At 61.7% G+C, this 56,592-nt stretch carries 52 protein-coding genes (2 of these 52 only partly in view); 19 read left to right on the top strand and 33 right to left on the bottom strand.

The window, feature by feature from the left end:
• The 6 genes from V0R37_RS07535 to aceE all read right to left on the bottom strand — a co-directional run.
• Positions 1–220: the 5' end (the start) of a CvpA family protein gene (locus V0R37_RS07535; RefSeq protein ID WP_420373938.1), read on the bottom strand. It extends 269 nt beyond the left edge of the window; the window shows 220 of its 489 coding nt (coding positions 1–220); it begins with the start codon at positions 218–220; its stop codon lies beyond the left edge, outside the window.
• Complete coding sequence (locus V0R37_RS07530) at positions 217–1,026, bottom strand: SPOR domain-containing protein (protein ID WP_420374042.1); 810 nt, start codon at positions 1,024–1,026, stop codon at positions 217–219. Before V0R37_RS07530 ends, V0R37_RS07535 begins: the two co-directional genes overlap by 4 nt.
• A gap of 51 nt (positions 1,027–1,077) precedes the next feature.
• Positions 1,078–2,484, bottom strand: coding sequence for a bifunctional tetrahydrofolate synthase/dihydrofolate synthase (folC, locus tag V0R37_RS07525; protein ID WP_420373937.1), 1,407 nt, complete (start codon positions 2,482–2,484; stop codon positions 1,078–1,080).
• Positions 2,485–2,578: 94 nt separating this feature from the next.
• Positions 2,579–4,363 (bottom strand): dihydrolipoyl dehydrogenase, encoded by a 1,785-nt coding sequence (lpdA, locus tag V0R37_RS07520; RefSeq protein WP_420373936.1) that lies wholly within the window; start codon positions 4,361–4,363, stop codon positions 2,579–2,581.
• A gap of 9 nt (positions 4,364–4,372) precedes the next feature.
• Positions 4,373–6,079: a dihydrolipoyllysine-residue acetyltransferase gene (gene aceF, locus V0R37_RS07515; protein ID WP_420373935.1), complete on the bottom strand. Its 1,707-nt coding sequence runs from the start codon at positions 6,077–6,079 to the stop codon at positions 4,373–4,375.
• Between the two features lie 15 nt (positions 6,080–6,094).
• Entirely contained in the window at positions 6,095–8,806 is a 2,712-nt protein-coding gene (aceE, locus tag V0R37_RS07510; RefSeq protein ID WP_420373934.1) for a pyruvate dehydrogenase (acetyl-transferring), homodimeric type, read from the bottom strand.
• 259 nt (positions 8,807–9,065) lie between these two features.
• Here aceE and V0R37_RS07505 point away from each other — a divergent pair, with 259 nt between their 5' ends.
• The 5 genes from V0R37_RS07505 to V0R37_RS07485 are packed head-to-tail and all read left to right on the top strand — an operon-like array spanning position 9,066 to position 15,037.
• Complete coding sequence (locus tag V0R37_RS07505; RefSeq protein ID WP_420373933.1) at positions 9,066–10,823, top strand: PAS domain-containing sensor histidine kinase; 1,758 nt, start codon at positions 9,066–9,068, stop codon at positions 10,821–10,823.
• Positions 10,820–11,443, top strand: a complete 624-nt coding sequence (locus tag V0R37_RS07500) for a response regulator transcription factor (protein WP_420373932.1) — start codon at positions 10,820–10,822, stop codon at positions 11,441–11,443. Before V0R37_RS07505 ends, V0R37_RS07500 begins: the two co-directional genes overlap by 4 nt.
• Positions 11,440–12,309: a bifunctional methylenetetrahydrofolate dehydrogenase/methenyltetrahydrofolate cyclohydrolase FolD gene (gene folD / locus V0R37_RS07495; protein WP_420373931.1), complete on the top strand. Its 870-nt coding sequence runs from the start codon at positions 11,440–11,442 to the stop codon at positions 12,307–12,309. The genes V0R37_RS07500 and folD overlap by 4 nt, the downstream gene beginning before the upstream one ends.
• 8 nt (positions 12,310–12,317) lie before the next feature.
• A complete protein-coding gene (locus V0R37_RS07490; protein ID WP_420373930.1) occupies positions 12,318–14,396 on the top strand; it encodes a M3 family metallopeptidase in 2,079 nt (692 codons plus the stop codon).
• Positions 14,397–14,440: 44 nt separating this feature from the next.
• The gene (locus V0R37_RS07485; protein WP_420373929.1) at positions 14,441–15,037 is read left to right on the top strand and encodes an SCO family protein; all 597 of its coding nucleotides are present in this window, start codon (positions 14,441–14,443) and stop codon (positions 15,035–15,037) included.
• Positions 15,038–15,797: 760 nt separating this feature from the next.
• Here the strand turns inward: V0R37_RS07485 and V0R37_RS07480 are convergent.
• The 6 genes from V0R37_RS07480 to V0R37_RS07455 form a co-directional block, all read right to left on the bottom strand.
• Positions 15,798–17,237 (bottom strand): dihydrolipoyl dehydrogenase, encoded by a 1,440-nt coding sequence (locus V0R37_RS07480; RefSeq protein ID WP_420373928.1) that lies wholly within the window; start codon positions 17,235–17,237, stop codon positions 15,798–15,800.
• A 114-nt stretch (positions 17,238–17,351) separates the two neighbouring features.
• Positions 17,352–17,930: a nitroreductase family protein gene (locus V0R37_RS07475; RefSeq protein ID WP_420373927.1), complete on the bottom strand. Its 579-nt coding sequence runs from the start codon at positions 17,928–17,930 to the stop codon at positions 17,352–17,354.
• Positions 17,931–17,932: 2 nt separating this feature from the next.
• Positions 17,933–18,652, bottom strand: a complete 720-nt coding sequence (locus tag V0R37_RS07470; protein WP_420373926.1) for a pyridoxine 5'-phosphate synthase — start codon at positions 18,650–18,652, stop codon at positions 17,933–17,935.
• Positions 18,653–18,706: 54 nt separating this feature from the next.
• Positions 18,707–20,242 (bottom strand): efflux transporter outer membrane subunit, encoded by a 1,536-nt coding sequence (locus V0R37_RS07465; protein WP_420373925.1) that lies wholly within the window; start codon positions 20,240–20,242, stop codon positions 18,707–18,709.
• On the bottom strand, positions 20,235–23,444 hold the full coding sequence (locus V0R37_RS07460) for a multidrug efflux RND transporter permease subunit (RefSeq protein ID WP_420373924.1): 3,210 nt from the start codon (positions 23,442–23,444) through the stop codon (positions 20,235–20,237). Before V0R37_RS07460 ends, V0R37_RS07465 begins: the two co-directional genes overlap by 8 nt.
• A gap of 67 nt (positions 23,445–23,511) precedes the next feature.
• The gene (locus V0R37_RS07455) at positions 23,512–24,786 is read right to left on the bottom strand and encodes an efflux RND transporter periplasmic adaptor subunit (RefSeq protein ID WP_420373923.1); all 1,275 of its coding nucleotides are present in this window, start codon (positions 24,784–24,786) and stop codon (positions 23,512–23,514) included.
• Positions 24,787–25,029: 243 nt separating this feature from the next.
• Between V0R37_RS07455 and V0R37_RS07450 the strand changes: the two genes are divergently transcribed.
• Positions 25,030–25,350, top strand: a complete 321-nt coding sequence (locus V0R37_RS07450; protein ID WP_420373922.1) for a BON domain-containing protein — start codon at positions 25,030–25,032, stop codon at positions 25,348–25,350.
• 75 nt (positions 25,351–25,425) lie between these two features.
• Here the strand turns inward: V0R37_RS07450 and V0R37_RS07445 are convergent, their stop codons facing one another.
• The 11 genes from V0R37_RS07445 to V0R37_RS07395 all read right to left on the bottom strand — a co-directional run bounded on the left by V0R37_RS07445 (position 25,426) and on the right by V0R37_RS07395 (position 34,623).
• Entirely contained in the window at positions 25,426–26,004 is a 579-nt protein-coding gene (locus tag V0R37_RS07445) for a hypothetical protein (protein WP_420373921.1), read from the bottom strand.
• A gap of 17 nt (positions 26,005–26,021) precedes the next feature.
• Positions 26,022–26,351, bottom strand: coding sequence for an ElaB/YgaM/YqjD family protein (locus tag V0R37_RS07440; protein WP_420373920.1), 330 nt, complete (start codon positions 26,349–26,351; stop codon positions 26,022–26,024).
• 145 nt (positions 26,352–26,496) lie between these two features.
• Positions 26,497–27,501: a lysylphosphatidylglycerol synthase domain-containing protein gene (locus tag V0R37_RS07435; protein WP_420373919.1), complete on the bottom strand. Its 1,005-nt coding sequence runs from the start codon at positions 27,499–27,501 to the stop codon at positions 26,497–26,499.
• The gene (gene clsB / locus V0R37_RS07430) at positions 27,498–28,712 is read right to left on the bottom strand and encodes a cardiolipin synthase ClsB (RefSeq protein WP_420373918.1); all 1,215 of its coding nucleotides are present in this window, start codon (positions 28,710–28,712) and stop codon (positions 27,498–27,500) included. The genes V0R37_RS07435 and clsB overlap by 4 nt, the downstream gene beginning before the upstream one ends.
• The gene (locus tag V0R37_RS07425) at positions 28,709–29,467 is read right to left on the bottom strand and encodes an endonuclease/exonuclease/phosphatase family protein (RefSeq protein ID WP_420373917.1); all 759 of its coding nucleotides are present in this window, start codon (positions 29,465–29,467) and stop codon (positions 28,709–28,711) included. The genes clsB and V0R37_RS07425 overlap by 4 nt, the downstream gene beginning before the upstream one ends.
• A gap of 69 nt (positions 29,468–29,536) precedes the next feature.
• Complete coding sequence (locus tag V0R37_RS07420) at positions 29,537–30,331, bottom strand: ABC transporter ATP-binding protein (RefSeq protein WP_420373916.1); 795 nt, start codon at positions 30,329–30,331, stop codon at positions 29,537–29,539.
• Position 30,332: 1 nt separating this feature from the next.
• A complete protein-coding gene (locus V0R37_RS07415) occupies positions 30,333–31,226 on the bottom strand; it encodes an ABC transporter permease (protein ID WP_420373915.1) in 894 nt (297 codons plus the stop codon).
• A gap of 101 nt (positions 31,227–31,327) precedes the next feature.
• Positions 31,328–32,296 carry an ABC transporter substrate-binding protein gene (locus V0R37_RS07410; protein ID WP_420373914.1) on the bottom strand — a complete coding sequence of 323 codons (969 nt, stop codon included), beginning with the start codon at positions 32,294–32,296 and terminating at the stop codon, positions 31,328–31,330.
• Positions 32,297–32,398: 102 nt separating this feature from the next.
• Positions 32,399–33,169 (bottom strand): spermine/spermidine synthase domain-containing protein, encoded by a 771-nt coding sequence (locus V0R37_RS07405; RefSeq protein ID WP_420373913.1) that lies wholly within the window; start codon positions 33,167–33,169, stop codon positions 32,399–32,401.
• Positions 33,162–34,343 (bottom strand): acetyl-CoA C-acyltransferase family protein, encoded by a 1,182-nt coding sequence (locus V0R37_RS07400; protein WP_420373912.1) that lies wholly within the window; start codon positions 34,341–34,343, stop codon positions 33,162–33,164. The genes V0R37_RS07405 and V0R37_RS07400 overlap by 8 nt, the downstream gene beginning before the upstream one ends.
• Before the next feature lie 133 nt (positions 34,344–34,476).
• Positions 34,477–34,623, bottom strand: a complete 147-nt coding sequence (locus V0R37_RS07395) for a hypothetical protein (protein ID WP_420373911.1) — start codon at positions 34,621–34,623, stop codon at positions 34,477–34,479.
• A gap of 117 nt (positions 34,624–34,740) precedes the next feature.
• Here V0R37_RS07395 and xth point away from each other — a divergent pair, with 117 nt between their 5' ends.
• The 6 genes from xth to V0R37_RS07365 all read left to right on the top strand — a co-directional run bounded on the left by xth (position 34,741) and on the right by V0R37_RS07365 (position 39,920).
• The gene (gene xth / locus V0R37_RS07390) at positions 34,741–35,526 is read left to right on the top strand and encodes an exodeoxyribonuclease III (protein ID WP_420373910.1); all 786 of its coding nucleotides are present in this window, start codon (positions 34,741–34,743) and stop codon (positions 35,524–35,526) included.
• Between the two features lie 156 nt (positions 35,527–35,682).
• Positions 35,683–36,342, top strand: coding sequence for a class I SAM-dependent methyltransferase (locus V0R37_RS07385; RefSeq protein ID WP_420373909.1), 660 nt, complete (start codon positions 35,683–35,685; stop codon positions 36,340–36,342).
• Positions 36,311–36,664: a hypothetical protein gene (locus V0R37_RS07380; protein WP_420373908.1), complete on the top strand. Its 354-nt coding sequence runs from the start codon at positions 36,311–36,313 to the stop codon at positions 36,662–36,664. Before V0R37_RS07385 ends, V0R37_RS07380 begins: the two co-directional genes overlap by 32 nt.
• Positions 36,665–36,763: 99 nt before the next feature.
• Positions 36,764–37,399 (top strand): guanylate kinase, encoded by a 636-nt coding sequence (gene gmk, locus V0R37_RS07375; protein ID WP_420373907.1) that lies wholly within the window; start codon positions 36,764–36,766, stop codon positions 37,397–37,399.
• 30 nt (positions 37,400–37,429) lie between these two features.
• Positions 37,430–37,633 carry a DNA-directed RNA polymerase subunit omega gene (gene rpoZ / locus V0R37_RS07370; protein ID WP_132640522.1) on the top strand — a complete coding sequence of 68 codons (204 nt, stop codon included), beginning with the start codon at positions 37,430–37,432 and terminating at the stop codon, positions 37,631–37,633.
• Between the two features lie 16 nt (positions 37,634–37,649).
• Positions 37,650–39,920: a RelA/SpoT family protein gene (locus V0R37_RS07365; RefSeq protein WP_420373906.1), complete on the top strand. Its 2,271-nt coding sequence runs from the start codon at positions 37,650–37,652 to the stop codon at positions 39,918–39,920.
• On the opposite strand, the gene V0R37_RS07360 is transcribed toward V0R37_RS07365, so the two are convergent.
• From V0R37_RS07360 to V0R37_RS07345, 4 genes are all read right to left on the bottom strand, one after another.
• Positions 39,910–40,257 carry a hypothetical protein gene (locus V0R37_RS07360; RefSeq protein ID WP_420373905.1) on the bottom strand — a complete coding sequence of 116 codons (348 nt, stop codon included), beginning with the start codon at positions 40,255–40,257 and terminating at the stop codon, positions 39,910–39,912. The two genes, V0R37_RS07365 and V0R37_RS07360, sit on opposite strands and share 11 nt — an antisense overlap.
• Positions 40,254–40,928 carry an AzlC family ABC transporter permease gene (locus V0R37_RS07355; RefSeq protein WP_420373904.1) on the bottom strand — a complete coding sequence of 225 codons (675 nt, stop codon included), beginning with the start codon at positions 40,926–40,928 and terminating at the stop codon, positions 40,254–40,256. The genes V0R37_RS07360 and V0R37_RS07355 overlap by 4 nt, the downstream gene beginning before the upstream one ends.
• Before the next feature lie 69 nt (positions 40,929–40,997).
• Positions 40,998–41,831, bottom strand: a complete 834-nt coding sequence (locus V0R37_RS07350) for a peptidoglycan DD-metalloendopeptidase family protein (protein ID WP_420373903.1) — start codon at positions 41,829–41,831, stop codon at positions 40,998–41,000.
• A 97-nt stretch (positions 41,832–41,928) separates the two neighbouring features.
• A complete protein-coding gene (locus V0R37_RS07345) occupies positions 41,929–45,561 on the bottom strand; it encodes a hydantoinase B/oxoprolinase family protein (protein WP_420373902.1) in 3,633 nt (1,210 codons plus the stop codon).
• A gap of 267 nt (positions 45,562–45,828) precedes the next feature.
• On the opposite strand from V0R37_RS07345, the gene V0R37_RS07340 reads away from it, so the two are divergent.
• The 3 genes from V0R37_RS07340 to V0R37_RS07330 are packed head-to-tail and all read left to right on the top strand — an operon-like array spanning position 45,829 to position 48,609.
• Positions 45,829–46,806, top strand: coding sequence for a TRAP transporter substrate-binding protein (locus V0R37_RS07340; protein ID WP_420373901.1), 978 nt, complete (start codon positions 45,829–45,831; stop codon positions 46,804–46,806).
• A 2-nt stretch (positions 46,807–46,808) separates the two neighbouring features.
• A complete protein-coding gene (locus tag V0R37_RS07335; protein ID WP_420373900.1) occupies positions 46,809–47,315 on the top strand; it encodes a TRAP transporter small permease in 507 nt (168 codons plus the stop codon).
• Complete coding sequence (locus V0R37_RS07330) at positions 47,308–48,609, top strand: TRAP transporter large permease (protein WP_420373899.1); 1,302 nt, start codon at positions 47,308–47,310, stop codon at positions 48,607–48,609. The genes V0R37_RS07335 and V0R37_RS07330 overlap by 8 nt, the downstream gene beginning before the upstream one ends.
• Here V0R37_RS07330 and V0R37_RS07325 read toward each other — a convergent pair whose 3' ends face one another.
• Positions 48,610–49,287: an ABC transporter ATP-binding protein gene (locus V0R37_RS07325; protein ID WP_420373898.1), complete on the bottom strand. Its 678-nt coding sequence runs from the start codon at positions 49,285–49,287 to the stop codon at positions 48,610–48,612.
• Between V0R37_RS07325 and V0R37_RS07320 the strand changes: the two genes are divergently transcribed.
• On the top strand, positions 49,286–49,930 hold the full coding sequence (locus tag V0R37_RS07320) for an arylesterase (protein WP_420373897.1): 645 nt from the start codon (positions 49,286–49,288) through the stop codon (positions 49,928–49,930). The two genes, V0R37_RS07325 and V0R37_RS07320, sit on opposite strands and share 2 nt — an antisense overlap.
• Positions 49,931–49,996: 66 nt before the next feature.
• On the opposite strand, the gene V0R37_RS07315 is transcribed toward V0R37_RS07320, so the two are convergent.
• Complete coding sequence (locus V0R37_RS07315; protein WP_420373896.1) at positions 49,997–51,964, bottom strand: SurA N-terminal domain-containing protein; 1,968 nt, start codon at positions 51,962–51,964, stop codon at positions 49,997–49,999.
• A gap of 213 nt (positions 51,965–52,177) precedes the next feature.
• On the opposite strand from V0R37_RS07315, the gene ugpQ reads away from it, so the two are divergent.
• Together ugpQ and V0R37_RS07305 are read left to right on the top strand one after the other, a co-directional pair.
• Positions 52,178–52,936 (top strand): glycerophosphodiester phosphodiesterase, encoded by a 759-nt coding sequence (ugpQ, locus tag V0R37_RS07310; protein WP_420373895.1) that lies wholly within the window; start codon positions 52,178–52,180, stop codon positions 52,934–52,936.
• Between the two features lie 82 nt (positions 52,937–53,018).
• Positions 53,019–53,873 carry a 23S rRNA (adenine(2030)-N(6))-methyltransferase RlmJ gene (locus tag V0R37_RS07305; protein WP_420373894.1) on the top strand — a complete coding sequence of 285 codons (855 nt, stop codon included), beginning with the start codon at positions 53,019–53,021 and terminating at the stop codon, positions 53,871–53,873.
• Positions 53,874–53,923: 50 nt separating this feature from the next.
• On the opposite strand, the gene V0R37_RS07300 is transcribed toward V0R37_RS07305, so the two are convergent.
• The gene (locus tag V0R37_RS07300) at positions 53,924–54,658 is read right to left on the bottom strand and encodes a pseudouridine synthase (RefSeq protein WP_420373893.1); all 735 of its coding nucleotides are present in this window, start codon (positions 54,656–54,658) and stop codon (positions 53,924–53,926) included.
• Positions 54,659–54,694: 36 nt separating this feature from the next.
• On the opposite strand from V0R37_RS07300, the gene V0R37_RS07295 reads away from it, so the two are divergent.
• Complete coding sequence (locus V0R37_RS07295) at positions 54,695–55,291, top strand: chorismate--pyruvate lyase family protein (protein ID WP_420373892.1); 597 nt, start codon at positions 54,695–54,697, stop codon at positions 55,289–55,291.
• 1 nt (position 55,292) lies between these two features.
• On the opposite strand, the gene V0R37_RS07290 is transcribed toward V0R37_RS07295, so the two are convergent.
• The 3 genes from V0R37_RS07290 to V0R37_RS07280 form a co-directional block, all read right to left on the bottom strand.
• On the bottom strand, positions 55,293–55,835 hold the full coding sequence (locus tag V0R37_RS07290) for a YaeQ family protein (RefSeq protein WP_420373891.1): 543 nt from the start codon (positions 55,833–55,835) through the stop codon (positions 55,293–55,295).
• Positions 55,836–55,887: 52 nt separating this feature from the next.
• Positions 55,888–56,226 carry a P-II family nitrogen regulator gene (locus V0R37_RS07285; RefSeq protein ID WP_180069597.1) on the bottom strand — a complete coding sequence of 113 codons (339 nt, stop codon included), beginning with the start codon at positions 56,224–56,226 and terminating at the stop codon, positions 55,888–55,890.
• Between the two features lie 67 nt (positions 56,227–56,293).
• On the bottom strand, positions 56,294–56,592 hold the 3' end of the coding sequence (locus tag V0R37_RS07280; protein WP_420373890.1) for a mechanosensitive ion channel family protein. It continues 1,009 nt past the right edge of the window; 299 of the gene's 1,308 nt are visible here — the last part of the coding sequence; its start codon lies beyond the right edge, outside the window — the gene reads right to left on this strand; the stop codon is at positions 56,294–56,296.

Genomic DNA, 56,592 nt, shown 5'->3' with positions numbered 1-56,592 from the left:
CAATAATGAACACTGCCGCATAAGCGGCCGCTGTGCGCAGCAAGGGATTTTCGATCCAGCCGGCGATCCAGCCCGAGACCAGCGGCCCCCACCAGATCGCCGACAGAAAGGCGACGATATAAGCGATAAGGGAAAGGACTTCTTTTATGAGCCCGCGCAAGAGCCCCAGAAATGCCGACACGCCCAGGACGGCCAGCACAAGGTAGTCGAAGCTGGTCACTTAGTGGAGATGAAGCCGTTATCGTAGCCCAGCGCCCGCAAGCGGGCTTGCGCGGCCTGAGCCGCATCGCGGGTTGGAAAAGGACCGACCCGCAGCCGATAAGTGGTTTTCCCGCCCGATACGGCGTTTTCGACATAAGCGTTCGTGACCCCGGCCGACACAAGGCGGTCGCGCCGGACTTCGGCGTCTTTGTCGTTAGTGTAAGCGGCGATCTGCAGGATGAAGCTGCCTTTGTCCGCCGTGTTGGCCGGCGCGGGGCTGGACGGGCTGCGGCCCTCGAGCAGTGCGATGGCCACCGAGCCGTCGTCGGTGCGATCGGCGGGCGCCTTGGGCTTGGGTTTGGGCTCGGGTTTCTCCGCCGGAGCGGGTTGTTCCGGGGCGGGTGGCGGCTGGGGTGTAGCGGCCTGCGCAGGCGCGGGAGCGGGTTCGCTGGCGGCGGGCGCCGTTGCGGAAGGTGCGACGGCGCCTGCCGCCGGATCAACCGGCTGTGGAGTTTCAAGATTGCTGGCGCCGGATGCCGGCGCTTCCGGCGCCGTGGGCGCCAGCGCCACGCCACCGCTGGTTTCGGGGGGGACAATGGCCGGGACGACGACGGGGGTGGCAACCTGGCCGTCTTCGGGTACCGGGGAATCGAATAGCATGGGTACGATAATGACGGCGGCCAGCACCAGCGCCAGGGCGCCTATCAGCCTGCGCCGCGCACGACCGCGCAATTCGTTGGCTTGCGCCTCGCTGGACATGGACGAGCGCGACGCGGAGCGACGCCCCGTTCCCGAAGCAGACTCTTTACGAGAGAACAATCCCATGGGGCAAAAACCTATCTTGAGAAACAAGCCGGCCATGAGGCTTGCTGAATTCTATGTGGCCTTGCGTCCCAGCTCGTCAAGTACCGGGCCTACGGTCGCAAAAGATCCGAACACGAGAATTCTATCATTCTCGGCGGCCTGTTTCCGAGCCTCGGTAAATGCTTGTACCGGATTTTCAAAATTCGAAACCTTGACCGTATGGGCTGGAACGGGCGGAACGGCTACCGAACGGACGCCCGGCCTGCCTTCTTCCGGCGGCTTCACCCGGTGAACCTCGGTGCTGGTTTCTTCCAGGGAAGGCTGGCCCGTGGTGGCGGCGAGCGCCTGGCGCACCATGGCGGCCAGGTCCTGGCCCGATGTGCCGCGCGGACCTTCAAGGCTGGCGCAATACCAGTGATCCACCCGATTGGCCAGCTTGGCGACCACAGCGGGGATGTCCTTGTCATTGAGCATGCCGATGACCGCATGCGTGTGCGGGAAATAACCCATGGCATCCAGATTCTGTCCCAAGGCGGCGGCGGCATGCGGATTATGCGCAACATCCAGGATGATGGTGGGCGTGCCCGGAAGGATTTGCAGACGACCGGGCAGCGATACCTGCGATAGGCCGATACGCACCGCCTGCTGAGGGACGACCAGCCTGGGGCGCAAGGCTTCCAGCGCCGCCAGGGCCGCCGAGGCGTTCAGCAATTGGTTGGCGCCGCGCAGGGCCGGGTAGGCCAGGCCGCTGCGGCGTTGGGAGCGTCCACCGTAAGCCCATTGCTGGCGGTCGCCCGAATAATTGAAGTCCTTGCCGAACAGCCACAGATCGGCGCCGATCCGGCCGGCGTAATCCATTATGGTTTGCGGCGGCATGGGATCGGCGCAAATGGCGGGCCGGCCGGGACGGAAGATATGGGCTTTCTCGAGGCCGATTTTTTCGCGGGTGTCGCCCAGGTAGGCCGTATGGTCGATATCGACGCTGGTAATGATGGCGCAATCGGCATCCACCAGATTGACCGCGTCCAATCGTCCGCCCAGCCCCACTTCCAGTACCGCCACATCCAGCTTCCGCCCTTCGAACAGCATCAGCGCCGCCAGCGTAGTGTATTCGAAGTAGCTGAGCGTGGTTTCGCCGCGCACCCTTTCGATCTTGTGGAATTGATCGATGATGTCCTGATCACTAGCCTGTTCGCCATCGACCCGGATGCGCTCATTGAAATCAATCAGGTGGGGCGAGGTGTAAGTGCCGACCTTGTAGCCGGACGCCAGCAGAATGGCCTCGAGCATGGCGCAGGTGGACCCCTTGCCGTTGGTCCCGCCCACCGTGATTTTCACGAAAGGCAGTTCCAGCTTCAGTTTGTCCGCGACGACGCGTATGCGGTCAAGGCCAAGATCGATGGGGGTGCGGTGCAGGGACTCCAGATAATCCAACCACTCTTGCAAGGTGGCGTTATCGCTGGGTTGTAGACGGGACATGATGAACGCTTATAGCTCAAAGAAAGACAACGGCAGGTGCCGATAGTAGCACCTGCCGGTAAAACGATAAGGCTTGCCCCTATGCGGGCCAGCGTTATTTGCGCCGCGCGGGGGGCAGATCGGTGCAGACGCCCTCGGCCACCTCGGCCGCCATGCCCACGGACTCGCCCAGTGTGGGATGGGGATGGATGGTCTTGCCGATATCGACCGCATCGGCGCCCATTTCTATGGCCAGGGCCACTTCGCTTATCAGGTCGCCGGCATGGGTTCCCACGATGCCTCCGCCCAGGATGCGATGCGTTTCGGCATCGAACAGCAGCTTGGTGAAGCCCTCGTCGCGGCCATTGGCAATGGCGCGCCCCGAAGCCGCCCAGGGGAACAGGCCCTTCTGGATGGCAATGCCTTCCTTCTTGGCCTCGTCCTCGGTCAAGCCCACCCAGGCCACCTCGGGATCGGTGTACGCCACGGAAGGAATGACGCGGGCATCGAAGAAGCTCTTTTCGCCCGCGATCACCTCGGCCGCCACATGGCCCTCGTGGACGGCCTTGTGCGCCAGCATGGGTTGCCCGACGATGTCGCCGATTGCGTAGATGTGCGGGACGTTGCTGCGCATCTGCTTGTCGACCTCGATGAAGCCGCGATCGGTCACCGCGATGCCGGCCTTCTCGGCGGCGATCTTCTTGCCGTTGGGACTGCGGCCCACGGCCTGCAAGACCAAGTCATAGCGTTGCGGCTCTTTGGGAGCCTTGCCGCCTTCGAAACTGACCCAGATGCCGTCTTCGCGCGCTTCGGCTCCCACCGTCTTGGTATCGAGCATGACATTGTCGAAACGGCCCGCGTTCATTTTCTCCCAGACCTTGACCATGTCGCGATCGGCGCCTTGCATCAAGCCGCTTTGCATTTCCACGACATCCAGGCGGGTGCCGAGCGCGGAATACACCGTGCCCATTTCCAGCCCGATGATCCCGCCGCCCACGATGAGCATCTTTTTCGGTATGCTCTTGAGCAGCAAGGCGCCGGTCGAATCGACGATGCGGTCGTCTTCGGGAAAAAACGGCAATTTGACCGACTGGCTGCCGGCGGCGATGATGGCCGAAGCAAACTTGACCGTGCGGGTGGCGCCGCCGGCCTCCTGCACCGTCAGATGATGCGGGTCGGCGAACTGGCCCAGGCCGGTCAGCACACTGACCTTGCGGGCCTTGGCCATGCCGGCCAGGCCACCGGTCAGCTTGGCCACCACGCCGTCCTTGTAGGCGCGCAAGCCGTCCAGGTCGATTTCGGGCTTGCCGAACTTGATGCCATGGCTGGCCAGGGATTGCGCTTCTTCCAGAACCGCGGCGGTATGCAGCAAGGCTTTCGAAGGAATGCAGCCCACATTCAGGCAGACTCCGCCCAGGGTGGCATAGCGTTCGACCAGTACCACGGACAGGCCCAGGTCGGCCGCCCGGAACGCGGCGGAGTATCCGCCGGGTCCGGCGCCCAGAACAAGGACATCGCACTGGACATCGGCGGAGCCCGAGAAACTGGCCGCCACGGGCGCGGAAGCACCCTTTTCACCAGCCGGCTTTGTTGCGGCGGGCGACCCCGCAGCCGGCGCCGTGGACTCGGCTGCCGGCGCCGCCTTGGCGTCGTCGGCGGGCGCGGCCTCTTCGATCTGGATCAGAGCCGAACCTTCGGTGACCTTGTCGCCGACCTTGACCAGCACCGCCTTGACCACACCGGCCTTGGCGGCCGGAATTTCCATGGAGGCCTTGTCGGATTCGACGGTGATCAGGCTTTGCTCCGCCTTGATCGAGTCACCCACGGCAACCAGGACCTCGATGACCTCGACCTCGGCGAAGTCGCCGATATCGGGCACAGTCAATTCAGTTGTGCTCATATGCGGCTCCTATAGCGCAATGCGGCGGAAATCGGCCAGCAGGCTGCCCAGATAGGCATTGAATCGCGCCGCCGACGCGCCGTCGATGACCCGATGATCGTAGGACAGGGACAAGGGCAGCATAAGCCTGGGTTCGAACTCCTTCCCGTTCCAGACCGGGGCATGCGCCGAGCGCGACACCCCCAATATGGCAACCTCGGGCGCGTTGATGATAGGCGTGAACGATGTTCCGCCTATGCCGCCCAGCGACGAGATGGAAAAACACCCGCCTTGCATCTGGCTGGGCGACAGCTTGCCGTCGCGGGCCAGGGCCGCCAGTTCGGAGGTTTCCTTGGCGAGCTCAAATATGCCCTTCTTGTCGGCATCCCGTATGACGGGAACCACTAGGCCGTTGGGTGTGTCAGCCGCAAAACCGATGTGGTAATAGTGCTTGAGAACCAGGTTGTCGCCATCGATGGAGGCGTTGAACTCTGGGAATTTCTTGAGCCCGGCCACAACGGCCTTGATCAGGAAAGCCAGCATGGTTACTTTCACGCCGGACTTTTGATTCTCTTTGTTCAGCGTCTGGCGCAGTTCTTCCAGTTCGGTGATGTCGGCCGCGTCGTTGTTGGTGACATGCGGAATCATCACCCAATTGCGGTGCAGATTGGCGCCCGAAATTTTCTTGATGCGGGAAAGCGGCTTGGCTTCGATTTCTCCGAACTTGGCGAAATCCACCTTGGGCCAGCCCAACACGCTGAAGCCGCCATCGCCCGATGCCGTCGACGCGGCGCCGCCGCCGACCGACAAGGCCTGCTTCACGAACTTGCGAACGTCGTCCTGGGTGATGCGGTTCTTGGCGCCCGATCCGCGCACCGATGCCAGGCTGACGCCCAGCTCGCGCGCGAACTTGCGCACCGAGGGCGAGGCATGGGGCAGATTGCGCAGAGGCACGTCGGCGTCGGCAAACGCTTCGGTGGGCGAATGGCGCTCGGGCGGCACCGAGGCCAGTCCCGGCGCGCCGGCCGGCGCGGACGCGGCGGGAGCCTGGCTGGCCTCTTTCTGTGCGGAGGCCGCCGGCTCTTGCGCCGAAGCCGCCGGGGCGGCAGCGGCCGCGGGCTTGGCCGCGCCGCTGGCCTTCAATTCAAGAATGGGGGATCCCTTGTTGACCTTGTCGCCCAGCTTGACATTGATGGCGGTGACAACGCCCGAATGCGAGGACGGCACTTCCATGGAGGCCTTGTCGGACTCCACGGTGATAAGGCTTTGCTCGGCCGTGATCGTGTCGCCCACGGAAACCATGATCTCAATGACTTCGACATCGGTGGAATCGCCGATGTCGGGCACGGCGACTGTGACCGCCTCGCCCTGCCCCTGGGGCGCAGGCGCCGCAGCGGCCTTTTCGCCTCCCTTGTTTTGTCCCGGCGCGGCCGGCGCCTGTTCAGGCGCCGGCTCGGCCTTCTTGGCCGGTTCGGCGGGCTTCTCGCCAGCCGCGCCGGCGGTTTCGAGCTGCAGAATGACCGTGCCTTCCTTGATTTTGTCGCCGACCTTGATTTTCACCGACTTGACCACGCCGGCTTCAGGCGACGGGATCTCCATCGAGGCTTTATCGGACTCGACAGTGATGAGGCTTTGCTCCGCGCTGACGGTATCGCCTTCGGCAACCAGCAGCTCGATAACTTCGACTTCACTAAAGTCGCCAATATCCGGGACCTTGATTTCGATGGTATTGCTCATGTGCTTGTCCCCTGATTAAGCGTGATGCGGGTTGGCTTTATTGGTATTGATGCCATACTTCTTGATGGCTTCGGACACCTTGGCAAGCGGCAATTGACCTTCTTCCGCCAGACCGCGCAATGCCGCCAGCACCACGAAGCGCCGGTCGATCTCGAAGTGCTCGCGCAGCTTGGAGCGGAAATCGGAGCGGCCGAAACCGTCGGTGCCCAACACCTTGAAATTGCGGCCCTTGGGTACGAAGGGGCGGATCTGGTCGCCATAGGCCTTGACGTAATCGGTCGATACGACGATGGGGCCGGAGGTGCCTTCCAATTGCTTCGTGACGTAAGGCACGGGCGCCTTTTTGTCTTCGGGGTTCAGCAGGCTGTGGCGCTCGCAATCCAGTCCGTCGCGGCGCAGCTCGGTGAAACTAGTCACGCTCCAGAGATCGGAGCCGACGCCCCAATCGTTTTCCAGCATTTCCTGGGCGGCCAGGACCTCGCGCAAAATCGTGCCCGAACCCATGAGCTGCACGCGCGGCTTCTTGGCGTCGCCCACCGACTTGAACTTGTACATCCCGCGAATGATTCCTTCTTCGTCGCCCTTCTTCAGGCCGGGCTGCGCGTAGTTTTCATTCATGACCGTGATGTAGTAATACACGCTCTCCTGGTTTTCGACCATGCGTCGCAGACCGTCCTGGATGATGACGGCCAGCTCGTGCCCGAAGGTGGGATCGTAGGAAACGCAATTCGGGATCAGGGCGGACATGATGTGACTATGGCCGTCTTCATGCTGCAGGCCTTCGCCGTTCAGGGTCGTGCGCCCCGCCGTGCCGCCCAGCAGGAAGCCGCGCGCCTGCATGTCACCCGCCGCCCAGGCCAGATCGCCGATGCGCTGGAACCCGAACATCGAGTAATAGATGTAGAACGGAATCATGATGCGGTTGTTCGTCGAATACGACGTTGCCGCGGCCATCCATGAGCTGAAGGCGCCCGCTTCGTTGATGCCTTCCTGAAGCAGCTGGCCGTTCTCGGTCTCGCGGTAGTACATGACCTGGTCTTTGTCGACCGGCGTGTACTTCTGCCCTTCCGGCGCATAAATGCCGATCTGGCGGAACAGGCCCTCCATGCCGAAAGTGCGCGACTCGTCGGCCAGGATGGGCACGACGCGCGGGCTGAGCTCCTTGTCGCGCAGAATCTGATTCAGGATGCGCACGAAAGCCTGCGTCGTGGAGATTTCACGGCCTTCGGCGGTGGGCTCCAGCACGGCCTTGAAAGCCTCCAGGGCCGGAGCATGCAAATGCTCGTCAGCCTTTTGGCGGCGATGCGGCAGATAGCCGCCCAGCGCCTTGCGGCGTTCGTGCAGGTACTTCATTTCGGGCGAGTCATCGGACGGCTTGAAATACGGCAGCTGTTCGAGCTTGTCGTCGGGGACGGGAATATTGAAGCGGTCGCGGAATTCGCGTACCGAGTCGATGTCCAGCTTCTTCTGCTGGTGGGATGGATTCTTGGCCTGGCCGACATGGCCCATACCGTAGCCCTTGATGGTCTTGGCCAGGATGACGGTGGGCTGGCCCTTGTGATCGGATGCCGACTTGAACGCCGCGTACACCTTGTAGGGATCGTGGCCGCCGCGATTCAGGCGCCAGACATCGTCGTCGCTCATGCGGCTGACCATCTCAAGCAGCTTGGGATGCTTGCCGAAGAAATTCTCGCGCACGAACTTGCCGTCGTGCGCCTTGTAGGCCTGGTATTCGCCGTCGACGGATTCTTCCATGACACGGCGCAAAATGCCTTCCTTGTCGCGCGCCAGAAGAGGATCCCAATAGCCGCCCCAGATAAGCTTGATGACATTCCAGCCGCTGCCGCGAAAATCGCCTTCGAGTTCCTGGATGATCTTGCCGTTGCCGCGCACCGGGCCATCAAGGCGCTGAAGGTTGCAGTTGATGACAAAGATCAGGTTGTCGAGCTTCTCGCGCGAGGCCAGACTGATGGCGCCCAGGGATTCGGGTTCGTCCATTTCGCCGTCGCCGCAAAACACCCAGACCTTGCGGTTGCTGGTGTCGGCAATGCCGCGCGCATGCAGGTATTTAAGGAAGCGGGCCTGATAGATCGCCATCAATGGGCCCAGCCCCATGGACACGGTGGGGAACTGCCAGAAATCCGGCATGAGCTTGGGGTGAGGATACGAAGGAAGTCCATGGCCATCGACTTCCTGGCGGAAATTGTTCAGCTGGTCTTCCGTCAGGCGGCCTTCCAGGTAAGCGCGGCCATAGATGCCGGGCGAGGAGTGTCCCTGGAAATACACCAGGTCGCCGCCGTGGCCTTCGCTTTCGGCGTGCCAGAAGTGGTTCTGGCCGCAGCCTATCATGGTGGCCAGCGAAGCGAACGACGCAATATGGCCGCCCAGATTGCCGCCGTCGGGCGGATTATGGCTGTTGGCCTTGACGACCATGGCCATTGCGTTCCAGCGCACATAGGAGCGGATGCGCTCCTCGAGCACGATGTTGCCCGGATGCGCGGGTTCCAGCCCCGGCGGTATGGTGTTGACGTAGGCGGTATTCGGCGAAAACGGAATGTGAGCTCCTGAACGCCGCGCAAGGTCGATCAGGCGCTCAAGCAGGAAGTGGGCGCGATCAGGGCCTTCGCGATCAAGCACGGCTTCGAGCGCCTCCAGCCATTCCTGGGTCTCAAGTGCTTCATCGTCCATGGCGTTTGCCGTTGTGCTGACTTGTTCAAGAGAGGACATTTACTGTCTCCTGTTTATGAAAGTGGAATCCGGATACCGGCAAGCTACCCTATAGTCACGTTATACCCGATACCGGATCGATGCGGACGTAGCTTTGTTATAAGGGTTGCGCCAGGCGAGCTTCCCAATTCTAGGAAAGACCCGCGCTATATTCAAGCAATATTTCATTTTATGATATGAGTTTTCATAATGCGAAAAATATACCAGGCTGTTACGGTCTAAAATGCGCAATGCATAGATATGCGCTAATTACAGAGACATGGCGAGCCACTCCAAAAAATCCCTGATTCCGACCACGTTTTACGATCAAGCCAATAACACCCGCCGCGGTTTCTATTGGCTAACGCCCGTTATCGTCCTGGTCCTGTATCTGTGCGTCATGGGCGTTTTCATATGGCTGCAGCAATTGCATAACGATAGCGTCATGTTCGTGACCATCGACCAGGAGACGCGGCAACAGCGCCTGATCATGGTCGTGGTCGCTCTATCGTGCGTGATCGTGCTCAGCCTGCTGGCGCTATGGCGCTATACGCGCTTCCGCACCCGGGCCGAGGCGGCGCTGATCGCCGAAACGGGCTTTCGCCGGGCCATGGAAAATTCCATGTCCACCGGCATGCGCGTATTCGACATGCATGGGCGCATCGCCTACGTAAACCCGGCTTTCTGCCGCATGATAGGCTGGAACGAGGCCGACCTTATCGGCCGCACCACTCCCTTTCCCTACTGGCTGCCGGGCCGCCATGCCCAACATCAGGAAACGCTGGACATCCTTCTGTCGGGCCGCACGCCCAGCAGCGGACTGGAAGTCGAGGCCCAGCGACGCGACGGCTCCCGCTTTACCGCGCGCATGTATGTGTCCCCGCTGCGCGACCCCAATGGGGAACAGATAGGCTGGATGACGTCCATGACGGACATCACCGAGCCCAAGCGCATACGCGAAGCGTTGACCGCCGCCCATGAGCGCTTCATGACGGTGCTCGAAGGCCTGGACGATGCCATCTCGGTGGTGGCGGACACGTCCGACGGACTGGAGCTTCTGTTCGCCAATCGCACCTACCGCCGCTTCTTCGGGGCCCAGTCCAATGGACACGGCGAGCTGCTGGGCGGCCGGCTGGGCCGCTTCACCGATGAAACGGTCGAAATATTTTCGGACTCGGCGCAGCGCTGGTTCGAGGTTCACCATCGCATCCTGGCCTGGACGGACGGCCGGCGCGTTCGCCTGCAGGTCGCCCGCGATATCACCGAACGGCGCACGCACGAAGAGGCCTCGCGGGTGCAGCAGGAAAAAATCCAGCTCACCAGCCGCCTGACCACCATGGGCGAAATGGCTTCGTCGCTGGCGCATGAGCTGAACCAGCCGCTTACCGCCATCAGCAACTACAGCATGGGTGCGGTGGCCATGCTCAAATTGGGCAATGCCAATCCGGAACGCCTGCTGGAGGCCCTGGAAAAAGCGGCCGGTCAGGCCGAGCGCGCGGGCAAGATCATCAGCCGCATACGCGAATTCGTCAAACGCAGCGAACCCCGCCGCCAGCGTGTCCCCATCAAGCGCATTATCGACAATGCCGTGGGCTTTGCCGATATCGATGCCCGCAAGCGCCAGATCGACATCGAACTGCACTTGCCCGAGCCTTTGCCCGACGTGCTGGCCGATCCCATCCTTATCGAGCAGGTATTATTGAACCTGCTCAAAAATGGCATAGAAGCCATGGAGAAAAGCGAGTACCGGGTTCTGCACCTGATCATCACCGATCAGGCCCCCCTGATCGAGATCGCGGTCATTGACCGCGGCCATGGCCTGAAAGATCCCGAGCGCCTGTTCGAACCGTTTTATAGTACAAAATCGGAAGGCCTGGGCATGGGGCTCAATATCTGCCGTACTATTATTGAATCGCACCATGGCCGCCTCTGGGCCGATCCCAACCCCGATGGGGGCACCATTTTCCGTTTCACTCTGCCCTGTGCGGGGCCACAAGCCTCGAGCACGACCGAAGACACCCAGGAGTTGCCTGCATGACTACACCTCAAGCACCGAATACCATTTTTATCGTCGATGACGACGAAGCCGTACGTGATTCCCTGCGCTGGCTGCTGGAAGCCAACGGGTACAAGGTGCGCGGCTTCAGCGGTGCGGAAGAGTTTCTGAATGCATACGAGCCCGATCAGGTCGGCGTGCTTATCGCCGACGTGCGCATGCCCGGCATGAGCGGCCTGGAATTGCAAGAAGAACTTATCGCACGCCAGGCGCCCTTGCCCATTGTGTTCATCACCGGCCACGGCGACGTGCCCATGGCCGTCTCGACCATGAAAAAAGGCGCCGTCGATTTTCTGGAAAAACCTTTCAATGAAACGGATTTGCGCACCATCGTCGCCCGCATGCTGGAACAGGCTGGCGAACGCGTAAGCCAGGCGCAAGCCCAAAGAAACCATCAGGCCGTCCTTAGCCGCCTGACCTCGCGCGAACAACAGGTGCTGGAACGCATTGTGGCCGGCCGCCTGAACAAGCAGATCGCGGGCGACCTGAACATCAGCATCAAGACGGTCGAGGCCCATCGCGCCAACATCATGGAAAAGCTTGAAGTCACCACAGTGGCCGATCTGATGAAGATCGCACTGACCAAAGAAGGTGCCGCATGACGGCACGCATCATCGACGGCAAGGCGCTTTCCGATCAGGTAAAGGCGCAAGTCAGCCAGCGCGTGGACGAACTCAAGGCGCGCGGAATCACCCCTGGCCTGGCCGTGGTGCTTGTCGGCGAAGACCCCGCTTCGCAAGTCTATGTGCGCAACAAGGCGGCTGCCTGCGAAAAGGCCGGCCTGCATTCGCGCGTCATACGCCTGGCCGCCGACATCGGCGAAGAACAGTTGCTGGACCTCGTGCGCGACCTGAATCACGACGCCTCGGTGCATGGCATATTGGTGCAGCTGCCGCTGCCCAAACACATGAATTCCAGCAAGGTCATCGAAACCATTGCCGCCGGCAAGGATGTCGATGGCTTCCACATCAGCAATGCCGGCCTGCTCATGACCGGGCAACCGCTGTTCCGGCCCTGCACGCCCTACGGCATCATGAAGATGCTGGAATCCGAGAACGTCTCGCTGTGGGGAGCGGAAGCCGTCGTGGTCGGCGCCAGCAACATCGTGGGCAAGCCCATGGCCATGCTCATGCTGGCCGCGGGCGCCACCGTCACCCTGTGCAATTCGAAGACCCGCGATCTGGGCGCCCAGACCCGGCGCGCGGACGTGCTGGTGGTGGCCACCGGCAAGCCCGGCATGGTGACCGGCGACATGATCAAGCCCGGCGCGGTCGTCATTGACGTCGGCATCAATCGCAACGAACAAGGCAAGCTGGTTGGCGATGTCGATTTCGAATCGGCGCGCAAGGTGGCAAGCGCCATCACCCCGGTACCCGGCGGCGTCGGCCCCATGACCATCGCCATGCTGCTGGTCAATACCCTGGAAGCCGCTGAGCGCAGCGCCGTGCAAGTCCCCGTAACTCAATAAGCGTAGCAATGTCCCAGAAGAACCCCCTGCTGTCCCCGATTTCGTCCCTTATCGATTACTCCGAGGTCAGGCCCGAACACATCGAGCCGGCGATCACCGCCTTGATCGACGAAACCCGGGCTGCAGTGGAGCGCAGCGCCGATCCATCCCTTCCCGACACCTGGGAAGCCATCATAGAACCGCTGGAAGACGCGTCCGAAAAACTGTGGCGCGCCTGGTCGGTGGCGGGGCACCTGAATGCCGTGGTCAACACGCCCGAGCTGCGCACTGCCTACAACCAGTGCCTGCCGCTGGTCACCGAGTTTTCCACCTGGGTCGGCCTGCACGAAGGCCTGTACGCGCAATACAAGCGCCTGGGCGCATCCGCCGGCTTCGCGCAACTGTCGCCCGTGCGCCGGCGCGTTATCGAGCTGGCATTGCGCGACTTTCGCCTGAGCGGCGTCGAACTTCAAGGTGAACAGCGTACGCGCTATGCCCGCATTTCCGACCAGCAGGCGCAAGCCTCGCAGAAGTTCTCCGAAAACGTGCTGGACTCCGTCGATCGCTGGTCCTTGCATGTGACCGATGAATCGCGCCTTGCCGGCTTGCCGGCCGATGTGGTGGGCGCGGCAAGATCGGCCGCGCAAGCCGACGAAATGGCCGGCTGGAAGCTGGTACTGAAAATGCCCTGCTATCTTCCTGTGATGCAGTATGCGCAAGATCGCTCTTTGCGCCAGGAAATGTATAAAGCCTATTCGACCGTTGCCTCCGAGCAAGGCGATCCGGCATTGGACAACTCGGCCCTTATCGAACAACTGCTGGCCTTGCGCGCCGAGGAAGCCGCCCTGCTGGGCTATACCAGCTTTGCCGACCTGCGGCTGGAAACGCGCATGGCCGATACCGCCGGGCAGGTGCTGGAATTCCTGAAGGACCTGGCCTTGAAGGCCAAGCCCTATGCGACCCGCGATCTGGCCCAACTGCAGGACTTCGCCCGCGAAAAGCTCGGCCTGAACGAGCTGGAGCCCTGGGACATCGCCTTCGCATCCGAGCGCCTGCGCGAAGAGCGCTACGCGTACTCCGAAGAGGAGATCAAGCAATACTTCACCGAGCCTCAAGTGCTGAAAGGCTTGTTCCAGGTCGTTGAAAAACTCTTCAATGTCACGCTGCGCCCAAGCGTTGCGCCAACCTGGCATCCCGATGCGCAGGCGCTGGAGGCCGTGTCGGCCGGGCAAGTGGTCGGAACCCTGTATATCGACCTGTATTCGCGTCAAGGCAAGCAAAGCGGCGCCTGGGTGGACAGCGAGCGCAATCGCCGCAAGACCGCCGGCGCGCTGCAGACTCCCGTCGTCTACCTGACCTGCAATTTTTCCAGGCCGCATAACGGCAAACCGGCGCTGCTCACTCACGACGATGTCATTACCCTGTTTCACGAAAGCGGCCACGCCCTGCACGCCCTGCTTTCGCAGGTCGATGAACCGGGCGCCTCGGCATTCGCCAGCGTCGAATGGGACGCCATCGAACTTCCGTCCCAATTCATGGAGAATTTCTGCTGGGAATGGTCCGTGGTCCAAGCCCTGTCATCCCATGCGGAAACAGGCAGTCCGCTGCCGCGCGCGCTCTACGACAAACTGCTGGCCGCCCGCAATTTCCAAAGCGGCATGCAGATGCTGCGGCAGGTGGAGTTCTCGCTATTCGACATGAGCATCCATCATCAGGCGCAGGGCTTGTCCATCCAGGCGGTGCTGGACACCTTGAACCAGGTGCGCAAGGAAGTCGCCGTGCTGTTTCCGCCTGCCTGGCATCGTTTCCCTCATAATTTCTCCCATCTGTTCGCAGGGGGCTACGGGGCCGGCTACTACAGCTACAAATGGGCCGAAGTCCTGTCCGCAGATGCCTATTCGGCCTTCGAGGAAAGCGCCGGCGCCACGCCGCCCGGCCAGCCCCGCGAGACGCTGAACGCCGCCACCGGCCAGCGTTTCCTGAAGGAGATCCTGGCCGTGGGGGGATCGCGTCCCGCCGCCGAATCGTTCCAGGCCTTCCGCGGCCGCCCGCCTTCCATCGACGCGCTGCTGCGCCATAGCGGCCTGGCCGAAGAATCGAACCTATAATGTCCTGTAGCGCTTCTGCCCGCCATTCAACGATTTAGTCCGTCATGCGTAACCTGTACCGATTTCTGCTGGGCCTGGCCTGCACCTTAGTCCTGTCGTTCGCCGCTGCGGCGCAGACCGAAACGGCCTTGCACAATGTGCGCGGCTTTCTGCCCGATCTGCGTTTCACGCTGGAAGGCGCTGGCGGAAAAGCCGTGACGCAGGACGACTTCAAGGGCAGGACGGTATTGATGTTCTTCGGCTATGCAAGCTGCCCCGATGTCTGCCCCACGACCATGGCGCAGCTGTCGCAGGTGATGGAGGAACTGGGCGACGACGCGGCCAAGGTGCGTATCCTGTTCGTCAGTGTGGATCCGCATCGCGATACGCCGGAAATCCTGCAAGCCTACGTGCGCGCTTTCGATAGCAATGCCATAGGCCTGACCGGTACGGAAAAGCAGGTGGCCGATGTGGCGCGGCGCTACCGGGTGGCTTACCAGATCGAGAAGCCCAAGGGTGACGATCCGGAGAACTACGAGGTGGCTCACAGCCGGGGGGTTTATATCTTCGACGCGCAGGGACGCGCGCGTTATCTGGCGGCGGATACGGAATCGGTGGAAGTCCTGACCGCGGGCGTGAAGACGCTGCTGGGCAAGGGTTAACGAATTTGCTTACTGGCGCGAGCGGGCGCCAGGTGCTTATGGGGGCGTGCGGCGTGCACGCCCTTTCTGTTTGAACGGCTGCTTGCTTGAGCCGCTGTTTGCCTTAGCGGCTGTTTGTTTTAGCGGCTGTTTGCTTATTTTTGACGTGCGACGGGTCTTGGGTAGCGGTCCAGCTCCACGTGACCGGTTCGGCGCCGCCGCGCCGAACACCGCATCGTCTTGCTCGTCCGCCCATACGGGCTCCCTTCGCCTACGACTCGCTCGGCCCCGTAAGTCGCCCGGCCCGCCACCCAAGGCCCATCGCACTGCATAAATTCAATGCGAATCGCCGCAGTCAACCGTATGGCCGCAGCCTTATATTGCCCGAGGCCCCAAGCGGCCCGGCAGGCGGGCCGCGCCAGGGCGAGCGCGCTACCTGTCCCGGCCAGAACCGGCCAACCGCAAAAAGGCCAAGCACGCCAAACGTCCCGACAGGCCGGGCGTTATTCTGAAATGCAGCGGACGGGGTGGCGGTGGAGGACGGCGGGCCCTTCGGGGCCGAGCGAGCGGTAGGCGAAGGGAGCCCGAATGGGCGGACGAGCCACGCTAAGCGGTGTTCGGCGCGCTGGGCGCCGAACCGGTCACGCGGGCCCAACGGCCTTCACCCCCACCCCGTCCGCGTGTACGCGAAAGACACCTACAAGAACGATATGTCCGAGAAAGCCAGCGGTAGCAAACAGTTGACGCAACCCTGATGGACAGCAAACCAGAAGCCGGCGCGTCAATTGGCGTTGACCGCCTGCTCCTCCTTGCACACATCGTGCAGCTTCGCCTCCACCTGATGCTTGGCCGCTTCCCTAAGCGCCGTCCGTAAGCCCTCCTCGACCACCGGATGATAGAACGGCATCTCCAGCATCTGAGAAACCGTCAGCTCCTGCTGCACCGCCCAGGCCAGCAAATGGGCGATGTGCTCCATGCCCGGCCCCGCCATCTCGGCCCCCAGGAATCGCCCGCCGTCCTTATGGACATAAACCCGCAACTTGCCGCGATTCTTCAGCATAACCCGCGACCGGCCCTGATTTGCAAAATCGACCTCGCCGAAAGCCACGCACTGCTTGGGCAGTTCCTTGAACCGCAAGCCGGCCTGCGCCAATTGCGGGTCCGAGAACACCACGGCCATCGGAGCGCGGCGCTTTCCGGGATTGACCTGGGGATACGAAGCGGCGTTTTCGCCCGCTATGCGTCCATCGTCGGCGGCCTCGTGCAGCAATGGCAAAATCCCGTTGACATCGCCGGCAATGAAAATGGGCGCCGACCCCAGTTGCAAGGTGGCCGCGTCGTATTCAGGCATGCCTTCCTTGTCCAGCTTGACCGTCGTATTCTCCAGGCCCAGCCCGCCGACATTGGGCCGCCGGCCAGCCGCCACCAGCAAGTAATCGTATCTCTCGGTCGCCTCCGGCTGGCCCGCCGTCTGGAAGCGCACTTCGACCTGATCGTCCACGCGGCGCACCGCGACGATCTGCGTGTTCAAACGCAAGTCCAGCTCCGACTGGAAGGCGGCCAGCGCGCTGGCCCTGACCTCCGGGTCGGTCAGTCCGCCCACGTTGCCGCTGCGGTTCACGATGCAGGTCTTGACGCCCAATCGCGCCAGTGCCTGGCCCAATTCCAATCCGATGACTCCGGCACCCACCACCATGACGCTGCGTGGAAGATCGTTCCATTCGAATACGTTGTCGTTGACGACGACGCGATCGCCCAGGATTTTGTAGGATTCGGGCACGACGGGCGACGATCCCGCAGCGATCACCACGCGGGACGCCTGGATCTCGGTGTGATCGTCGACATGCAGCACCGTATCGGAAATGAACCGCGCATGGCCGGCAATCTTGTCGCCGGCCGGCATGCCATCCACGCTTTCCAGCACGAAACCCACGAAACGATCGCGTTCGCGCTTGACCCGGTCCATGACCTGGGCCCCGTCGATGCGAATCGTGCCGTCGATATGAACGCCAAAGGGTTGCGCCGATGCCGCCGTATGCGCCGCCTCGGCCGCGGCAATAAGCAGTTTCGAGGGCATGCAGCCGACCCGGGCGCAAGTGGTGCCGTACGGCCCGCCCTCGATCAGGACAGCGTTGAGCCCTGCCGACTTGACCGCGCGATAGGCCGACAGGCCGGCGGTGCCGGCTCCGATAATTGCCACATCCGTTTTCAGCAGCTTCATTTCCAGATACTCCAGTCAAGAGGAACGGCGGCCGGCTGGGCCGCCAGTCCGTGCAAGCGATGTCGATCGGATACCGGAAGCGGCCGGCGCAGGCCGTCCGGCGGAAAAGCAGATCTAAGCGCCCTGCCACTCCGTGACGAACTGGCGATAGTCGGGACGCTGGAGCTCCGCCGGCGGATTGATAGGCGTACCGATCGAAACAAAGCCCATGAAATGGTAGTCCAGGCTATCGAAACCCAACGCTTCGCCGACCTCGTCGATGTAGGTACCCAAGCCCGTACTCCAGTATGCGGAATAACCCAGCATGTGAGCGGCATTCAGTATGTTGGTGACGGCGGCGCCGGTGGCGAGAACCCGCTCTTGTTCGGGAATCTTGGTGTTCGCATGGTCCAGCTTGCAGGCAATGGCAATCAGCAAGGGGACTTTGTCCAGCCAGCGCCGGTTGCTGGCTTCCTTCTCGGGAGTCAGGGGCAAGCCGGCCGCCTTGACGGCGTCCAGCGCCATGTCGGCCAAGCGCCCTATTGCGTCGCCGCGTATCAGGGAAAAACGCCAGGGCCGCAGTTGCCCGTGGTCGGGCGCCGACATGGCCGATTGCAGGATTTGCGCCAGCTCGCCTTCCGAAGGGCCGGGAGCCTGCACGAATTTAACGGAACGTCGGGACAGCAGGTAATCGATAGGTGCAACAACAGACATTTTCATCCTTTTCTAAGCAGCGCCTTCATGTCGCGCACGGCCTTCTCCCATCCGTCGAATACCGCGCGCGCCACGATGGCGTGTCCAATATTAAGTTCGGCTATGCCGGGCATGGCCACGATGGATTGGACATTCTCGTAATGCAGGCCATGGCCCGCATTGACACGCATTCCCATGCCCACTCCTTGCGCCACGGCGCCGCGCAAGCGCTCAAGCTCGGCATCGGCGGCCGAGGCGTTCGGCGCATCGGAATAGGCGCCGGTATGAAGCTCGATGACTGTGGCTCCGGCTCGTTGAGCAGCCTCGATCTGATCGGCTTCGGGATCGATGAACAGCGAAACCCGCACGCCCGCATCATGCAATTGGGTCACAGCTTGCTGTACGGCATCGAATTGCCCCAGAACGTCCAGCCCGCCTTCCGTGGTTAGCTCGCTGCGCTTTTCCGGCACCAGGCAAACGTCCTGTGGGCGGATCTTGCAGGCAATGCCCAGCATTTCGGCGGTTACCGCGCATTCCAGGTTCATGCGGGTACGCAAGAGCGGGCGCAATGCGATAACGTCGGCATCCTGGATATGGCGGCGGTCTTCGCGCAGGTGCAAGGTAATGACGTCCGCACCCGCATCCTCGGCCCGCAAGGCGGCCTGGATGGGATCGGGATAAGAGGTGAAGCGCTGCTGGCGCAGGGTGGCAACATGATCAATATTTACGCCCAATTCAATCATTTCGATGCACACCCCTTCGTTACCGGTAAAAAGCTTCTCCCCTATTATTACCTTTTATTGGCTCGTTGTCCCGGCAGCCTGCTGGCCGCCGGTACTGCCGGCCAGCGTATCCGCCGTGCCGGAGGGCAAGGCGGCGGCTGAATCCTGAAGCCAGCCGCCGCCCAGCGCCTTGTACAGCTCTACGCGATTCAGCAAAGAGTCCATGCCGGTCTGCAGCAGGTTGCGCTGCGTCGTATACAGATCGACTTCCGCATTCTGGACTTGCAGGAAGCTGTCTATGCCGGTTTCGTAGCGCAGTTGCGCCAGCTTGAGGCTTTCGGATGCCGAGGCCTGCAAGGAACGAAGCGCATCCAACTGACCTGAATAGGTGGCTTCCCCGGCCAGGGCGTCGGCCACTTCGCGGAATGCCGTCTGTATGGTTTTTTCGTATTGCGCGACGGCAATGTTCTTCCTGGCCTTGGCCAGATCAAGATTGCCGCTCACGCCGCCCGAAAAAATCGGCACCTGCAACTGTGGGGAAAACTGCCAGAAACGCTGGCCCGAACCGAACAGACCGCCCAATTGAGGACTGGCGAATCCCAGCAGGCCGGTGATGGAGATATTGGGGAAGAACGCCGCGCGCGCCGCACCCACATTGGCATTGGCCGATAGCAAGGCATTTTCGGCGCCAAGGATGTCGGGCCGCCGGGTCAGCAGCTCGGACGGCAGGCCCACCGGTATGGCCGCAAGCACCTGGTCGCGTCCGAAGATCGCAGGCTTGGGCAGGTCGGCCGGCGGCTGCGCGCCCAGCAGCAGATGCAAGGCATTGCGCGCCTGCGACTGCGCCCGCTGGATGCTGGCCAGATCCGCCCGCACCGTATCCAACTGCCCGCGCGCCTGATTCAAATCCAGCGCCGATGCGACGCCCGCGTCGTAGCGCGCCTGCACCAGGGACATGGTGTTTTCCCTGGATTGCAGGGTATTGCGCATCAGGACATCCAGCTGCTCGGCCGTGCGCAGGCGGAAATAGGCCTCCGCCACCTGGGACACCAGGTTGATATGCACCGTCCGGCGCGCCTGTGCCGTGGCCAGGTATTGTTGATACGCCGCTTCGGACAAGTTCTTTACGCGTCCGAAAAAATCCAGCTCGAAAGCCGTCATGCCCACGCCCGCCTGGTAGTAGCGGGTCACGCTTTCGGATTGCGCGCCGTTCATGCGCAGGTTCTCGGGGTTGCGCGTGATCTGCGCATTGCCGCCCACGCCCAGCGTGGGATAGCGGTCGCTGTCGGCGATGCCGTATTGCGCCCTGGCCTCCTGCACCCGCTCGACGGCGATGCGCATGTCGCGATTATTGGCCAGCGCCAGGCTGATCAGGGATTTCAGCCTGGGATCGCTGAAAAACTCGCTCCAGCCCAGGTCGGAGCTGGTTTGGGCATTCGGCGCAACGGTCTGGGCGCTATTCGGCCCGCTGTTGTTGACAGCGGAAGCGTCGGGATACTGGGCCGGCACCGGCGCTTCGGGACGCTCGTATTTGGGCGCCAGCGAGCATCCGGCCAGCGCCAGCATGATCAGCGCCGGCAAGGCGGCTCGATGGAAAAGGCGGTTATTCATGCTTATCCCCCGTCTTGTCGGCGTGGGGCTCCGTGTGTGAGGCAGCCTGGCGGCCGTCATCGTGTACCGCATGCGGCACATGCCCGCCCAACAGCTTGTCGGGCCTGACCTTGAACAAGGTCAGCACGACTACGAAAAAGGCGGGTACGAAAAGGACGGCCAACGGGGTAGCCGCCAGCATGCCGCCCAGAACGCCCAGGCCCACGGCATTCTGGCTGGCCGCTCCGGCTCCGGTCGCCAAGGCAAGCGGCAACACACCCAGGATGAAGGCAAAAGAAGTCATCAGGATGGGCCGGAAACGCAAGCGCGCCGCCTCAATCGTCGCGGCCATCAGGCTGGTATTGCCTGTCGCGTATAGATCCTTGGCGAACTCCACGATAAGAATCGCATTCTTGGCCGCCAGGCCTATCACCGTGATCATGCCCACCTGGAAGTACACGTCGTTGGACATGCCCATGACCGTGGTCATGGCGACGGCGCCCAACATGCCCAGCGGAACCGCAAGCATCACGGACAGCGGGATGGCCCAGCTTTCATACAAGGCAGCCAGCACCATGAATACGACCAGCACAGCCAGGCTGAGCAGGATGGCGGTCTGGCCGCCCGCCTGGATTTCCTGGTACGACAAGCCGGTCCATTCGACGCCGAATCCGGCCGGCAGTTGCTCCACCAGTTTTTCCATTTCGGCCATGGCTTCGCCCGTGGAGTAGCCCGGGCCCGCCGATCCGCCGATCCGCACGGATTCGTAGCTGTTGTAGCGCACGACCTGCACCGGACCCTGCACCCATTCGTAGGACACGAAGGACGACAAAGGCACCATCTCGCCCTGGCTGTTGCGCGCGTTGAGCTTCAACACGTCGTCGGGTTCCATGCGATGGCCCTGATCGGCCTGCACCCATACGTTCTGGACCCAGCCCTGGTTGGTGAACTTGCCGACATAGGCCGAGCCCATGGCGGTGGACACCAACTGCGCCGCTTCCGCGAAATCGACGCCCAAGGCGGCGGCCTTGTCGCGATCGATCGTCAGGCTAAGCTGCGCGCCTGGCCCAAGGCCCGTGATGCGAGTCTGGGCCAGCACCGGGCTTTGCGACGCCATTTGCAGCAACTGCTGGGAGGCGGCCATCAAGGCATCGTGTCCCATGCCGCCACGGTCCTCAAGGCGCATGTCGAAACCCGAAGCATTGCCCAGCGAGGAAATCGCCGGCGGAACAATGGAGAACACCATGGCGTCCGGCAAGCCGAACAACAACTTCTGCATGGCCTGGCCGGAAATGGCCTGAGCCGAGCTGCCAGGCCCCTTGCGTTCCGAGAAATCCTTCAAGGGAACGAAGGCGATGGCCGAATTCAGCCCGTTGCCGTTGAAGCTGAAGCCTTGGACGGTGATGATGTTGGCCACTTCCGGCAGCTTGCTGAAGTACTGCTCCACCTGTTCGATGATCTCCACGGTCCGGTTGGCGGTGGATCCCGCGGGCAGTTCTATGTTGGCGATGACATAGCCCTGGTCTTCCTCGGGCAGGAAAGACGTGGGTAGGCGCAAATACATCCAGCCCAGGGCAATGACCAGGACCAGGTACACCAGCATCATGCGTCCGCCGCGCCGCAGGCTGCGGCCCACCCAGCCCTCGTAGCCCTGCGTGGTGCGATCGAAAGAACGGTTGAACCAGCCGAAGAAACCTTTCTTGGTGGCGTGATGCCCCTTGGGTATGGGCTTGAGTATGGTTGCGCACAAGGCGGGTGTAAAGGTCAGCGCCAGCAAGGCCGAAAACAGGATGGATACCGCCATGGCCACCGAGAACTGCCGATAGATGACCCCGACCGACCCCGACATGAAGGCCAGCGGCAGGAACACAGTGGTCAGCACCAGCGTGATGCCGATGATGGCGCCGCTGATCTGGGGCATGGCTTTCTTGGTGGCCTCTTTGGGCGGCAGGCCTTCATCGGCCATGATGCGCTCGACGTTCTCCACCACCACAATGGCGTCATCGACCAGGATGCCGATGGCCAGCACCATGGCGAACATGGTCAGCACGTTGATCGAAAAGCCCAGGCCCAGCATGACGGCGAACGCACCCAGGATGGCGACAGGCACCACCAGGGCCGGAATCAGCGTATAGCGCACGTTCTGCAGGAAGACGAACATCACCACGAACACCAGGACCATGGCCTCAAGCAGGGTATGCACGACCTGCTCGATCGAGACTTCCACATAAGGAGAGGTGTCGTACGGAACGGCATAAGTGATGTTGTCGGGGAAAAACTCGGACAGCTCTTCCATCTTCGCCTTTACGCCTTCCGCCGTGGAAAGCGCGTTGGCATTGGGCGTAAGCGAGATCGCGAACGCGGCGGTGGCCTTGCCATTAAGTCGCGCGCCGAACTGATAGTTGTCGGCGCCGACCTCGACGCGGGCCACATCGCCCAGCCGCACAGTCGAACCATCGACATTGGAGCGCAGCACGATATTGCTGAATTCTTCAACAGTGGATAGCTGGCCATTCACCACGATGGGCGCGGCCACGCGCTGCGCGTCGGGGTTGGGAGGCGAACCCATGATGCCGCCGGATATCAGCACGTTCTGGCGGCCGATGGCGTTATTGACATCGGCCATGCTGAGCTTGAAGCCGGTAAGCTTGTCCGGATCCACCCAGACACGCATGGCGCGGCCCGCGGCGAACAGCTGGAACTTGCCCACCCCTGGAACGCGCGATACCGGGTTCTGGATATTGCGCGTTATATAGTCGGCCAACGCGGTTTCGCTAAGCGAACCATCGCGCGACGATACCGTGACCACCATCAGGAAGCCGGTATTGGTTTGCGACACCTTCAGGCCCTGCTGCACCACGGCGGCGGGCAGCTTGGCGGTGATGTTGGACACCCGGTTCTGGACGTCGACCTGCGCCAGGTCGGGGTTGGTTCCCGGTTTGAAGGTGACCGTAATCTCGGCCTGGCCATAGGAGTCGCTGACCGATTCGTAGTACAGCAGGCCTTTCGCGCCGTTCAATTCGTTTTCGATAACGCTGGCAACAGAACTGGCCACATCGTCGGCCGAGGCGCCGGGATAGGTGGCGTTGATCGTGATGGCGGGCGGAGCGACTTCGGGGTATTGCGAAACCGGCATGTTGGGAATGGCCAGCAAGCCGGCCAAGGTGATTCCCAGGGCTACCACCCAGGCGAAAATCGGTCGTTCAATAAAAAACTGTGGCATGTGCGCTCACTTTATAAGCATTGACGCAGCGGGCCGTCATGTCGCGGCCCGCAGGACTGAGGGAGCCTCAGCCTTGAGTGGCGGGTTTGGATGCGGATGCATCGCCCGCCGGTTTGTCTTTTGCATCGCCTTCGGACGCTGCGGGGCCGGCTTTGCCGGAGTCCGCGCCTTTATCCGCATCGGCCTGGCCCCCGGCGGCCTGAGGACCCTTCCAGGGAATGGGCTGCACCGCCGCACCCGGACGAATCTTCTGGAAACCTTCCACGACCACCATGTCGCCCGGATTCAGGCCCTTGTAGATAATGGAGCGGCCTTTCACTTGCGAGCCTATCGATACGGCGACCGGCTGCACCTTGCCTTCCTTGACGACCATCAGGCTGCTCAGGCCATCGGCCGTCCGCTGGATGGCTTGTTCCGGAACCAGCAAGGCTTTTTCGTCCACGCCCTGCTGCAGGCGCACCCGGACATACATGCCGGGCAACAGAATCTGATCGGGGTTGTCGAACTCGGCGCGCAGGTTGACCTGGCCCGTTGTCGGATCCACGCTTACGCCGGAAAACAACAGCTTGCCCAGGTGCTTGTAAGGGCTGCCGTCTTCAAGCAGCACTTGCGCGGCCGGATCGCCGGCCTGCTTCAGTATTCCTTCCGCCATCGCACGGCGCAATTGCGCCAGTTGCGTGGTCGAACGCGTGATATCCACGTAAACGCGATCGAGCTGCTGCACCGTGGCCATTTGCGTCGCGGCGCTGGCGCTGACCAGAGCGCCTTCGGTGACCAGCGATTTGCCGATGCGGCCATCGATCGGTGAAACGATCTTGGTGTAGTCCAGGTTGATATCTGCGGCCTTCAGGTTGGCCTTGGCCGCGGCAACGGCGGCCTCGGCCTGTCCGGCCTGCGCCACGGCGTTGTCGTACTCCTGGCGGCTGACCGCATTGGCCTTGATCAGCTTGGAATACCGTTGGGCAAACAGCCGGGCGGTGCGAACGTCGGCTTCGGCGTTCTTCAATTGCGCCGCCGCCTGATCGCGCGCGGCGACGTATGGAGCGGGATCGATGGTGAAGAGCAACTGCCCTTCTTTGACGTCGCTGCCCTGCTTGAAATTGATTTCGTTGACGATGCCGTTCACGCGTGCGCGAATCTGAGCGTCCTTGATCGCCTCGACCCGGCCGGGCAGCTCGACGAAAATTTCCGTCGGGGTGGGTTCGACCGTGATGACGCTGACCGGGACCTTCATCTCGCCCATGCCCTGCTGCGGTTTTTCACCGCAGGCGGCAAGAATGGCCAGGGAACAAAAGGCAATAAAGCGGACTTGCCGCCCGAACGGCAGGCGAAGGTTCGGCATTCGAGACTCCCATACGCACGCCGCCCTCTTGGGATGGCGCCTGTAATGATTCTGGTTTTTAGTAAAGCGTGAGTATAAAGGGAAATGTTGCACTACGGCAGAGTTGCAAGCAGATGTTCATATTTCAATGTGCTTCAGACCACTGCCTTGCCCGGAACCGAGCCCCGGCACAAGGCTTGCTGCCAGGGCGCAGCAGCCCCGCAATAAACAGGGCTCCTTCATTTTTTCGAAAAGGAGGTCTATATGGCCAAGCATAGATTTTCCCGCATAGTCATGATCGTGGCCGCCGCCTTCGCACTGGGCGCCTGCGCGGGGGATCCCGCTCCGCGCAGCGCGGCGCAGTACACGGATGACGCATCCATCAACACCAATGTTCAGGCTGCCGTGGTATCTGTGCCCGGGGTGCATGCGAACAACATCCAGGTAAGCACATATGAAGGCGTCGTCACCTTGCGCGGCAGCGTGGATGACCAGCTTGCGGCGCAAAACGCGGTGCAGGCCGCACGCCAGGTCGCGGGTGTGAAAAAAGTGGACTACAACATCAAGGTGGGCCAGCAGCCCTAAGCAACGGGCACCCCTATGGCCTTGCCCCGCGCGGAGCAATCCGCGGCGGGGCAAGGCCATCCATGTGCGGTGCGCTCAGATATCCTTTTCCAATTGCGGGCTTACCAACGGGTCAAAGTCCTCCCATCCGCCCTCGTCCCAACGCCCCTGCGCACGCTCCACTTCCCGCCCGCCGGCATCCTTCAGTATCCGCGCCACGTGTTTTTCATGCTCGGGCGAAGTATGGACGGCCAGCAATACCCCGGAGGCGCGCCCTTCATTCATCTTTGCGTTGACCGCCTCCTGCAGATTACGGCGCGGCCGGGATTTGCCCAGCACATACATGGCTCCGGCCAGCGAACCGATATAAGCCCCCGCGCCCGCTCCCGCCACAACAATCAGAAAAGAAGTGGAAAATGAGAAGGCGACCACCGCTCCTATCAACGCGCCGACGATGCCGACAGCGGCGGCCCCGCCGACCGCGCCGAAATGCCCTCCTTGCGAATCAGGATCGGCAGCCCTGTCGCCACCCAGCGCATAGCGGTCATGCGCTCCCGCTGGATTGACGAAGAAGGTATGCAATGCGTCGGGCGCGATACCTTCTTTGATAAGCGCCGCGGCGGCGCCCTGAGCCGAATCGAAGGTGTCGAAACGCGCGGCTACGATCAGTGACATGATCTTTCTCCGGAAAGTCAGCGGCGCCTGCTGCCGGTAAGGCAAAAGCCCGCAATGGCCCCTACCACCGCCGCCGCCCCCAGCAATCGCCAGGGATTGTTGTGCGCGTACTCGTCGGCGATCGTAGAGGCCTTTCCAATTTTCTCGGCGGCCACCCGGTTCAATCGCCCTGTCTGCTCTTTCGCCGCTTCCAGCTGTAAGCGAAGATTTTCACGTGCCGCCTCGATTTCCGCGCCGGTATACGAGGCGGTTGAACGCAGCAGTGCTTCCGTGCTGGCGATCAATTCCCGGGTGTCATAGGCAACCCGCTCTTTCTGCTTGCGCATATCCGCACGATGTTTGTCCATAATCATAGATGCTCCTTGTCAATGCCCCCGAAACGCTCGAAGCGCATGGCCGCCCTTGCGCAGGCCACTCCTTTCGCCAAGCAATCAACGTGCCGGACGGCAAAATCGCGGGGCTCCCCTTCTCATTTGGGGCGGCTGGCAGAAATTACCGATAGGGGTAATTCGTACAGCGGATGTCGGACTTATCGCTTTTCGGCTTGCGTTCCATTTTTGCCTCTGCAGCCAGATACCAGGCCCCCGCGATGAGCAAGGGCCCCAGGTAATAAACGGCTCGATACACCAGGATGGCGCCCAGTATCTGGAAGCGCGGCATGGACGGCGAAACCAGCAAGGCGATGAAAACCGATTCGATAACGCCCAGCCCTCCCGGAATATGAGCCAGGGCCCCCGCGATAGCGCTAATCAGCAAGGTGCCCAGTACCAAGGGATAGGCCACTTTTTGCTGCATCAGCACATAGATCACCGCCGCAATCAATGCCCAGTTCAGCATGCCAATGAAAATCTGGAGGCTTGCCAGGCCCAGGGAGGGAAGCTCGATTTCATGCCCCCATAGGGTCCAGGAGCGGGTATTGGAAAGACCGCAGAGAAACAGATAGGCCACTCCGGTCAGGGCCATCGCCGCGCCAATCAAGCGCAGCGCGCCATTGCCCAGCTCCCACTCGTCGGGCAGCGCCACCGCGCCGGCCGCAAACAACGCTCCGGCCAGCAACAGGTAGCCTATCCAATTAGTTGCAAGGCTTAGCGCCATCACGCGCATGACCACGCCCTGCTTCAATCCCTGCCTGGAGTACAGCCGCATGCGCAAACCGACGCCCCCCACTGGAGCGCCCAGGTTCATGGTGAAAGCGTAGCTGATAAAGCCCACCATCATCGTCCGCCACCATGCCAGGCCATGCCCGGTGTAGTATTTTCCCAGCAGATCGAAACTGCTGTAGACCGCATAGCTGGCTGCGGCGATCAATCCCGCCACCCATAAGGTCCGGCTCGGCAGCGCGCTGATGGCGCCCAGCACTTCACCCCATTCGACACGCGTTGCCGCCATGCAAAGCAGCACAACGACCAGCGCGATGAAGCTGGCGGTGGCTATCTTGCGGATACGCGGCCAATGAGCGCGCCACCAGCCCAAGCCGCCTTTCGCTCCGGCGTTCATGGCCGCTCCTCGGCCTGCTCGTCCATGGGCGCGGGAATCGACCTGAGCACCGGCTTGCGCGCAGGCAGCCACCCCGCCCAGGAAGGAAAGCGGCGCAGGAAATGGAAGACGAACACGCCGACCAACACACGCTGAATTTTCCTGCGGGGCGCCGTCTCGCGGCGCATCAACCGGCAATCGCTTTCTATGAGGGACTCGAGGCGCTGTTGCAGCATGGAGCTGAAATGCCTGTCGTTGACCAGGATATTGGCTTCCAGATTAAGCGCCAGGCTCAAGGGATCCAGATTGCTTGAGCCGACGGTGGACCATATGCCATCGACGATGGCGACTTTTCCATGCAATGGCCGCTCGCAATACTCGTAGATCTGGACGCCGCCCGATAAAAGATAGTCATACAGCATCGTGGCGACGAAACGGGCCACAGGCATGTCGGGTTCGCCCTGCAGGACAAGGCGGACCCTTACGCCGCGTTTGGCCGCATTGCGCAAGTCGCGCAGAAAGCGGTAGCCCGGGAAAAAATAGGCATTGGCAATGAGTATGTCCCGCTGCGCCGCGCGCAGGCCAACGCGGTATTGAGTCTCGATGTCGGTCTTGTGCTGGTCGTTATCGCGTACCACCAGCGCCGCCATGCTATCGCCCGGCACGGAATCCGGCGCCTTGCTCTTGCGGCGCAGCCCGCGCCATGAAAACCGCGGCCGCACCGGCTGCAGCACCTCGGCCTCGAAACGGGCTATGTCGTCCACCAGCGGGCCGCGTATCGAGACGGCGTAATCCTGTTTGGCGGTGGGGCCGTAATCGGCCAGATGATCCGCGCTGAAGTTGATGCCGCCGACGAATGCCACGACATCGTCCACCACGACGATCTTCCTGTGCAGGCGCCTGAACAGATTGGTGCGCATGCCCAAACGCCTGGGCCTGGGATCGAATACATGGAATGCGACCCCAGCGCAGGTCATGGCGTCGATGAACTGCGCGGACAGATCGGCCGAACCGTAGCCGTCGACCGTGATGTCGACGCGCACGCCGCGCCGTGCCGCTTCTATCGCGACCTGCTGCAGCCGCGCGCCCACCTCGTCTTCGAAAATGATGAAGGTTTCCACCACCACGCTGCGCTGGGCCTGGCGTATCGCGTCGAACACGGCGGGGAAAAAAGCTTCGCCGTTCTCCAGCAATTCCAGGGAATTTCCCGAGGTCCATGCGACTGCGGTCATAGCGTCAACTCCACGGCCAGGGGCGCGTGATCCGACAAGTGGGTCCAGGGCCTGGATGCCAGTGCGACAGGTTCAAAGCCCTCCACACTGCGGACATAGACCCTATCCAGCCGCAGCAGGGGAAAACGCGCCGGATAGCTGCGCGCCACCTGCCCATGCCGCTCGCGATAGACCTCCTTCAAGCCGCTGGAGCGCATCAGTGTTTTTTGCCCGCGCAATCGCCAGTCATTGAAATCCCCCGCCACAACCAACGGCGCCTCGGGAGGGATTTCCTTGATCAGGCGGCACAGGTAGGCAAGCTGGCTGCCCCGGTGTTTTTCCCGCAGCCCCAGATGCACGCAAATCGCATGTATGTCGGTATCCCTGCCCGGCGGCTTCAGGACGCAATGCAATAGGCCGCGCTTCTCGTGCCGGCCTATGGAGACATCGATATTGTTGTAACGGGTAATGGGAAATTTCGACAACACGGCATTGCCGTGATGGCCGTGAGGATAGACGGCGTTGCGCCCGTATGCATAGTCTCCCCATATCGAATCCGCCAGGAATTCATACTGGCTGGTCGCAGGCCAGCGGGCGAGCTTTTGGGCATGATGGTGATGCGCGCCCAGCACTTCCTGCAGGAAAACAATGTCGGCGTGCGTGGCACGTATGGCATCGCGCAATTCATGCAGGATGAAGCGGCGGTTGAAAACCGTAAAGCCCTTATGCGTGTTTACGGTAAGTATTTTTAGAACGAGCGGATCCTCGAGAGTCATGGGGGCCTGCGGCAGTCGACACCGCCGCTATGCAGCAAGCCCCATGCCTAAGGGCCATCACACCGGAATCTACCCCAGCAAAAGGCCGTCGTCGGACAGCTTTTCACCGCGCACGCGCTCGAACATATTCAATAGATCGGGAACATCGAGGCCCTGCCGTTCGGGGCCTGCAACGTCGAGCACGACGTTGCCCTGGTGCAGCATGACGGTGCGCTCGCCCACGTCCAGCGCCTGGCGCATGCTATGCGTGACCATCATGGTGGTAAGCCGGCTTTCCGACACGATGCGGGCGGTCAGGTCGAGCACGAATTGGGCCGTGCGCGGATCCAGCGCCGCCGTGTGCTCGTCGAGCAGCAAAATACGCGAAGGGCGCAAGGCCGCCATAAGCAGGCTGACCGCCTGCCGCTGACCACCCGAAAGCAGTCCGATGCGATCGGTCAGGCGGTTCTCCAGGCCCAGGCCCAGGATGGACAGCCGCTCGCGGAATTCATCGCGCATGGAATGCCTGACCGCCCTGGCGAAACCGCGCCGTTCGCCGCGGCTGTAGGCCAGGGCCAGGTTCTCTTCGATGGTGAGGTCTTCGCATGTTCCCGCCATGGGATCCTGGAACACCCGGGCCACCTGCTTGGCGCGTTCCCAGACCGGCTGCCGCGTGACATCCTGGTTATCGATGATGATGGTGCCGCTGTCGATGGGCAGGTCGCCCGAAACCGCATTCAGGAAGGTGGATTTGCCCGCCCCGTTTGATCCGATGACGGTCACGAACTGGCCGGCGGGGATGTCCAGCGACATGCCCCGCAAGGCACGGGTTTCAATGGGCGTGCCCGCGTTGAACGTAATGTTCAGGTTCTTTGCGCTTAACATCTCAGCGCCCTCCGTTCTTGCCGCGCAGGCGTTGTTTCAGCAATGGTATGACCAGGGCAATGGTAACCAGCACCGCCGTCACCAGATTCAGGTCTTGCGCCTTCAGGCCGATGAAGTCGACATTCAGCGCCAGGGCGATGAAGAAACGGTACAGGATGGCCCCCACGATCACCGCCAAGGTGATCACGACCAGCCTGCGCGAGGGCATGATGCTTTCGCCCACGATCACCGCCGCCAGGCCGATGACGATGGTGCCTATGCCCATGGAGATATCGGCACCGCCCTGCGATTGTGCGAACAGCGCGCCGGCCAGCGCGCACAAGGCATTGGATATGCCCATGCCGGCCAGGATCTGCCCACCGGTGGCTACTCCTTGGGAGCGCGCCATGCGGGGGTTGGAGCCGGTGGCGCGCATGGCCAGACCCGTCTTGGTGGAAAAATACCAATCCAGCGCCAGCTTGGCCGCCACGACCACGACCAGCAGGATCAGCGGACGCATGATGTAGTCGCTGATGCCTTCGGGCTGCAAGACCGTGAAAACGGTGGGGTCGGAGATCAGCGGCACATTGGGCCGGCCCATGATGCGCAGGTTGATCGAATACAAGGCGATCATCATCAGGATGCTGGCCAGCAGATCCATGATCTTCAGGCGGACATTCAGCCACCCCGTGATCATTCCGGCGACTGCGCCGGCCAGCGTGGCGATGAGCGTGGAGCTAAAGGGATCCATGCCGGCGCTGATCAGGGTGGCGGCGGTGGCCCCGCCCAGCGGGAAGCTGCCATCCACGGTCAGGTCGGGGAATCGAAGTATCCGAAAGGAGATCAGGACGCCCAAAGCCACCAGGCCAAAGATCAGCCCAATTTCCAGCGCGCCCCATAATGAATAAATAGACATGTATCTAACCGGTAAAACCAAAAAACAAACAGGCGGGCTGCTTGCAACAACCCACCTGTTTATATGGAAGCATGAATTTTAATCGATGCGCTGCTGTCCGTTTACTCGATGACCTTGGTCGCGGATTTCACGAAGGCATCCGACAGAGTCACGCCTTGTTTTTTGGCCGCACCCTTATTCACGAACAGTTCGAGCTTGTCGCTGGTTTCGGAAGCCAGCTCGCCGGGTTTCTGGCCCTTGAGTATCTTGATGACCATTTTCCCGGTCTGTATGCCCAGGTCGTGGTAATTGACGCCCAGGGCGGCAATGGCGCCGCGTTTGACGCTGTCGGTATCGGAGGCGATAAGGGGAATCTTGGCATCGTTGCCCACCTTGACCAGGGCCTCGTAGGCCGACACCACGTTGTTGTCGGTATTGGTGTAGATGACGTCGACCTTGCCGACCAGGCTGCGGGCGGCGGCCCCCACGTCGACGGTGCGCGCGGCGGTGGCTTCAACCAGCGACATGTCCGATTTGGGCAGGAGCTCGCGCATCTGCTTGACGACCACGACCGAGTTGGCTTCGCCCGGGTTGTAAACCATGCCCACACGCTTGGCATTAGGCACGACTTTCTTGATCAGGTCGATCTGTTTTTCCAGTGCCAGGCTGTCCGAAACACCGGTAACGTTGCTTCCCGAAGGCTCCATGGACTTGACCAATTGCGCGGCCACCGGATCGGTCACCGCCGAATACACCACCGGTATGGATTTGGTGGCAGCCACCACGGCCTGCGCCGACGGTGTGGCGATGGCGACGATGACGTCGGGCTTGTCGCCCACGAACTTGCGCGCAATCTGGGCGGCGATGGCGGTGTTGCCCTGCGCCGTCTGGAATTGCCACTTCAGGCCCTTGGCCTCGGTGTAGCCGGCCTTGGCCAGGGCTTCGTGCACGCCATCCTTGATCGAGTCCAGGGCGGGATGCTCGACGATCGACGTGACGGCAACGGATTGAGCGGAAGCCGGCGCCTGCGCCAGCGCCCCCATCATGGCCATGGCGCCGAAGGCCAGCTTGGCGGACGTGTTAAACCTCATGTGGAGCTCCTTAACGAATACGGGCGACAGCTGCAAAGTGTCGCGGATGGACGTAAGTCTAACGCGTCGAAGGCTGGATTGTCTCAAGGGAAATCCCTGCCGTTAAATCGCCAGCGACCCGCCGGGCCCATGCTGGACAAGCAATGAGCGGACCCACCGCCGCGCCGGCAGTCCATAGGCCGATTCGACATCCTGCGCCCGCTCCAGCAATTGCCGCGTCGATACATCCAGCAAGGGACCCTTGAACGCCAGCACGATGCGATTGCCCGCATCGATCTCCGGCAGTTCAAGCACCCGTCCTCCGAATGCCTCGCGGATATTCTTCAGATTGGGTGGAAAGCTGGCATGGTCCCCGAACAGATTGACCGTCATGACGCCGGCATCCGCCAGAGCCCGATGGCAGCCCTGATAGAACTCCAGCGAATCGCGCACGGGGCCTTGAGCGTGGGCATCGTACAGATCGACCATCAAGGCCATGTAGCGGCCGAAGTTCGCGGTCTTCTCGACCCATAGTCCCGCGTCGCAATGATCGATGGCGGAGCGCCGCGTTTCAGGCAGGCGGAAATACATGCGGCAGATCGCGGTCACGGCCCGGTTCCATTCCACCGTCTCGACCAAGGCCGGCGTATGCTTGAGCGTATAGCGCAGCAAGGAGCCGGCGCCCAGACCCAGTATGGCGACTTCGTCCGTTTTACGAGGCTCGAGAAACAGCAGCCAGGCCATCATCTGCTGGGTATAAGCCAGCACCAGCTCGTCCGGCTTGGCCATGCGCATGGCGCCCTGAACCCATTCCGTGCCGAAATGGAGGTAGCGCACGCCGCCCTGTTCGGACAGCGTGGGAGAATCGTCCAGCAGGGGTTCTGGATCAAGCACGTTCAAAAATGGCAGCGATGCCCTGCCCTCCGCCTATGCACATGGTGACCAGCGCATAGCGGCCTTGTATGCGGTTCAGTTCGTGCAGCGCCTTGACGGTAATGATGGCGCCGGTGGCTCCGATAGGGTGGCCCAGGCTGATGCCGCTACCGTTGGGATTGACCTTGGCGGGATCGAATCCCAGCTCTTTGCTGACCGCGCAGGCCTGGGCCGCGAAGGCTTCGTTGGCCTCGATGACATCCATTTGCCCAACGGTGAGCCCGGCCTTTTCCAATGCGATGCGCGTGGCGGGTACAGGCCCTATGCCCATGTACTTGGGCTCGACGCCGGCATGCCCATAGGACACCAGCCGGGCCATCGGAGCCAGGCCCCGCGCCTTGATGGCGGAGCCCGTCATGAGCAGGACGGCGCCCGCGCCGTCGTTCAACCCCGAGGCGTTGCCGGCGGTGACCGTGCCGTTCTCCTTCTGGAAAACGGGCCGCAACGCGGCGAAGCTTTCGGCCGTGGCGTCCAGGCGCACATGCTCGTCGGTGTCGAACACAATGTCGCCCTTGCGGGTTTTCTGGATGACCGGAACGATCTGTTCCTTGAAGTAGCCCTGCTTGATGGCCGCCGCCGCGCGCTGATGCGACACCAGCGCCAGGTCGTCCTGGTCTTGACGCGTTACGGAGTACTTCTGTGCCACGTTCTCGGCCGTGACGCCCATATGGGTTTTATCGAAAGGGTCGGACAGGGCTCCCGCCATCATGTCCACCAGGGCGCTATCGCCCATGCGCGCGCCCCAGCGCTGCGACGGAGCGATATACGGCGCCCGACTCATGCTTTCGGCCCCCGCGCCGATGGCGATCTGGGCGTCGCCCAGTTTCAGGGCCTGCGCGGCGGAAATGATGGCTTGCAGGCCCGAGCCGCACAAGCGATTGACGTTGAACGCCGGCGTGGCATGGCCGATGCCGCCATGCATGGCCGCGACCCGCGACAAGTACATATCGCGCGGTTCGGTGTTGATGACATGCCCGAAAACGACGTGGCCCACGTCAGCCGGCGACACATTGCTACGGTCGAGCACCGCTCGCAAGACCAGTGCGCCCAGATCGCAGGGCGGCACATCCTTGAGGGCGCCGCCGAAATCGCCAACGGCTGTGCGGCTGGCGCCAACCACGAAAATATCTTCCATCGAGATCTCCTGATTCAGTATCCGTTTTGGCTGTACGGCCAATAAGGAATAGTAACGCGCTATGATCTAGCCCAGAAATGAAACACGGCAGGACATGCGTCCTGCCGTGTTTGGTAAGCAGAGGAGAAAACCCTTAGTCTTGAGCTTCTTTTGCGGGAACGCCCTGCTTGGCGTCTTCACCCCGCTTTTCCGATTCATCGTGATCGACGCCTGGAGCCACCCAGTTCAACGGTTCAATCACAAAAGGCTGCTTCTTCACAGTCGGTTTTTTGCTTGACATGCTGATTCTCCTTGATGCATTACAAAGGGCGCCCCGTGCGCCCTCGTACTCTATTAGGGTACCCTATAACGAAAATTAAATCAATTACGTCAATAACTTACATAAAATGGAAAGCATATGAAGCTAGCCACATGGAACGTCAACTCTCTTAAAGTGCGCTTGCCGCAAGTACTCGAATGGCTGGAAGCGAATCGCGTCAGTGCCCTGTGCTTGCAGGAATTGAAGCTGGCCGACGACAAGTTTCCGCTGGATGCCTTCCGGGAAATCGGCTATCAGGCGCAGTGGGCGGGCCAGAAGACTTATAACGGGGTGGCCGTTATCGCGCCGATGGAATGCCTTGAAGTACAGCGCAACATACCGGGCTTCGACGATCACCAGCAGAGAATCATCGCCACCACCCTGTCCAGCCCCATCGGCGACATACGTGTCATCAGCGCCTATTGCCCCAATGGACAATCCCTGGCCAGCGACAAGTACGAGTACAAGCTCCGATGGTTCCAGGCATTGCGCGATTGGCTGAAGGACGAGCTGGCGCGCTATCCGCGCCTGGCCATATTGGGAGACTACAACGTGGCCCCCAGGGACGAAGATGTGCATGACCCTGCCAAATGGGTGGGGGATGTGCTGGTTTCCGAACCCGAGCGCGCGGCGTTCTCGGCCCTGCTCGACCTTGGACTGACCGACGCTTTCCTCCAATTCGAGCAGGCCGAGAAGACCTTTACCTGGTGGGATTATCGCCGTTTCGCATTCCGCCGGAACGCCGGCCTGCGCATCGATCACGTCCTGCTGTCCGACGCCCTGCTGCCCTACTGCAGCGGATGCGTGGTCGACAAGGGCCCGCGTGCCAACGAGCAGCCTTCCGACCATGCGCCCGTGATCGCGACGCTCGATTTCAACCGATAGGCTGCACCTTTTTATAAGTGGAAACGATATACTTCCGCCACGCCCCCGACTTGCGGAATTTACGACTGGCCTAAGCCTGGTCCGGCTTTACATTTCGTCATTCGCTGTGCTGATTCTGCTGTTAACGTAGCGCAAACTTGAACAGGATGGAGTCGTATGATGCATCGGGTACTCAGGCTTGGGCGGGTCGGGCGGGTGTCCGACTACTTTAAAAACATCGCGCCAGGGCTTTTTTTACAGGAGCTGTGCGCCAGGCCCGGCATTATCGGCGCCATCTGTCCAAGCTCGCGCTACCTGGCCAGCCATATGGCCAGGCAGGTCCCGCGCAGCGACAGCGGCCTGATCGTCGAACTGGGCGGCGGCACAGGCGTCATCACCCAGGCGCTGCTCAATCACGGCGTATCTCCAGACCGCCTGCTGGTGGTCGAATTTTCCAGCCCTTTCGTCCAGCGCCTGCGCAAGCGCTTCCCTCATGTCAATGTGGTCCAAGGCAATGCGGCCGACCTTGGCCATCTGGTGCCCCAAGGCAGCAGGGTCCGCGCCATCGTATCCAGCCTGCCCCTATGCTCGCTGCCCGAACCCATGACGCAATCCATACTGCAGCAGTGGCAGCAACTGCTGCACGACGACGGGATTGCCGTTCAATTCACGTACAATTTGCGCCAACCCAAATGGCGCAGGCATCTGCAGGCGCAACAAACCAGCTCGAAGATAGTATGGGCCAACCTGCCGCCCGCCAACATCACCACCTTTTCATTTAGAACAGCCAAGCTGCCCGCCCCCCATGAGCATGAATCCCCTGAGCCGCCTCGTTGACACACTGGAACAAGGCGCGATCCTCGACGTCACCATCGAAGAGCTGCAGTTCCGCGCCTATGTGGTGATCAGCGAGCCCGATATCGAGCGGGTCGCCGATTTCGTGCCCAAGGAACAATTCGAACAGGACGGCGATGTCCATGTGGCGGCCATAGTCCAGCCCGACCAGGCGCGCGAGCAAATCCAGGATATTGCCTTCAACATGAATCCGGGCGACGCCGCGGTCTTCTTGTGCGCGGACGTCTCCGTTTTCCGGAATACCCTTGAAGAATTGGGACAAGATCCCGACACCCATGCAGGCCTTCCAAGCCGATTGAACTGACGCACACGCCGCTTTCGGCGCGATCAAACCCGCGCCAGACAAACAAGAGGGCGGGAATTTGCTATTCTTGCCCCTCTCATTTGTTACTATTCAATAATCATGTCGTCTTATTCCGGCAATATTTTCATGATCGTGGCGCCCAGCGGCGCGGGTAAATCCAGTTTGGTCAACGCCCTGCTGGCCGAAGATCCGTCCGTGGTCCTGTCGATTTCCTGCACGACCCGCGCACCGCGCCCCGGCGAGGAAGCCGGCAAGCACTACCGTTTCGTCAGTCATGAACAATTCGAGGCGCTGCGCCGAAAAGATGCCTTGCTGGAATGGGCGGAAGTCCATGGCAACTACTACGGCACGCCGCGCGACCGTATCGATGAAGCATTGCAGCAAGGCAAGGATGTATTGCTCGAAATCGACTGGCAAGGCGCGCGCCAGATACGCGAACGTTATCCGCAAGCCATAGGCATATTCATTTTGCCGCCCTCCATCGAAGCGCTGGAGGCCCGCCTGACCAAGCGCGGCCAGGATGCTCCCCACGTGATTTCACGGCGTCTTCTGGCCGCCGGCAGCGAAATGTCGCACGCCTCGGAGTGCCAATATGTTATTATTAATCAAGAATTTAGCGTCGCATTGCTGCAATTGGGCCAAATCCTGGCCGCGACCCGCCTGCGTTACGGCACGCAGTCGGCACGCAATGCCGAACTCTTTAGTCAACTGGGCATCAGTAAAACTGTCGCCTGACACGTCCAACCCCACATCTATAGGTTAAAAATGGCCCGCATTACCGTTGAAGACTGCCTCGAAAAAATTCCGAATCGCTTTAATCTGACTCTGGCAGCCACCTATCGCGCGCGCGAACTGGCCCAAGGCCACGAGCCTCGCCTGGACAGCAAGGACAAACCCACTGTCACCGCCTTGCGCGAAATCGCCGCTGGCGTGACCGGCCTGGAAATGCTGCGCAAAGTCCCAACCTGATTTACCGGGGCGGCTCATGGCGTTTTCAGGTCTTCGCGGCGCGTCTTCCGGCCTCTTGGCGGTTCTCAAGAAAGGCCCGAGGCTGCGCAGGCGCAAGTCCACCAAGACGCCAGCCCTGATACCAGGCGTCGAAACGCCGCCCAACACCATCGCCTCGCTGGCGCCGCTCACCAAGATCATCAGTCTTTACCTCGACCCCAAAGACGTCGAGCGCATCAAGGAAGCCTACCGTTTTGCCGACCAGGCCCATCTGGGGCAATTCCGGGCCAGCGGCGAACCCTATATATCCCACCCGATCACCGTTACGGAAATCTGCGCCGGCTGGAAGCTGGACGCCGACTCCCTCATGGCGGCGCTGCTGCACGATGTCATTGAAGATCAGGGCGTCACCAAGCAAGAGCTGGCCGAAAAATTCGGCGCCGACGTATCCGAAATTGTCGATGGCCTGTCCAAGTTGGACCGGCTGGAGTTCGCCACCAAGGCGGAACAGCAGGCCGAGAGCTTCCGCAAGATGCTCCTGGCCATGGCGCGCGATGTGCGCGTCATCCTCATCAAGCTGGCAGACCGACTGCACAATATGCGCACCCTGGGCGCGGTGGGTCCCGAGAAACGGCGGCGCATCGCCCGGGAAACACTGGAAATCTACACGCCCATTGCGCACCGGCTGGGCTTGAACGCCCTGTTTCGCGAACTGCAAGACCTGTGTTTCCAAGCCATCTATCCCAACCGCTATCAAGTACTGCACAAAGCCATGATGGCGGCCCGCGGCAATCGCCGCGAAGTACTGGGCAAGATATCGGACGCCGTGCGCGTGGCCTTGCCCGCCGCCGGCATCGAGGCTGAAGTCAGCGGCCGCGAAAAATCGCTGTACAGCATCTACACGAAGATGACGGAGCAGAAGAAGTCATTTTCCGACGTGCTGGACATATACGGATTCCGCGTCATCGTCCATACCCTGCCCGAATGCTACCTGGCATTGGGCACGCTGCATCAGCTGTATCGGCCCGTGCCGGGCAAGTTCAAGGACTACATCGCCATCCCCAAACTGAATGGCTATCAATCGCTACACACAACTCTGGTGGGCCCCTACGGCACACCGGTTGAATTCCAGTTCCGCACCCGCGACATGGACCATGTCGCCGAAGAAGGCGTGGCCTCGCACTGGCTGTACAAAGACGACGATGTCACGCTCAACGACCTGCAAAAGCGCACCCATCAGTGGCTGCAGTCCCTGCTCGACATACAAAGCCAAACGGGCGACTCGGGCGAATTCCTTGAGCACGTCAAGGTGGACCTGTTCCCCGACGCGGTCTACGTCTTTACACCGCAAGGCAAGATCATCTCGCTGCCTCGCGGCGCAACGCCGGTCGATTTCGCCTATACCATCCACACCGACATCGGCAACCAGGCTGTCGCTGCGAAGATCAACGGCGAATTCACCCCATTGCGCACCGAGCTGAAAAGCGGCGACGCCGTCGAGATCATCACCTCGCCCGCGTCCCGGCCCAGCGCCCAATGGCTCAACTATGTGCGCACCGGGCGGGCCCGCTCCGAAATCCGCCATTATCTGCGCACCGTCAAATACGAAGAGTCCATCGCCTTCGGCCAACGCCTGCTCAATCAGGCCTTCGACCAACTGCATTTGCCTCATCCGGCCGAAGCCGATCCCGAATGGGAAAAGCTGGCAAAAAGCTCGGGCGCCAGCTCACGCGAAGAAATCCTGGCCGACATCGGCCTGGGAAAAAGGCTGGCGGCGGTCGTCGCCCGGCGCTTCGCACCCGAGAACGCCATACTGGCCACGACGGCCGCCGCGGTCGACGAGTTCACATCGGCCGCCAGCACGCCCATACTGATCCACGGCAACGAAGGGCAAGCGGTCCAGTTGGCGCCCTGCTGCGGACCCTTGCCGGGCGATGCCATAATAGGCGGAATACGCCTGGGGCATGGATTGGTCGTACACATGGAAGAATGCGCTGTTGCGCAGCGTGCGCGGGCGCGCGAGCCCGAACGCTGGATACCCGTGATGTGGGACAGCAATACCGCCCGCCACCTGTCGACCCGCCTGGATGTCACCGTTATCAACGAACGCGGCGTATTGGGCCGCCTGGCGGCCGAGATCACCGAGGCGGACTCCAACATCATGCACCTGACCATGCAGGACGACGCGGCCTCCACCGGCCTGCTGCACCTTACCGTCCAGGTCGACAGCCGCAAGCACCTGGCCCAGGTGATACGGGCCATACGCCACGTGCCCCAGGTACAGAAGATCGTCCGTCTTAAAGGCTAGCCAGTCCCCACAGCGTCAATCCATAAGCCAGGACGCCGGCCAGCGTCGCCCAGGCGATGGTATGCAGCAGTCTTTTACCCAGCCACACGCCCGCCAGTCCGGCCACGATCGGCGCCACCGCCTGGACGGATGCCTGCGGTGCCACCATGCCCCAGAATGAAACCACCAACAGCGCCACAATGGCCGACGGGCCGATGGCGTCCAGCGCCCGGCGCAATCCGCCCCGCCCGGCCGCTTTCCGAATTCCCTTGTCCTGCCAGATCATAGGCAGCAAGCGGATCAGCAAGGTGCCGGCGCCGCTTAGCACGATAACCCACAGCAAGCTTGATCCGCTCATTGGCGCCCCGCCAGCCAGGCCCCGGCCAACATGCCCAGCACGATGGCCCCATACGGAGGCAGCAGCCACAGGCCCAGCAGCGTTGCCACCGCGGCGACGGCCAGCACCCGCAAGGGAACCAACTGCCTGATTTCCAGCAGCAAGGCAAAGAACAGGGCCGGCAACACGAACCCCAGGGTCTGCGAAAGAATGACGGAATCGCGGATCCAGTCGTGGCCGAAATAAGCCCCCACCGCCGTACCGCCCACCCATGATAGATACGCACCCAATTGCAGGCCCGCATACCACCCTTCGCGATCGGAGCCTGGCAACCGCTCGAGCTTGCCGATCGCCGTGGCGAAGACCTCGTCGGTCAGGCCGGCGGCCATCGCAATCAGCGGCAAGCGCCGTTCACCATCGAACCGCGCCATCAGTGCGGGACCGTAAAACAAGTGGCGCAGATTCATCAACAGCACGATCCCGACCACGCTGGCGGCCGCTCCCCCGCCGGCGATCAGACTGACGAGTATGAATTGGCTGGCTCCGGCATAGACCAGCACCGACGTCAGCACCGCCATGGGGGGGGAGATATCGGCATAGACGGCGGCCAGGCCGAAGGAAATGGCTACTGGCACATAGCCCACGGCGATCGACACGCTGTCGGCAAGGCCGCGAAGAAAAGCGGATTTCATAAAGCGCTTACTTATGGCCGGAAGATGCCGCCAGCGGCAAAGAATATTCTTGCATACGTTCGCCTGGCATCATGGTTGAAAGGCGTTGATGAAGATCGCGGGATCGACGCGTGCATTGTTCAGGCTGACGTTCCAGTGCAGATGCGGCCCCGTGGCCCTGCCGGTGGCGCCCACCTGGCCGACGACCTGGCCGCGCTGGATTTCCTGGCCCTGCCGGACCTGGAACGCCGACAGATGGCAGTACATGGTAATGAAACCCTGTCCATGGTCGATGAACACCGTTTTGCCATTGAAGAAATAGTCGGCCACGATGGTCACCACGCCATCGGCCGGCGCCTTGACCGGCGTACCGGCCGGGACGGCGAAATCCAGGCCCGAATGGGCGTTGCGCTCTTCGCCGTTGAAGAAGCGCCTTAAGCCGAAGGGGCTGGACAAGCGCCCGGTCACGGGCCTGTCCAGGACCACATTGCTGGGCCCCGCGTCGCGGAACCGCCGGTAGGCGTCGATCTGTTCCTTGTATTCGCGCTCGTAGCGCCGGACTTGCTCGGGGTCGGGATTCACCTGGCTTTTGTTCTTCAAGGTGATGTGCTGGGATTTGTAATTCTTGGCGCCCACCTGAAAGCCGACTTCCCCTTGCGCTCCCTCGACCCGGATGGCGCGCCGGCCCGCGGCGGTTTTCAGATCGATGCCCACGACGGCTATCCATTGCTGGTCGCTGTCGCGCAGCACCATGACCCTGTCCTTGCCATAGAACACCTTGGGCGCCTGCTCGGCCGTGCCCAGGGGGATGACGGCCACACCGCCCGGCACGGGATGATGCAGGACGCGCGCCATATAGCCCTGCGCAAGCACGGCGGCCGGCCAGGACAGGCTAAGAATGAAAAAGGCTATGACACGCTGCATCTGGGCTTCCCGCTGCTGATTGATACGGCGCTGTGGGCGCCGACCCCGATTCTACCTTGGCAGGCCCAGGCCGGGCCACACGGCCGGCCCGGCGCCGCTACGGCGGCCCGTAGCCCCCGCCGCCGGGCGTTTCCACCACGAAGACATCACCGGGCTCCAGCTCGGTGCTGTCCTGGGGGCCCAGCACGGATCTGCTGCCGTCGACTCGCTCCACATAATTGCGGCCCAGGGCTCCCGGCAGTCCGCCCGCCAATCCCAGCGGCGGAAAAACGCGGTTATTGGACAGGATGGCGGCCGTCATGGCTTGCAGGAAACGGACTTTGCGCACTCCCCCATCCCCGCCCGGCCAGCGCCCGGCTCCGCCCGAGCCCTTGCGGATCTCATAGGATTCCAGGCGGACGGGAAACCGCAACTCCAGCACTTCGGGGTCGGTCAGGCGCGAATTGGTCATATGGGCCTGTACCACCGAGGTGCCCGCAAACCCGCCCGCCTGATCGAAGGGCTCGCCGATGCGTTCGGGGCCGGCCCCCGTGCCGCCGGAAATGGTTTCGTAGTACTGGTATTGCTGATTGCCGAAGGTGAAGTTGTTCATGGTGCCCTGGCTGGCCGCCAAAACCTCAAGCGCGCCATACAAGGCGTTGACGATGCACATCGATGTTTCCACATTGCCGGCCACGACCGCGGCGGGCGGATTGGGATTCAGCATGGAGCCGGCGGGCACGATGATCTCCAGCGGTTTCAGGCATCCCGCGTTCAGGGGAATATCGTCATCAACCAAGCTGCGGAACACATACAGCACAGCGGCCACCGCAATGGATGCGGGCGCATTGAAGTTGTTTTCCAATTGGGGCGAGGTTCCGGTGAAATCGATGGTCGCGCTCCGGTCCTCCTGCCTGACCGTGATGGCCACCCGTATATGCGCGCCATTGTCCAACGCATAGTCGAAACGGCCGTCGCGCAGCTTGGTGATGACCTTGCGCACGGCTTCTTCGGCATTGTCCTGGACATGCTTCATATAGGCATTGACCACCTCCAGGCCGAACTGATCGCACATGGCCAGCAATTCGCGCGAGCCTTTCTCGTTCGCCGCAATCTGCGCGCGCAGGTCGGCCAGGTTCTGATCCGGATTGCGCGCCGGCCAGGCGCCGGAGGCCAGGATGGCGCGTGCTTCCTTTTCACGGAACTCACCGTCGCGAACCAATTGGAAGTTGGTGAACAATACGCCTTCGTCGTCGACCGTACGCGAGTCCGGCGGCATGGAGCCCGGCGTCAGGCCGCCTATGTCGGCGTGGTGGCCGCGCGAACCCACAAAGAACAGCAGGCGCGTCCCGGCGCGATCGAATACGGGCGTAATGACCGTGACGTCGGGCAGGTGCGTACCGCCGTGATAAGGATCGTTCACCACATAGGCATCGCCGGGCCGCATTGTGCCGGCATTCTCGCGCATGACCGTCTTGATGGATTCGCTCATGGAACCCAGGTGTACGGGCATGTGGGGCGCATTGGCGATCAGATTGCCTTCAACGTCGAATAGCGCGCAGGAGAAATCCAGCCTTTCCTTGATGTTGACGGAATAGGCGGTGTTTTGCAGGCGCACACCCATCTGGTCGGCGATGGACATGAACAGGTTGTTGAAGACCTCGAGCATGATGGGATTGACGCTGGAATCGACCGCGGCTTGCGCCGTCAGCGGCTTGCTGCGCGTAATGATCCAATGATCCTGAACCGACAGCGCCGCGCGCCACTCCGGCTCGACCACAATCGTCTGGTTGGGTTCCGAAATGATGGCGGGCCCGTCGATTTCATCGCCGGCCTGCAGGCCGGCTCGATCGTAGACAGGCGTATCGTGCCATTCCCCCCCGCTGAACATGGCGCGGCGCGCCTTGGGCTGCACGGGCCCGGCCCGGTCCGTGCCGGAATCGGGCGCTACGCGCGCCGCATCGCCCGGCAGGCTGGCTTCCACGGAAATGGATTCAACCACCAGTCGCCGCTGACGCATCAGAAAGGAATAGCGTTGGCGATAGACACCCTCGAACGCCGCCTGCATTGCATCGACCGAATCCGTCAACGGAACTTCGAGCGCGGTATCCGTACCCTCGTACTTCACATGGATCCGGCATGCAAGCCGGACGGGAGTGTGCTTCTCATTCTGTTCGTACAGGCCTTGTGCGGCCTGGGCGCTCAACTGATCCCGATACTGATCCAGGACGGGGATCAAGGCGGGTTCCAGCACCTGTTCCACCGTTTGCTGGCGTATCTCGATCTGATCCGCCAGGCCCATGCCGTAAGCCGACAGCACGCCGCCGTAGGGATGCGAAAAGATGCGCGTCATGCCCAGCGCATCAGCGACCAGGCAGGCATGCTGCCCGCCCGCACCGCCGAATACGGTCAAGACATAGGCGGTGACATCGTGGCCCTGCTGAACCGAAATTCGCTTGATGGCCTCGGCCATATTGCCCACGGCAATGGATAAAAATCCTTCGGCCAAGGCTTCCGGCGCCAGGCTGTTGCCCGTGGCCTGTTCGACGTCCTTTGCCATGGCCTGGAACTGCCGGCGCACCGCATCGGCATCCAGCTCTTCATTCGCCTCCGGGCCAAAGACATGGGGGAAAAAGTCCGGCTGTATCTTGCCCAGCATCACATTGCAGTCGGTGACCGTCAGCGGGCCGCCGCGCCGATAGCTTGCCGGGCCAGGATTGGCGCCCGCCGAATCGGGTCCGGCGCGCAGGCGGGCCCCGTCAAAGTGCAGAATGGAACCGCCTCCCGCGGCGACCGTGTGTATGCTCATCATGGGCGCCCGCATGCGCACCCCGGCCACCTGCGTTTCAAATTCGCGCTCGAACTGGCCCGAATAATGCGATACATCGGTCGAGGTGCCGCCCATATCGAAACCGATGACCTTGTCGAAGCCCGCCCGCTCGCTGGTGCGCGCCATCCCGACAATGCCGCCCGCCGGTCCCGACAGGATGGCGTCCTTGCCGCGAAAGCGATCGGCATGCGTCAGGCCGCCGCTGGACTGCATGAATAGCAGGGGCACGCCGGGCAGCTCGGAAGCCACCTGGCCAACGTAGCGCCGCAATATGGGCGACAGATAGGCGTCCACCACCGTCGTATCGCCACGCGACACGAACTTAATCAGCGGGCTGACCTCGTGCGATGCCGATACCTGGGTAAATCCCATGTCTCGGGCCAACTGCGCCACCTGGGCTTCATGGCCGGCCTGGCGCCAGGCATGCATGAATACGATGGCGACGGCGCGTATGCCCTGGGCATGGATGGGCGCCAGTTGCGAGCGCACAGCGGCCAGGTCCAGAGGCTTGATGACATGCCCGGACGCGTCGACGCGCTCATCGATTTCAAGCACCTGCTCGTAAAGCAGTTCGGGCAGGACGATATGCCGGTCGAACAGCCGCGGGCGGTTCTGGTAGGCGATGCGCAAGGCATCGCGAAAGCCGCGGGTCGTCAGCAGGACGGTTCTTTCGCCTTTGCGCTCCAGCAGCGCATTGGTGGCGACGGTCGTGCCCATCTTGACGCAGGCGATAAGCCCCGCGGGCACGGCCTGTCCGGCGGGCACCCCCAGAAACTGCCTGATGCCGGCGACCGCCGCATCGCTATAGTGCTCCGGATTCTCGGATAGCAGCTTGGAGCTGGAAATCCGCCCATCGGGGCTCAAGGCCACTATATCCGTGAAGGTACCGCCTCGATCAACCCAGAACTGCCACTTCGCCATCAAAACTCTCCTTGTCGCCGGCCCCTAAAAAAAGAAACGGGTCGGCCCGGCCGCCCATCGGCCGTTTGGTTCAAGCATAAAGGAAGCCATTAAACTCCGCTTCCCCGGCGCCGCGCAAACCCGCTATGCACCCCACTAGGAATTACCCTAAATTAAGCATGCAGCGGCATATATGGACACTATCCCACACTACAATCGGGCAGCTATGCGGGGGCCCTTCCGGCCCGTGTGTGTTTTCCCAGGCATTACCGATCAAAGGATAGTTCAATGAAAAAATCGCTCGCTTTGCTGACAGCCGCCTGCGCCGCCGCTTTTGCCGTCAACACCCAGGCCGCCACCAAATGGGATCTGCCCAGCGCCTACCCCGCGTCCAACCTGCACACGCAGAACCTGGAACAGTTCATAAAAGAAGTCAAAGAGCTCTCGGGCGGCGAACTGGACATCACGCTGCACAGCAATGCATCTTTGTACAAGGCACCGGAAATCAAGCGCGCGGTTCAGGGCAATCAGGCCCAGGCCGGCGAGATCCTGCTGACCAACTACGCCAACGAAGACCCGATCTATGCGCTGGACGGCCTGCCCTTCCTGGCCACTGGCTACGACGCCGCCTGGAAGCTCTACCAGGCTCAGAAAGACCTGCTCAACAAAAAGCTGGCCTCGCAAGGCATGGCCTTGCTGTACACCGTGGCCTGGCCTCCCCAGGGCATCTTCGCCAACAAAGACATCAAGAAAGTCGAAGATCTGAAAGGCGTGAAATGGCGCGCATACAGCCCCGTGACCGCCCGCATCGCCGAATTGGTAGGTGCGCAGCCGGTCACCATCCAGCAATCCGAACTGTCGCAAGCCATGGCAACCGGCGTGGTCGACGCATTCATGACCTCGGGCTCCACCGGCTGGGACACCAAGACCTACGAATACATCAAGAAGTTCTACGACACCCAGGCCTGGCTGCCCAAGAACGCCGTGATCGTCAATCAGAAAGCCTTCGACAAACTCGACGACAAGAGCAAGAAAGCCCTGCTCAAGGCGTCCGAGAATGCCGAGAAGCGCGGCTGGGCCATATCCAAGGAAAAAACACAGTGGTACCTGGATAATCTGGCCAAGAACGGCATGGAAATCATCAAGCCCAGCGATGAGCTCATGAAGGGATTGGACAAGGTGGGCGAGACCATGCTGGCCGAGTGGGTCAAGCGCGCCGGTCCCGACGGCCAGAAAGTCATCGATACCTATCGTGCCAATAAATAAGCATGCGTCGCTTCCTCGATAGGCTATACCTGGTATCCGGCGGCTTGGCCGCCGTTTTCACGGTCGGCGTGCTGGTGGCGGTCGTCATGTCGATCGCCACCCGCCAGTTGGGGGTGCATATCGGTGGACTGGATGCCTACGCAGGCTATTCCATGGCCGCCGCCGGCTTCCTGGCGCTGGCCCACACGTTCAAAAGCGGCGAACACATACGCGTCACCCTGCTGCTGTCCGCCTTGCCGTCCAAAGGCCGCCTGCGGCTGGACATCTTCGCGCTGCTGGCCGCCTGCCTCATCGTCGGGAACTTGTGCTGGTTCAGCGGCAAGCTGGTGTTCGACTCTTTCTCGTACAACGACATTTCCACCAGCGACGACGCCACGCCTTTATGGATACCCCAGATCGCCATGGCGATCGGCACGCTCATCTTCTTTATCGCCATCGCCGATGAAACCATAAGACGCTGCAAGGGCATCCCTGAAGAGAAGCACGCTGAAGAAACCCATTATGAATGAAACCCTGGTCATTTTTCTGCTGGTGGTCTCCATCTTCGGCTTCCTGGCTTGCGGAGTATGGGTCGGCCTGACACTGGCGGGTACAGCATGGCTGGGCATGGAGCTGTTCTCCAGCCGCCCGGCGGGCGACGCCATGGCCATCACGATATGGGGCGCCGCATCCAGTTGGACGCTGACGGCCCTGCCGCTGTTTTTATGGATGGGCGAGATCCTGTTCCGTTCGCGCCTGTCGCAGGACTTGTTCAAAGGGCTCGCCCCTTGGCTGGACCGCATTCCCGGCCGCCTGCTGCATACCAATGTGGTCGGCTGCGCCATCTTCGCCGCCGTATCCGGCTCCTCGGCCGCCACCTGCGCCACGATAGGCAAGATGACCATACCGGAACTTACACGCCGCGGCTATCCGCAGGATCAGATCATAGGCACCCTGGCGGGCGCGGGCACGCTAGGCCTGCTGGTCCCCCCCTCCATCATCATGATCGTCTACGGCGTGGCGGCCGATGTCTCCATTTCCAAGCTGTTCATCGCCGGCATCTTTCCCGGCATGCTGCTGGCGGCGCTGTTCATGGGGTATATCGCCGTCTGGGCGATGCTGCATCCCGACCAGATTCCCCAGGCCGACGAAAAGCTCAATTTTGCGCAGAAAATCTACCAATCGCGCCATCTCATTCCCGTCGTCATCCTGATCGCCGTCGTGCTGGGCACCATTTATACGGGATTTGCCACCGCTACCGAAGCGGCCGCCGTCGGCGTCGTAGGCGCCTTGATACTCTCTCTGACCCAGGGTTCGCTCAGTTGGCCGATATTCAAAGAATCCCTCATGGGCGCCACCCGCCTGTACTGCATGATTGCGCTCATCCTGGCCGGTGCGCAGTTCCTGACCCTCTCGATGGGCTACATAGGCCTGCCGCGCATCCTGGCCGAATGGATAGCCTCGCTGGGGCTTTCGCAGTTCGGATTGATCATGGCCCTGATGGTGTTCTATGTTGTGCTGGGCTGCTTCCTTGACGGCATTTCCATCGTCGTGCTGACCATGGGTGTATTGCTGCCCACCGTCACCGCCGCCGGCATCGACCTGATCTGGTTCGGCATATTCCTGGTCTTTGTCATCGAAATGGCGCAGATCACGCCGCCGGTCGGTTTCAATCTGTTCGTGCTGTCGGGCATGACCAAAAAAGAGCTGCCCTACCTGGCGCGCGTATCGCTGCCCATGTTCCTGCTGATGATCGCGGGCGTGTTGCTTATTTATATCGCTCCGGAAATCGCCACCTGGCTGCCCAGAAACATGAAGATGTAATCAGGGGGCGGCCACCACCCGGCCCCCCGAAAGCCTTAGCTCGCGCTGGCACAACGCCGCCAGTTGCGGATCGTGAGTTACCAGCACCAGCGTGGTGTTCAATTCGCGGTGCAGGGCGAACATCAGGTCGATGATCCTGGCTCCGTTCTGGGTATCCAGGCTGCCCGTGGGCTCATCGGCAAACAAGACCTTTGGACCGACCACGAAGGCGCGCGCCAGGGAAACACGCTGCTGCTCTCCCCCCGATAGCGTCCGGGGATAATGATGCAGGCGGTCCTTCAAGCCGACACGCTCCAGCATGGCCCGCGCTTCCTCCATGGCCGGCTTGCCCGCCAGTTCCAGCGGCAGCATCACATTTTCCAGGGCGGTCAGGTTGGGCAGCAACTGGAAGGACTGAAAAACGAAACCGACATGGGCCGCGCGCACGGCGGCGCGCGCTTCCTCATCCAGGGAAAACAGATCATGGCCCAGCAGGCGCACTTGCCCGGAAGTGGGCACATCCAGTCCCGCCAGCAGGCCCAGCAGCGTGGATTTTCCCGATCCCGAGCTGCCGGTAATGGCCAGTGCCTGGCCCTCATCGACCGTAAAACTGACATTGTCTAAAATATCCAGTGCGCCCGATGAATCGACGACTCTTTGGGACAGGTGTTTAACTTGGATCGAATGGGAATTTTTCATGTGGATAGGCTGGCGGTCTGTTGTTTGTGCATTAAGTGGCATTCTGTTCGCGGGCGCCGTCGCCCAGGCCGGCGTTGCGGACAAGCGCCAGGACCCGACCATACTGGTCATAGGCGACAGCCTGTCGGCCGAATACGGCTTGCAGCGCGGCTCGGGCTGGGTTGCCCTGGTGGCGCAGCGTCTGCAAACCGAGCAGCAAGATTACCAGATACACAACACCAGCATCAGCGGCGATACCAGCAGCGGCGGCGTGGCGCGCCTGCCCGAGGCGCTGCGGCGCCACCGGCCCGCCATCGTCATCATTGAACTGGGCAGCAACGATGCCTTGCGCGGGCTTTCGCTGAAAATGACGCGGGACAACTTGTCGACCATGATAGGGATGGCGCAACAGGCTCAGGCGCGGGTCTTGCTGGTCGGCATGCAGATACCGCCCAACTACGGCCGCAAATATGCCGAGCAGTTCCAGCAACTGTTTCCGCAAGTGGCGCAAGAGCATGGCGCCGGACTGGTTCCCTTCTTGTTGGAAGGCATAGCCACCGACAGGAGCATGTTCCAATCGGATGGGATTCATCCGAATGAACAGGCGCAAGCCATACTTGCCCGCAACGTCTGGCAAGAGCTCGAACCCATGCTGGCCCCCTGAATCGCAAGCGGCCCCATGCGGGGCCGCTCAAGACTAGCTAAATGGGACGGCCTTGCGGCCGCAAGCCTAGTTCTGGTTTCCGCTTTCGCCTGACAAGGCTTGCTCGGCTTCAGGCAACATTTGCACCTTGGCCTGGATGCGCATGGCTTTCAGGACGGCTTGTTCTTCGGCACGGCCCCATGCCTGATCGAGTTCGGCCGGCAGAGACGCCAGCATGGGATTGCCCGGCTTGCCCGCATCAAAGCCCTCGACGCGTATCAGCACATAGCCTTGCGGCCCCTGGACACCCACATACTGCGGCAAAGTCTTGATCGAAGCGGCAAACGCCGCGTCGGCCACCGGCTTGGCCAGACCCTGCGCGTTGATGCGGCTGATGGTCAGCGGCGAACCGAAAGCCTCGGGCACCTGTGCGGGATCAGCCTTCTGCAATTCGGCCAGCGCTTCCTGCCCCGCCTTTTCGGCGGCGGCCTGAGCCCGTTCAGCCTTGAGGACTTCGCGTACATGGCCGGCCACCTGAGCCAGTTCGGGGACATGGGCCGGCGTGACCGTATCGACGCGAACGGCGACCATGGTGTCGGGCGAAATTTCGATAACACCCGAATTCTGTTTTTCGTTCAGGGCTTGCGGCGTGAACAGCGCCCGGCGCACGCGGGCATCGTCCAGCAATGCCGCGTCCTGGCTGGCGGAGGCCGCATTGGCTTTGACCTCGTCGGAAGGCAAGAGACGGTCGCGCGCGATACCCGCGGCCGTCCGTATCTTGAGCCCAAGCGCGTCGGCGGCCGGCTGCAGGCTGGACGGGTTGTCGTAAACCAGGCTGGTCAGGCGGGTGGCCATATCGGCGAAGCGATCCGCACCCAGTTGGCGGCGTACCTCGGTTTCGATTTTTTCCTTGGCCTCGTCGAAGGATTCGCCCTTTTCAGGCTGTACGTCGTTGGCCTGGAAGATGTGATAGCCGCCGGGGCCGTCCACAACGTCCGACACGCCGCCCTTTTGCAGGGCAAAGACCGTCTGCTCGAGATTGGCGGGCCAGGATCCCTTGGTGATCCAGCCCAGCTTGCCGCCGTCCTTGGCCGTACCCGCATCCTGCGATTCAGCCTTGGCGATTTCGGCAAACGCGGAGGTATCGGCCTGAACCTTCTTGAGGATTGCCTGGGCCTTTACATGCGCCTGCTTGCGTTCCGCTTCGGAAGCGCCGGGGGGAATATTCACCTGGATATGGCTGACGTTGACACGGGCCGGCTGTACGAAGCGCGCCTTGTTCTGCTCATAATATTTTTGCAGCTCTTCCTGGCTGACCGCCGGCAGATTCTGGATTGCCGCCGCCTCGTTGAGCAGCAGATACTGCGCGCTGACCTGTTCCGGCAATTCCAGTGTCTGCTTGTTCTTGTCGTACCAGGCCTGGACATCGGCATCGGTGATGACAAGGTCTTTTTCGTAGTCGGAGGCCGGGAAGGCCCGCAGCCGCAACGTGCGCTGTTCGGTCAGGGCGACTTCCAATTGCTGGACCACCGAAGCGGGCACGCTGGCGGTCAGCGCAATCGGGCCCAATACCCGATCCAGCGCCAGTTCGGCCCGCTGGCTTTGCTCGAAGTCACGGGTCGTCAGGCCCGCCGAGGCCAGCACTTCGTTATAGCGCTCAGGCGAAAACTGCCCGTCGACCTGCAATTGCGGCATCGAAGCGATGGTCTGGCGCAAGACGGCATCGGACACGCTGAAGCGCTCTTTGGTGGCCGACGCCACCACCACCTGGCGGTCGATCAGCGATTCAAGCAAGGCACGGCGCGCGGCGGGATTATCCAGCACGGCCGGATCGAAGCCGCCCTGGCTGTTCTGCTGCAATTGCTGCAGCTGATTGCGGCGCGCCTGATCGAAGTTCTGCTGCGTAATGGACGTGCCGCCCACTTTCACGAGATCGTGATCGCCTGAAACATAATTGGTATAGCCGCTGACGCCGATCAGGACGAAAGAAGGCAGAATCAGCACCAGCAGGACCAACTGCATCAAGCGTTGATGCGTACGAATGAAATCGAACATTAATCACCCACTGACACGCAGCCCTTGTTTGGCCTGCGCGACGGTTACATCAAAAAAGGCGATAAGGATCGCCAAGATTACGAAAAAACCCAGTAGAACACGAAAATTTTATGCAGTTTACCACCACACATGTATCAATTTGCAGGGCTAAGCCGCGCACTGGCTATAAAATGCCGGCATTGCTTCCCCCGCAAAATCTTCGGAACCTGAAAAATGCCCAACGCCCCCCATGCATGGCCTTATCCTCAGTTCATCGCCCACCGGGGCGCCGGCCGCTATGCACCGGAGAACACGCTGGCCGCCATGCGCCTTGGCGCTCAGCATGGCTTCCTAATGATGGAGTACGACGTCAAGCTGAGCCGCGACGGCGTGGCCGTCCTTCTGCATGATGATACGGTCGAGCGCACATCCAACGGCGTGGGCAACGCGGCGGACAAAACCCTGGCCGAACTGGCGCAGATCGACTTTGGCGCCTGGCATTCGCGCGATTATGCGGGCGAACCCATCCCCACGCTCTACTCGATCGCCGCCTATACCCGCGCCAACGGCATACGCAGCAATATCGAAATAAAGCCGCATACCGGCATGGAGGCGGAAACCGGCAAGCAAGTGGCCAGGCTGGCGCGCACGCTATGGACCGGCGCTGATCTGCCGCCCTTGCTCTCGTCCTTCTCGGAAGCCGCTCTGGAAGCAGCCATGAACGAAGCGCCGGAGCTTCCCAGGGCGCTGCTGATCGCGAAAGAGGTCCCCGCCGACTGGCGCAGTCGCGTGGAACGGCTGCAATGCGTGGGTCTGAACCTGAATCACAAGTACACGACGCTGTCCATCGCCCAGGCGGTGCGCCAGGCCGGCTACACGCTGGCCATATGGACGGTCAACGACACGGCGCGCGCCCGCGAATTGCTCGACTGGGGATGCAACGCCATCGTGACGGACGAAATCAAGACGATATCGCCCGCCTGGTTTGCCTGAACCCGCCTATACAATGCAGCAATAGCAAGACCGTCTCGCGCACACCCCCGGCGCGCAGCGGCGCTTGTCATAAGGAGCTTTTTTGTTCAGCTATCGCCACGCCTTCCACGCCGGCAATCACGCCGATGTCCTGAAGCACGCCGTATTCGTCCATATCCTGGACTACTACAACCGCAAGGACAATCCCTATTGGGTCATCGATACGCATGCCGGAGCCGGTCTGTATGATTTGCGCAGCGACTGGGCGCTGAAGAACGGCGAGTTCGTCGATGGGCTGGACCGGCTGCTGGGCGCCGCATCGATGCCGCCGATGATAGAGCGCTACCTGGAAGAAGTGCAGCACTTCAATCCGGACGGGGTGGCCAATTTCTATCCCGGCTCACCCTGGCTGGCGCTGCGCGCCCTGCGCGATCAGGATCGCCTGCGCCTGTTTGAAATGCATCCCTCCGAGGCCAGTGTCCTGCGACAGAACCTGGAACGCCAGGGCCGCGATGCGACCAGACAGACCACCATCTACGAAGCCGACGGCTTCGACGGCCTGAAAAGCCAATTGCCGCCGGCAACTCGGCGCGGCATCACGATTATCGACCCTTCGTACGAAGACAAGCAGGACTATCGCAAAACGCTGCAGGCGGTCAATGAAGGCCTGAAACGCTTTGCCACCGGATGCTTCGCCATCTGGTACCCGCTGGTGCAGCGACGCGAGGCCCACGAGCTGGCCCGCTCGCTGGAGCGCTTGAAAACGCCGTGGGTGCATGCCAGCCTGACGGTGCGCAAGCCGGCCGGCGATGGTTTCGGCCTGCATGGCAGCGGCATGTTCGTGCTGAACCCTCCGTGGACGCTGCATGCCGAGCTGGCCGCCACCCTGCCCTGGCTAAGCGACAAGCTGAAACAGGACGACAGGGCTGGCTTTACCCTTAAAAAGCAGGGATCCTAAGCACAGCCCCATCGGCCGGCCCGAAAGCGAATGGGCCGGATGACGGAATATTAAAGAAAGCGTTCGCCGTCCTTGAGGTAGCGCCATTGCCCCGGCGGCAGGTCGCCCAGCACGATGCGCCCCATGCGGACGCGCTTCAAGCCGATCACCTTCAGGCCGACCTGTTCGCACATGCGCCGGATCTGCCGCTTCTTGCCTTCCTGCAAGATGAAACGCAGTTGATCCTCGTTCTGCCAGCTTACCTGCGCGCGCTTCAAAGGCTTGCCGTCCAGCGACAAGCCATGATTGAGCATCGCCAATCCGTTGCCGGCGATCTTTCCATGCACCCGCACCAGGTATTCTTTGTCGATCTCGGAGTCGTCGCTGATCAATTGACGGGCTATGCGGCCGTCCTGCGTCAGGATCAGCAGTCCTTGGGAGTCGATATCCAGCCGGCCGGCCGGGGCCAGGCCGCGCAATTGGCCGGGCTCGAAGCGCAGCGGCGACTTGTCGGCCTTGTAATGGGTCGCCGCGCTGATCAGCGACACGGCCGGCCGATAGCCTTGCTCGGCCTGGCCCGACACATAGCCGACCGGCTTGTTCAGCAGTATCGTCACGCGCGACGTCTGGCGCCGCTGCGCCTGCCTGTCCAGGGTGATTTCCTGATTCGGCCAGGCCTTGCTGCCCAGCTCGGAAACCACTTGCCCGTCCACTTTGACCCAGCCCCGTTCTATATAGGCATCGGCTTCGCGGCGCGAGCACAGGCCGCGCTCGGCCATCAATTTTGAAATTCGTATTTTTTCCATAAGCGGTATTTTATGACTTTGGCGATAATATGGTTTATGGAATTACACCCACCTGATTACTCCGACTGGATCGCGGCGCCCTCTCCTTCATTCAGCCGCCAACAAAAATACTGGTTGTTCCGCCCCGGCGCCCTGACGGCCGGCCTGCGCCGCATCGGTCCGGTGCAACTGCGTGTGGTCCGCGAACATGCCGCCGGCCTGCTCCCGGCCGAGGCCTGGATGCTGAATCGGCCCGTCCGGAGCCCCGTATGGGTGCGCGAGATCATCATGTCCATCAATGGCGTGAACAGCGTATTTGCGCGCAGCTTCACACCGCTGCAAGCCTCCCACAGCCTATGGCAGGGCATGCGGCGCCTGCGCACGCGGCCGCTGGCCGACATGCTTTATCACAATCCCCAGATCACGCGTTCGGGTTTTCTGGCCTGCCGGCTGCGCGACCAGCACCCTTTGTACAGATCGGCTCGCAACATGCTGGGGCATCAATGCCCCGCGGCCAACAGCATGCTGGCGCGCTGCTCGGTATTCTGGCGCAACGGACAACCCCTGCTGGTAGCCGAATGCTTCCTGCCGGACTTCTGGCCCCTGGCGGCCAAATCGGCATATGACCAAGGGCTGTCGCTGAAGCAGATTTAAGTTAAGCGGCGCGCCAGGTCTCGATATCGACCGTCAGGCTGTCGCTGTCCGAGGCCACCAGCACGGCGCCCTCTTGGATGGTCACGTGCAGGGTCATGGCGCGCTGCGCGAAGCCCGCCAGGGCCTGTATGGCGGACGGACTGACCGACAGCACGCTAAGGTTCCGGATACGCGCCGCGGCAGCCTGCACGCCCTGCCACCAGACCTGGCTGGCATGTCCCCCATAGCAGAACACCACGACCCGTTCCGATTTGCCGCCGGCCTGCAAAAGGCGCCGCTCGTCCGGATGGCCCAGTTCTATCCAGTTCAGAATGGAGCCGGTCAGGTCCTTTTCCCACAGCGACGGCTCTTCGGTGGTGCTGAGCCCGCGTGTAAAGGCCAGCCCTTCGTCGGCATACAGCGCGAAGGCCAGAACGCGCAGCATCATGCGTTCGTCGGTTTCCGATGGATGTCGCGCCAGGGTCAGCGCGTGGCTGCCGTAATAGCCGCGATCCATGTCGGCCACATGCAGGTCCAGCTTGAAAATAGTTGCTCGCAGCGCCATGGTTCAGGCCCCGGCCGCGCGCTGCGGGCGCCTGCCGTCCGGCCTTCCGGGTTCAGAGCGCATCGATGCCGCTTTCGCCGGTGCGGATGCGTATTGCCTGTTCGACCGCCGTGACAAAGATCTTCCCGTCGCCGATCTTGCCGGTGAACGCCGCCTTGATGATGGCGTCGATAGCCGCGTCGACCATGGCTGCGGGCAGCACGACCTCGACCCGTATCTTGGGCAGGAAGTCGACCACGTACTCCGCGCCCCGATACAGTTCGGTATGGCCCTTCTGGCGGCCGAAGCCTTTCACCTCGGTGACGGTCAAGCCGTTGACGCCGATGTCGGCCAGGGCTTCGCGCACCTCGTCCAGCTTGAAGGGCTTGATGATTGCCGCGACTAGTTTCATTGCATGACTCCACGATAAAGAAAAATTATCGCACGGCCGCCCCGTAAACGGTGGAACCGGCCGGCATTCATACGCCGGGGGGGCCCGCGGGCGGTTCCATCGCCGCCGGCCGGCCCGCCTCACTCCAGACCCGCGCGAAATCGGCTCCCGAAGGCGCCTGATACAGGCGCAGCGACAACTCGGGAAGAATGGCCAGCAAATGATCGAAGATATTTCCCTGGATACGCTCGTATTCGACCCAGGCCGTATTGTTGGCAAAGCAATAGACCTCGATGGGAATGCCCTGGGAATCGGGCTCCATCATGCGCACGATCATCAGCATGTCCTGGTGCAATTCGCGCTGCTGGCGCAAATACGCCAGGGCGT

The sequence above is a fragment of the Pollutimonas rozaliensis genome, from assembly GCF_048751585.1.
Lineage (GTDB): Bacteria > Pseudomonadota > Gammaproteobacteria > Burkholderiales > Burkholderiaceae_B.
The sequence above is the reverse complement of the archived record's forward strand: the minus strand, read 5'-3'. Positions and strand labels throughout refer to the sequence as shown.

Excerpts from the sequence above, each read along its gene's own strand:
- V0R37_RS07345 (WP_420373902.1), bottom strand. The coding sequence starts at position 45,561 with ATGGCGAAGTGGCAGTTCTGGGTTGATCGAGGCGGTACCTTCACGGAT.
- V0R37_RS07395 (WP_420373911.1), bottom strand. The coding sequence starts at position 34,623 with ATGTCAAGCAAAAAACCGACTGTGAAGAAGCAGCCTTTTGTGATTGAA.
- V0R37_RS07420 (WP_420373916.1), bottom strand. The coding sequence starts at position 30,331 with ATGTTAAGCGCAAAGAACCTGAACATTACGTTCAACGCGGGCACGCCC.
- V0R37_RS07380 (WP_420373908.1), top strand. The coding sequence starts at position 36,311 with ATGAGCATGAATCCCCTGAGCCGCCTCGTTGACACACTGGAACAAGGC.
- clsB (WP_420373918.1), bottom strand. The coding sequence starts at position 28,712 with ATGACCGCAGTCGCATGGACCTCGGGAAATTCCCTGGAATTGCTGGAG.
- V0R37_RS07340 (WP_420373901.1), top strand. The coding sequence starts at position 45,829 with ATGAAAAAATCGCTCGCTTTGCTGACAGCCGCCTGCGCCGCCGCTTTT.
- V0R37_RS07320 (WP_420373897.1), top strand. The coding sequence starts at position 49,286 with ATGTGGATAGGCTGGCGGTCTGTTGTTTGTGCATTAAGTGGCATTCTG.
- V0R37_RS07440 (WP_420373920.1), bottom strand. The coding sequence starts at position 26,351 with ATGGACAAACATCGTGCGGATATGCGCAAGCAGAAAGAGCGGGTTGCC.
- V0R37_RS07530 (WP_420374042.1), bottom strand. The coding sequence starts at position 1,026 with ATGGGATTGTTCTCTCGTAAAGAGTCTGCTTCGGGAACGGGGCGTCGC.
- V0R37_RS07365 (WP_420373906.1), top strand. The coding sequence starts at position 37,650 with ATGGCGTTTTCAGGTCTTCGCGGCGCGTCTTCCGGCCTCTTGGCGGTT.
- V0R37_RS07350 (WP_420373903.1), bottom strand. The coding sequence starts at position 41,831 with ATGCAGCGTGTCATAGCCTTTTTCATTCTTAGCCTGTCCTGGCCGGCC.
- V0R37_RS07385 (WP_420373909.1), top strand. The coding sequence starts at position 35,683 with ATGATGCATCGGGTACTCAGGCTTGGGCGGGTCGGGCGGGTGTCCGAC.
- V0R37_RS07335 (WP_420373900.1), top strand. The coding sequence starts at position 46,809 with ATGCGTCGCTTCCTCGATAGGCTATACCTGGTATCCGGCGGCTTGGCC.
- V0R37_RS07355 (WP_420373904.1), bottom strand. The coding sequence starts at position 40,928 with ATGAAATCCGCTTTTCTTCGCGGCCTTGCCGACAGCGTGTCGATCGCC.
- V0R37_RS07435 (WP_420373919.1), bottom strand. The coding sequence starts at position 27,501 with ATGAACGCCGGAGCGAAAGGCGGCTTGGGCTGGTGGCGCGCTCATTGG.
- aceF (WP_420373935.1), bottom strand. The coding sequence starts at position 6,079 with ATGAGCAATACCATCGAAATCAAGGTCCCGGATATTGGCGACTTTAGT.
- aceE (WP_420373934.1), bottom strand. The coding sequence starts at position 8,806 with ATGTCCTCTCTTGAACAAGTCAGCACAACGGCAAACGCCATGGACGAT.
- xth (WP_420373910.1), top strand. The coding sequence starts at position 34,741 with ATGAAGCTAGCCACATGGAACGTCAACTCTCTTAAAGTGCGCTTGCCG.
- V0R37_RS07455 (WP_420373923.1), bottom strand. The coding sequence starts at position 24,786 with ATGCCGAACCTTCGCCTGCCGTTCGGGCGGCAAGTCCGCTTTATTGCC.
- V0R37_RS07315 (WP_420373896.1), bottom strand. The coding sequence starts at position 51,964 with ATGTTCGATTTCATTCGTACGCATCAACGCTTGATGCAGTTGGTCCTG.
- V0R37_RS07295 (WP_420373892.1), top strand. The coding sequence starts at position 54,695 with ATGGAATTACACCCACCTGATTACTCCGACTGGATCGCGGCGCCCTCT.
- V0R37_RS07475 (WP_420373927.1), bottom strand. The coding sequence starts at position 17,930 with ATGTCTGTTGTTGCACCTATCGATTACCTGCTGTCCCGACGTTCCGTT.
- V0R37_RS07480 (WP_420373928.1), bottom strand. The coding sequence starts at position 17,237 with ATGAAGCTGCTGAAAACGGATGTGGCAATTATCGGAGCCGGCACCGCC.
- V0R37_RS07490 (WP_420373930.1), top strand. The coding sequence starts at position 12,318 with ATGTCCCAGAAGAACCCCCTGCTGTCCCCGATTTCGTCCCTTATCGAT.
- V0R37_RS07445 (WP_420373921.1), bottom strand. The coding sequence starts at position 26,004 with ATGTCACTGATCGTAGCCGCGCGTTTCGACACCTTCGATTCGGCTCAG.
- ugpQ (WP_420373895.1), top strand. The coding sequence starts at position 52,178 with ATGCCCAACGCCCCCCATGCATGGCCTTATCCTCAGTTCATCGCCCAC.
- folC (WP_420373937.1), bottom strand. The coding sequence starts at position 2,484 with ATGTCCCGTCTACAACCCAGCGATAACGCCACCTTGCAAGAGTGGTTG.
- V0R37_RS07470 (WP_420373926.1), bottom strand. The coding sequence starts at position 18,652 with ATGATTGAATTGGGCGTAAATATTGATCATGTTGCCACCCTGCGCCAG.
- V0R37_RS07500 (WP_420373932.1), top strand. The coding sequence starts at position 10,820 with ATGACTACACCTCAAGCACCGAATACCATTTTTATCGTCGATGACGAC.
- V0R37_RS07415 (WP_420373915.1), bottom strand. The coding sequence starts at position 31,226 with ATGTCTATTTATTCATTATGGGGCGCGCTGGAAATTGGGCTGATCTTT.
- V0R37_RS07505 (WP_420373933.1), top strand. The coding sequence starts at position 9,066 with ATGGCGAGCCACTCCAAAAAATCCCTGATTCCGACCACGTTTTACGAT.
- V0R37_RS07290 (WP_420373891.1), bottom strand. The coding sequence starts at position 55,835 with ATGGCGCTGCGAGCAACTATTTTCAAGCTGGACCTGCATGTGGCCGAC.
- V0R37_RS07465 (WP_420373925.1), bottom strand. The coding sequence starts at position 20,242 with ATGAATAACCGCCTTTTCCATCGAGCCGCCTTGCCGGCGCTGATCATG.
- V0R37_RS07360 (WP_420373905.1), bottom strand. The coding sequence starts at position 40,257 with ATGAGCGGATCAAGCTTGCTGTGGGTTATCGTGCTAAGCGGCGCCGGC.
- V0R37_RS07460 (WP_420373924.1), bottom strand. The coding sequence starts at position 23,444 with ATGCCACAGTTTTTTATTGAACGACCGATTTTCGCCTGGGTGGTAGCC.
- V0R37_RS07485 (WP_420373929.1), top strand. The coding sequence starts at position 14,441 with ATGCGTAACCTGTACCGATTTCTGCTGGGCCTGGCCTGCACCTTAGTC.
- V0R37_RS07450 (WP_420373922.1), top strand. The coding sequence starts at position 25,030 with ATGGCCAAGCATAGATTTTCCCGCATAGTCATGATCGTGGCCGCCGCC.
- V0R37_RS07410 (WP_420373914.1), bottom strand. The coding sequence starts at position 32,296 with ATGAGGTTTAACACGTCCGCCAAGCTGGCCTTCGGCGCCATGGCCATG.
- V0R37_RS07425 (WP_420373917.1), bottom strand. The coding sequence starts at position 29,467 with ATGACTCTCGAGGATCCGCTCGTTCTAAAAATACTTACCGTAAACACG.
- V0R37_RS07325 (WP_420373898.1), bottom strand. The coding sequence starts at position 49,287 with ATGAAAAATTCCCATTCGATCCAAGTTAAACACCTGTCCCAAAGAGTC.
- gmk (WP_420373907.1), top strand. The coding sequence starts at position 36,764 with ATGTCGTCTTATTCCGGCAATATTTTCATGATCGTGGCGCCCAGCGGC.
- V0R37_RS07285 (WP_180069597.1), bottom strand. The coding sequence starts at position 56,226 with ATGAAACTAGTCGCGGCAATCATCAAGCCCTTCAAGCTGGACGAGGTG.
- lpdA (WP_420373936.1), bottom strand. The coding sequence starts at position 4,363 with ATGAGCACAACTGAATTGACTGTGCCCGATATCGGCGACTTCGCCGAG.
- folD (WP_420373931.1), top strand. The coding sequence starts at position 11,440 with ATGACGGCACGCATCATCGACGGCAAGGCGCTTTCCGATCAGGTAAAG.
- V0R37_RS07300 (WP_420373893.1), bottom strand. The coding sequence starts at position 54,658 with ATGGAAAAAATACGAATTTCAAAATTGATGGCCGAGCGCGGCCTGTGC.
- V0R37_RS07330 (WP_420373899.1), top strand. The coding sequence starts at position 47,308 with ATGAATGAAACCCTGGTCATTTTTCTGCTGGTGGTCTCCATCTTCGGC.
- rpoZ (WP_132640522.1), top strand. The coding sequence starts at position 37,430 with ATGGCCCGCATTACCGTTGAAGACTGCCTCGAAAAAATTCCGAATCGC.
- V0R37_RS07400 (WP_420373912.1), bottom strand. The coding sequence starts at position 34,343 with ATGGAAGATATTTTCGTGGTTGGCGCCAGCCGCACAGCCGTTGGCGAT.